The organism is Parabacteroides bouchesdurhonensis (assembly GCF_900186615.1).
GTDB classification, from domain to species: domain Bacteria; phylum Bacteroidota; class Bacteroidia; order Bacteroidales; family Tannerellaceae; genus Parabacteroides; species Parabacteroides bouchesdurhonensis.
Window position 1 is genome coordinate 521,036 of record NZ_LT896588.1, and the last position, 57,671, is coordinate 578,706.

43 protein-coding genes, 1 tRNA gene and 1 pseudogene (1 of these 45 cut by a window edge) are annotated in these 57,671 nt (G+C 41.6%); 17 read left to right on the plus strand and 28 right to left on the minus strand.

Annotation, left to right across the window (positions count from 1 at the left end):
* Positions 1 to 602, minus strand: a pseudogene (locus C1721_RS02295) (hypothetical protein); the annotation flags it as partial.
* 783 nt (positions 603 to 1,385) lie between these two features.
* Here C1721_RS02295 and C1721_RS02300 point away from each other — a divergent pair.
* From C1721_RS02300 to mazG, 3 genes are all read left to right on the plus strand, one after another.
* Positions 1,386 to 2,297 carry an RluA family pseudouridine synthase gene (locus C1721_RS02300; RefSeq protein WP_102406806.1) on the plus strand — a complete coding sequence of 304 codons (912 nt, stop codon included), beginning with the start codon at positions 1,386 to 1,388 and terminating at the stop codon, positions 2,295 to 2,297.
* Between the two features lie 22 nt (positions 2,298 to 2,319).
* Positions 2,320 to 4,389 (plus strand): protein-disulfide reductase DsbD family protein, encoded by a 2,070-nt coding sequence (locus C1721_RS02305; protein ID WP_102406808.1) that lies wholly within the window; start codon positions 2,320 to 2,322, stop codon positions 4,387 to 4,389.
* Between the two features lie 103 nt (positions 4,390 to 4,492).
* Entirely contained in the window at positions 4,493 to 5,278 is a 786-nt protein-coding gene (gene mazG, locus C1721_RS02310; RefSeq protein ID WP_102406810.1) for a nucleoside triphosphate pyrophosphohydrolase, read from the plus strand.
* A gap of 96 nt (positions 5,279 to 5,374) precedes the next feature.
* Here mazG and C1721_RS02315 read toward each other — a convergent pair whose 3' ends face one another.
* The 13 genes from C1721_RS02315 to C1721_RS02375 form a co-directional block, all read right to left on the minus strand.
* Positions 5,375 to 5,845 (minus strand): hypothetical protein, encoded by a 471-nt coding sequence (locus C1721_RS02315; RefSeq protein WP_102406812.1) that lies wholly within the window; start codon positions 5,843 to 5,845, stop codon positions 5,375 to 5,377.
* A 48-nt stretch (positions 5,846 to 5,893) separates the two neighbouring features.
* Positions 5,894 to 6,283, minus strand: a complete 390-nt coding sequence (locus C1721_RS02320) for a hypothetical protein (protein ID WP_102406814.1) — start codon at positions 6,281 to 6,283, stop codon at positions 5,894 to 5,896.
* Between the two features lie 48 nt (positions 6,284 to 6,331).
* Positions 6,332 to 6,886, minus strand: coding sequence for an RNA polymerase sigma factor (locus C1721_RS02325; protein WP_102406816.1), 555 nt, complete (start codon positions 6,884 to 6,886; stop codon positions 6,332 to 6,334).
* Positions 6,887 to 7,087: 201 nt separating this feature from the next.
* Positions 7,088 to 7,171: transfer RNA gene (locus C1721_RS02330), tRNA-Leu, on the minus strand.
* Positions 7,172 to 7,332: 161 nt separating this feature from the next.
* Positions 7,333 to 8,973: a chaperonin GroEL gene (gene groL, locus C1721_RS02335; protein ID WP_102406819.1), complete on the minus strand. Its 1,641-nt coding sequence runs from the start codon at positions 8,971 to 8,973 to the stop codon at positions 7,333 to 7,335.
* 43 nt (positions 8,974 to 9,016) lie between these two features.
* Positions 9,017 to 9,286 carry a co-chaperone GroES gene (locus tag C1721_RS02340; RefSeq protein WP_102406821.1) on the minus strand — a complete coding sequence of 90 codons (270 nt, stop codon included), beginning with the start codon at positions 9,284 to 9,286 and terminating at the stop codon, positions 9,017 to 9,019.
* Between the two features lie 238 nt (positions 9,287 to 9,524).
* Entirely contained in the window at positions 9,525 to 10,964 is a 1,440-nt protein-coding gene (locus C1721_RS02345) for a glycoside hydrolase family 30 protein (protein WP_102406823.1), read from the minus strand.
* A 92-nt stretch (positions 10,965 to 11,056) separates the two neighbouring features.
* Positions 11,057 to 12,415, minus strand: coding sequence for a histidine--tRNA ligase (gene hisS / locus C1721_RS02350; protein ID WP_102406825.1), 1,359 nt, complete (start codon positions 12,413 to 12,415; stop codon positions 11,057 to 11,059).
* 61 nt (positions 12,416 to 12,476) lie between these two features.
* Positions 12,477 to 13,163 (minus strand): zinc metallopeptidase, encoded by a 687-nt coding sequence (locus C1721_RS02355; RefSeq protein ID WP_102406827.1) that lies wholly within the window; start codon positions 13,161 to 13,163, stop codon positions 12,477 to 12,479.
* Between the two features lie 121 nt (positions 13,164 to 13,284).
* The gene (locus tag C1721_RS02360; protein WP_102406829.1) at positions 13,285 to 14,556 is read right to left on the minus strand and encodes an adenylosuccinate synthase; all 1,272 of its coding nucleotides are present in this window, start codon (positions 14,554 to 14,556) and stop codon (positions 13,285 to 13,287) included.
* Between the two features lie 34 nt (positions 14,557 to 14,590).
* A complete protein-coding gene (locus C1721_RS02365) occupies positions 14,591 to 15,052 on the minus strand; it encodes a Fur family transcriptional regulator (protein ID WP_102406831.1) in 462 nt (153 codons plus the stop codon).
* 56 nt (positions 15,053 to 15,108) lie between these two features.
* On the minus strand, positions 15,109 to 15,786 hold the full coding sequence (locus C1721_RS02370) for a DNA alkylation repair protein (RefSeq protein WP_234347261.1): 678 nt from the start codon (positions 15,784 to 15,786) through the stop codon (positions 15,109 to 15,111).
* A 26-nt stretch (positions 15,787 to 15,812) separates the two neighbouring features.
* Positions 15,813 to 17,870 (minus strand): dipeptidyl-peptidase 3 family protein, encoded by a 2,058-nt coding sequence (locus tag C1721_RS02375; RefSeq protein ID WP_102406836.1) that lies wholly within the window; start codon positions 17,868 to 17,870, stop codon positions 15,813 to 15,815.
* A 185-nt stretch (positions 17,871 to 18,055) separates the two neighbouring features.
* On the opposite strand from C1721_RS02375, the gene mnmA reads away from it, so the two are divergent.
* A complete protein-coding gene (mnmA, locus tag C1721_RS02380) occupies positions 18,056 to 19,132 on the plus strand; it encodes a tRNA 2-thiouridine(34) synthase MnmA (protein WP_102406838.1) in 1,077 nt (358 codons plus the stop codon).
* A gap of 86 nt (positions 19,133 to 19,218) precedes the next feature.
* Here mnmA and C1721_RS02385 read toward each other — a convergent pair whose 3' ends face one another.
* From C1721_RS02385 to C1721_RS02395, 3 genes are all read right to left on the minus strand, one after another.
* Positions 19,219 to 20,160: a ribose-phosphate pyrophosphokinase gene (locus tag C1721_RS02385; protein ID WP_102406840.1), complete on the minus strand. Its 942-nt coding sequence runs from the start codon at positions 20,158 to 20,160 to the stop codon at positions 19,219 to 19,221.
* A gap of 143 nt (positions 20,161 to 20,303) precedes the next feature.
* Entirely contained in the window at positions 20,304 to 22,010 is a 1,707-nt protein-coding gene (locus tag C1721_RS02390; RefSeq protein ID WP_102406842.1) for an alpha-amylase family glycosyl hydrolase, read from the minus strand.
* A gap of 47 nt (positions 22,011 to 22,057) precedes the next feature.
* Positions 22,058 to 22,897 carry a patatin-like phospholipase family protein gene (locus C1721_RS02395; protein WP_102406844.1) on the minus strand — a complete coding sequence of 280 codons (840 nt, stop codon included), beginning with the start codon at positions 22,895 to 22,897 and terminating at the stop codon, positions 22,058 to 22,060.
* A gap of 169 nt (positions 22,898 to 23,066) precedes the next feature.
* Between C1721_RS02395 and C1721_RS02400 the strand changes: the two genes are divergently transcribed.
* The 3 genes from C1721_RS02400 to C1721_RS02410 all read left to right on the plus strand — a co-directional run bounded on the left by C1721_RS02400 (position 23,067) and on the right by C1721_RS02410 (position 29,299).
* Positions 23,067 to 25,271 carry a sodium-translocating pyrophosphatase gene (locus C1721_RS02400; RefSeq protein ID WP_102406846.1) on the plus strand — a complete coding sequence of 735 codons (2,205 nt, stop codon included), beginning with the start codon at positions 23,067 to 23,069 and terminating at the stop codon, positions 25,269 to 25,271.
* Positions 25,272 to 25,695: 424 nt separating this feature from the next.
* On the plus strand, positions 25,696 to 27,885 hold the full coding sequence (locus C1721_RS02405) for a glutamine synthetase III family protein (RefSeq protein WP_102406848.1): 2,190 nt from the start codon (positions 25,696 to 25,698) through the stop codon (positions 27,883 to 27,885).
* A gap of 337 nt (positions 27,886 to 28,222) precedes the next feature.
* Positions 28,223 to 29,299 (plus strand): leucine-rich repeat protein, encoded by a 1,077-nt coding sequence (locus C1721_RS02410; protein WP_102406851.1) that lies wholly within the window; start codon positions 28,223 to 28,225, stop codon positions 29,297 to 29,299.
* A 320-nt stretch (positions 29,300 to 29,619) separates the two neighbouring features.
* On the opposite strand, the gene C1721_RS02415 is transcribed toward C1721_RS02410, so the two are convergent.
* Positions 29,620 to 30,504, minus strand: a complete 885-nt coding sequence (locus C1721_RS02415; protein ID WP_102406853.1) for a TIM barrel protein — start codon at positions 30,502 to 30,504, stop codon at positions 29,620 to 29,622.
* Positions 30,505 to 30,587: 83 nt separating this feature from the next.
* On the opposite strand from C1721_RS02415, the gene C1721_RS02420 reads away from it, so the two are divergent.
* Together C1721_RS02420 and C1721_RS02425 are read left to right on the plus strand one after the other, a co-directional pair.
* The gene (locus C1721_RS02420) at positions 30,588 to 31,916 is read left to right on the plus strand and encodes an MATE family efflux transporter (RefSeq protein WP_102406855.1); all 1,329 of its coding nucleotides are present in this window, start codon (positions 30,588 to 30,590) and stop codon (positions 31,914 to 31,916) included.
* A gap of 70 nt (positions 31,917 to 31,986) precedes the next feature.
* Positions 31,987 to 33,267, plus strand: coding sequence for an O-acetylhomoserine aminocarboxypropyltransferase/cysteine synthase family protein (locus tag C1721_RS02425; protein ID WP_102406857.1), 1,281 nt, complete (start codon positions 31,987 to 31,989; stop codon positions 33,265 to 33,267).
* Between the two features lie 68 nt (positions 33,268 to 33,335).
* Here C1721_RS02425 and C1721_RS02430 read toward each other — a convergent pair whose 3' ends face one another.
* From C1721_RS02430 to C1721_RS02440, 3 genes are all read right to left on the minus strand, one after another.
* A complete protein-coding gene (locus C1721_RS02430) occupies positions 33,336 to 34,493 on the minus strand; it encodes a glycosyltransferase family protein (RefSeq protein WP_102406859.1) in 1,158 nt (385 codons plus the stop codon).
* Complete coding sequence (locus C1721_RS02435) at positions 34,490 to 35,290, minus strand: UDP-2,3-diacylglucosamine diphosphatase (protein ID WP_102406861.1); 801 nt, start codon at positions 35,288 to 35,290, stop codon at positions 34,490 to 34,492. Before C1721_RS02435 ends, C1721_RS02430 begins: the two co-directional genes overlap by 4 nt.
* Before the next feature lie 140 nt (positions 35,291 to 35,430).
* Positions 35,431 to 37,587, minus strand: a complete 2,157-nt coding sequence (locus tag C1721_RS02440) for an elongation factor G (protein WP_102406863.1) — start codon at positions 37,585 to 37,587, stop codon at positions 35,431 to 35,433.
* A 273-nt stretch (positions 37,588 to 37,860) separates the two neighbouring features.
* Here C1721_RS02440 and hemW point away from each other — a divergent pair, with 273 nt between their 5' ends.
* The 3 genes from hemW (at position 37,861) to C1721_RS16155 (ending at position 39,867) form a co-directional block, all read left to right on the plus strand.
* Positions 37,861 to 38,988 (plus strand): radical SAM family heme chaperone HemW, encoded by a 1,128-nt coding sequence (gene hemW / locus C1721_RS02445; RefSeq protein ID WP_102406866.1) that lies wholly within the window; start codon positions 37,861 to 37,863, stop codon positions 38,986 to 38,988.
* Positions 38,989 to 39,128: 140 nt separating this feature from the next.
* The gene (locus tag C1721_RS02450) at positions 39,129 to 39,704 is read left to right on the plus strand and encodes an ATPase (protein ID WP_102406867.1); all 576 of its coding nucleotides are present in this window, start codon (positions 39,129 to 39,131) and stop codon (positions 39,702 to 39,704) included.
* Complete coding sequence (locus C1721_RS16155) at positions 39,697 to 39,867, plus strand: hypothetical protein (RefSeq protein ID WP_005637232.1); 171 nt, start codon at positions 39,697 to 39,699, stop codon at positions 39,865 to 39,867. The genes C1721_RS02450 and C1721_RS16155 overlap by 8 nt, the downstream gene beginning before the upstream one ends.
* 184 nt (positions 39,868 to 40,051) lie before the next feature.
* On the opposite strand, the gene C1721_RS02455 is transcribed toward C1721_RS16155, so the two are convergent.
* The 5 genes from C1721_RS02455 to C1721_RS02475 form a co-directional block, all read right to left on the minus strand.
* Positions 40,052 to 41,233, minus strand: coding sequence for a 6-bladed beta-propeller (locus C1721_RS02455; protein WP_102406869.1), 1,182 nt, complete (start codon positions 41,231 to 41,233; stop codon positions 40,052 to 40,054).
* 170 nt (positions 41,234 to 41,403) lie between these two features.
* Complete coding sequence (locus C1721_RS02460) at positions 41,404 to 43,092, minus strand: helix-turn-helix transcriptional regulator (RefSeq protein WP_102406871.1); 1,689 nt, start codon at positions 43,090 to 43,092, stop codon at positions 41,404 to 41,406.
* 17 nt (positions 43,093 to 43,109) lie between these two features.
* Entirely contained in the window at positions 43,110 to 45,269 is a 2,160-nt protein-coding gene (locus C1721_RS02465) for a S46 family peptidase (protein WP_102409200.1), read from the minus strand.
* Between the two features lie 18 nt (positions 45,270 to 45,287).
* Positions 45,288 to 45,764: a CYTH domain-containing protein gene (locus tag C1721_RS02470; RefSeq protein ID WP_102406873.1), complete on the minus strand. Its 477-nt coding sequence runs from the start codon at positions 45,762 to 45,764 to the stop codon at positions 45,288 to 45,290.
* Entirely contained in the window at positions 45,764 to 46,816 is a 1,053-nt protein-coding gene (locus C1721_RS02475; RefSeq protein WP_102406875.1) for a DUF2027 domain-containing protein, read from the minus strand. Before C1721_RS02475 ends, C1721_RS02470 begins: the two co-directional genes overlap by 1 nt.
* Before the next feature lie 62 nt (positions 46,817 to 46,878).
* Between C1721_RS02475 and C1721_RS02480 the strand changes: the two genes are divergently transcribed.
* Together C1721_RS02480 and porE are read left to right on the plus strand one after the other, a co-directional pair.
* Positions 46,879 to 48,102: an S-adenosylmethionine:tRNA ribosyltransferase-isomerase gene (locus C1721_RS02480; protein ID WP_102406877.1), complete on the plus strand. Its 1,224-nt coding sequence runs from the start codon at positions 46,879 to 46,881 to the stop codon at positions 48,100 to 48,102.
* A gap of 99 nt (positions 48,103 to 48,201) precedes the next feature.
* On the plus strand, positions 48,202 to 50,181 hold the full coding sequence (gene porE, locus C1721_RS02485; RefSeq protein WP_102406879.1) for a PorE family type IX secretion system protein: 1,980 nt from the start codon (positions 48,202 to 48,204) through the stop codon (positions 50,179 to 50,181).
* A 10-nt stretch (positions 50,182 to 50,191) separates the two neighbouring features.
* On the opposite strand, the gene C1721_RS02490 is transcribed toward porE, so the two are convergent.
* Together C1721_RS02490 and C1721_RS02495 are read right to left on the minus strand one after the other, a co-directional pair.
* The gene (locus C1721_RS02490; protein WP_102406881.1) at positions 50,192 to 50,542 is read right to left on the minus strand and encodes a hypothetical protein; all 351 of its coding nucleotides are present in this window, start codon (positions 50,540 to 50,542) and stop codon (positions 50,192 to 50,194) included.
* Positions 50,543 to 51,031: 489 nt separating this feature from the next.
* On the minus strand, positions 51,032 to 52,162 hold the full coding sequence (locus C1721_RS02495; protein ID WP_102406883.1) for an aldose epimerase family protein: 1,131 nt from the start codon (positions 52,160 to 52,162) through the stop codon (positions 51,032 to 51,034).
* 113 nt (positions 52,163 to 52,275) lie between these two features.
* On the opposite strand from C1721_RS02495, the gene C1721_RS02500 reads away from it, so the two are divergent.
* The 3 genes from C1721_RS02500 to C1721_RS02510 all read left to right on the plus strand — a co-directional run.
* The gene (locus C1721_RS02500; protein WP_102406885.1) at positions 52,276 to 53,070 is read left to right on the plus strand and encodes a thymidylate synthase; all 795 of its coding nucleotides are present in this window, start codon (positions 52,276 to 52,278) and stop codon (positions 53,068 to 53,070) included.
* Between the two features lie 55 nt (positions 53,071 to 53,125).
* The gene (locus tag C1721_RS02505) at positions 53,126 to 53,620 is read left to right on the plus strand and encodes a dihydrofolate reductase (RefSeq protein ID WP_102406887.1); all 495 of its coding nucleotides are present in this window, start codon (positions 53,126 to 53,128) and stop codon (positions 53,618 to 53,620) included.
* 128 nt (positions 53,621 to 53,748) lie between these two features.
* Positions 53,749 to 57,671 carry the 5' portion of an alpha-2-macroglobulin family protein gene (locus C1721_RS02510; protein WP_102406889.1) on the plus strand. 1,756 nt of this gene lie beyond the right edge of the window, so the window shows 3,923 of its 5,679 coding nt (coding positions 1–3,923); it begins with the start codon at positions 53,749 to 53,751; the stop codon falls past the right edge of the window.

The following is a 57,671-nucleotide window of genomic DNA, read 5'->3' on the forward strand; positions in this document are numbered from 1 at the left end:
CCGCCATTATTTGAATTCAAATCTTTAGCAGTTAATATAACCTCTGTAGCAGCATCTACAATCATCCATTTTGTAGCTGCAACATTGTCAGTTTTATCATTAAACTTTCCGTCCTTTGATAAAATTACAGTACCTGCAGGAATACCTTTCACGTCTGCACTCAAAGTATCCAGTCTCATTGAGCTACCATTAGTGATATAACCACCATCTGTACCTTTCCAAGCCCATTTAGAGATACCATCGGCAATCATGCCTGTACCCTCTTTTGCAAAACTCAACTTAGCATTTGTAGCCTTGTTTACAAATGAAAATACAGAATCTGTTTCTACAGACAGGTCAACCTGCCACATAGCAGAATCCAATGCTGATGCATTTTGGAAATCACCCTTTACAGGAGACATCAAATAAAGACTATCCTTACCGTCGCGAGTTGTAGCTCCCAAATAAGAATTCACGTTAGCGTCTTTAATCTGAATGTGATAATAATTCACAGTGGGCTTAATAGCAGTTGCATGTCCGCCCGTAGGAGCATACTGCGCATTTGCTGATAATCCACCGGCTACCAGAGCGATAGCCAAAAGAGTAGAGAATCTCTTGTTCATAATTCTAAAATTAATATTAATACTAGTGTTTAATTAAAAGCTCTATAAATCAATAATTTATTCCTCAATCAGGACCTTTAAAATGACTAACGAAAACGTTCGTCTAGATTCGTCAATGCAAAGGTACATCTTTCTTTTATTCCTGCAACCCTTTTTGAATAATTTTTCACTGCTCTATATGCTTTCTTATCAACAATATAGCTTATTGGTTACAAAATGAAGGCTTCGTATTACGAACACCCTAAAAACGGGCTAAAAAACGACGATTCTAGACCAACGTTTTCATTAGCCACTTAAATGCCTCTAAAACATAATGTTTTGGAAGGTGAACCGACTATTCTGTTTTCTCTAATAATAAATGTACGCGCGTACATTAATATATACAAAGAAAATCTTCTCCCTAAAATTTCTTTATTTTATCATTTTACCTTATTCGCGTTACCGGAAAGCTATTTATAAATCATCGGGATCTTTTTCCAAAATCATCCCGATGATTTCAAAAAAGGCCTCGATGATCCCGTATATGTTAACAGTCCAGACAAAGGCTTTCAAAAGAGCAGTCTTTTGAATCTAAAAGTCCCGTCTTAACACTTCAAAGGTCTGCTCTTTTGAAATGTTAAGACGGGACTTTTAAGTGCAAAAGATATATCCTTTAGACAGCCAAAGAGCAAACCTCTGCCACATTCACATAAATTAACTGGTAGCATTGCCAGGGAATTAGCCTCATAGCTATTGCAGTATTCCCTAAATGCCAGTATCTTTGCAAGCTATATAAAAATAAATATGAGAAGAAACTCGGCATACAAGGGTGAAAATCAACCGAAAGCCCCCAGAGGACGCAAAGTAACCGTAAAAGAACAAGGTACTTTACTTCCTTTTCTGTTCCAACTGCTAAATGAGCAAAGCAAAAGCTCGGTAAAAATGATGCTAAGCAAAGGCCAGATTTCGGTAAACGGCAAAGTAACCTCCCAGTTCAATACACCGCTTGAACCAAACGACATTGTAAATATCAGCTACGAACGTGGCAAAGTGGCATTCAATAATCCGCTTCTAAAAATCGTTTGGGAAGACGACTCACTGATCGTTGTAAATAAAAAAGAGGGTTTGCTCTCCGTATCTACAACACGCGTTAAAGAACGCACCGCATTCCATATACTAAGCGATTACGTAAAGAAGTCGGACCCAAGAAACAAAATATTCATACTGCACCGGCTGGACAGGGAAACCTCCGGACTGATGATGTTCGCAAAAAATCGCAAAGTGCAGGAAACGTTACAGTCTAACTGGAACAATATGATTACCCAACGCAGCTATGTGGCTGTAGTTGAAGGTCGCCCGGAAAGAGACACAGACTTAATCACCTCTTTCCTGACCGAGAATGCCCAAATGCAGGTATATGTAACTGCCGAAGGAAATGGAAAAGAAGCGATTACCAGATATAGAGTATTGCAGAGCAACGAGGCGTATTCACTCGTTGACCTTGAATTGGAGACAGGGCGCAAGAACCAGATACGTGCGCAAATGCAATCTATAGGCCATCCCATAGCGGGAGACTACAAATATGGAGCTGACACGGACCCCGCCGGACGATTAATGCTACACGCCCGGAAACTTTATTTTATTCATCCCGAGACAGGGGAAGAAATGTGTTTTGAAACGCGTACACCAGACGCTTTCATATCTTTAGCAAAATAAAACTTAGAATAAACATAGCAGCATGAAGAAGCTCGTTAGTATTTTGACATTAGCGCTGATAGCGCTGACAGTACAGGCCCAAATTCTTGATCCTGTAAAGTGGAAAATCAAACTGGAAGATCCCGGCACTCCCGAAAAGGAGATTATATTCACTGCTACCAGCGATAAAGGATGGCATTTATACGACATGGACCTGCCGGAAGGCGGTCCGGTTTCGACCTCTTTCACTTTTGAAACCCTGAACGGAGCGGAATTGATTGGCAAACCGACTTCTTCCGTTAAACCTACAACCGTATACGACGAACAGTTCCAGATGAATCTGCGCTGGTATCCGGGAACTGTTTCATTCACACAGAAAATAAAGGTAACAGACCCGGCTAAATTCAAAGCAGAAGGACAAGTGGAATTTATGGCTTGTAACGATGAGACTTGCCTGCCTCCGGATCACGTAGATTTTTCTTTTGACAAGAAAAATATCCACATGAATGCCGTAAGCGAAGCTGAAACAGTTGCTCCGGACAGGCAGGATGCAACTATAGTACAACCCGACACAGAAGCAGTAGCACTGGAAGCGGCAGAATTAACCACTTCCGAACCTGTAGCACAAAAGTCGGCGGCATCTACCAATGTGGCAAATGAGTTAACAGACAATGCTTCTTTATGGACACCGGTTATCAGTGAGTTAAAAGCATTTGGCGACACAACGGTTTCGGCTACCGACACCTCTTGGTTATTCATCTTTTTCGCAGGTTTCTTAGGAGGTTTAATTGCCTTGCTTACCCCTTGCGTATGGCCTATGATTCCGATGACCGTAAGCTTCTTCCTGAAACGTACCAAAGACCGCAAGAAAGCAATTCGCGACGCACTAACCTATGGTATATCCATTATTGTTATTTATCTGGTAATGGGATTATTGATAACCGGTATTTTCGGAGCAAGCGCTTTGAACGATTTATCCACGAATGCTATCTTTAACATTATATTCTTCCTGCTATTGGTGGTATTTGCCATTTCATTCTTCGGAGCATTTGAACTGGTGCTGCCGGCGTCATGGACAAACAAACTGGATAGCAAGGCAGACTCTACCACCGGAATTCTGAGTATCTTCTTCATGTCATTCACGTTGGTATTGGTATCGTTCTCTTGTACCGGCCCTATCATTGGAACATTATTGGTTCAAGCCGCATCTATGGGCACTGCCGTTGGCCCGGCTATCGGCATGTTTGGCTTTGCATTGGCTCTATCCATACCGTTCAGTTTCTTTGCTATCTTCCCGAATATGCTGCAAAGTATGCCTAAGTCCGGCGGATGGCTAAACTCCGTAAAGGTGGTTTTAGGTTTCCTTGAATTGGCATTAGCCTTAAAATTCCTTTCCGTAGCAGACCTTGCTTACGGATGGCGCTTACTGGATCGTGAAGTATTTATAGTGCTTTGGATCGTAATCTTTGTCTTATTGGGATGTTACTTGCTGGGAAAAATTAAATTCAGCCACGACAGCGATTTAAAATATGTATCTGTACCCCGCCTGTTTATGGCAATCATATCTTTTGCATTTGCCGTCTACATGATTCCGGGGCTTTGGGGTGCACCTCTAAAAGCAATCAGCGCCTTTGCCCCTCCTTTGTACACACAGGATTTCAATCTATATGAGAATGAAGTTCACGCCGCTTTCGACGATTACGAAACAGGTATGGCGTATGCCAAGAAGGTTAACAAACCGGTTATGATAGACTTCTCCGGTTATGGATGTGTAAACTGCCGTAAGATGGAGGCTTCCGTATGGACTGATCCGAAAGTAAAACAATTACTTGAGAAAGATTACGTATTGATCACTTTAATGGTGGACGACAAGACGAAACTGCCGCAACCGATAGAGATTGAAGAGCATGGCAAAGTTCGTAAGCTGAAAACGATAGGCGACAAATGGAGTTACCTGCAACGCAGCAAGTTTGGCGCTAACGCCCAGCCGTTCTATATCTTATTGAACGACGAGGGACAACCGCTCGGACCGTCATACGCTTTCAACGAAGATGTTTCCAAGTATGTCCAATTCCTTCAAAACGGATTGAGAGTATTCAAAGAAAAGAAATAATTAATCAATAATTCAATATGCCAATGTGCCAATAAATACCAATGCTCAAGTAAAGGTATTTTATTGGCACATTGGCATATTAACTAATTATCACATTATTAAAATGGCAACAAAGGAAGAGAAAATGGAAGCCTTCGGGCAATTGCTCGACATTCTGGATGAATTGAGGGTAAAATGCCCGTGGGATCGCAAACAGACAAATGAGAGCCTCCGCACTAACACTATTGAAGAGACATATGAGCTTTGCGATGCTATAATGAAGAACGACAATGAGAACATCAAGAAAGAGCTGGGAGACCTTTTACTACACATCGTTTTCTATGCCAAGATAGGTGAGGAAAAAGAGGCCTTCGACATCAAAGATGTTTGCGATAGTCTTTGCCGGAAACTGATTTACCGCCATCCGCATGTATTCGGAGACAGCTCCGCTGATACGGCTCAGAAGGTAGAGCAAAGCTGGGAGCAACTTAAACTGAAAGAAAAAGGCGGCAACAAAACGGTATTGGAGGGTGTCCCTTCGTCTCTTCCCTCTGTAGTAAAAGCGCACCGCATCCAAGACAAGGCGCGTAATGTAGGCTTCGACTGGGAGCAACGTGACCAGGTATGGGAAAAGGTGCAGGAAGAGTTCAATGAGCTAAAGGTTGAAATAGATCACATGGATGCGGATAAAATGGAAGCCGAATTCGGCGATCTGTTTTTCAGTCTTATTAATGCAGCCCGCTTATATAAAATCAATCCGGACAATGCGTTGGAACGTACAAACCAGAAGTTTATCCGCCGGTTCAATTATCTGGAAGAACATACAATTAAACTAGGACAATCTTTAAAGGAACTGACATTGGAAGAAATGGACAGAATTTGGAACGAAGCGAAAGCGAAAGGGTTATAAAAAACAAAAGGGGAACCGACATCACGTCGCCACCCCTCCCTTAACTTAAACGCCAAAACTAAATCTAAACAAAAAACACAAATAATGATAATATTTTTATTTCTTCTGTTTCTCTTCTTTCTTTTTACCCGATTCCTTCATAAAGCTCCGCATAAACTTGGTTTCTGCTTCCTTGTATTTATAAAGTTTCTCAGGCGTGAGTATTTGTTTGAATTTCTCATAATACTCTTTTTCCAGTTCTGCTTCTTTGAGATGTGCTTGTAAACAAGCATCAACCGCCGCTGTATATTCTGCATCCGTAGGATTCGCATTCAAACGTAACTGCTTATTTAATTTCCGGCAAGGCTTATTTGCTTCAAAAGTCTTCTGCCTAAACTCATCACAAAGCGGAATAAAAACCGCAGCTTCTTCAGGAGTAAGGCTAAGCTCTGCCATTATAAAGGCATTTCTCTTTGCTTGGAATGCTTCTCTATCAAAATGTCGATGTTCTCTTTTCTCCTGCCCTAAGGCATTTGATGATATTAGAACTGAAATCGCTACAAATGTAATAAAAAATATTTTATTCATACAAGTATTATTTCAAAAAAATTTTATTTAATCAAGAAAATATTCAAATTATTCAAAATCGACCATTTCTTCTGCCAATAAATAATTATCATATTGTTCTTCCAAATACTCGAAATATTCCATGTCGTCCTCTGCTTGTATGGCGGCCATAGAATCTTCGGGAACTTCTGTTTTTACAATTAACGAGGCCGATTTACCTTCATTCGTTTGTTGTTCGCCAACAATTACTTTGAAAAACAACCCAAGTCCGGCAAATACCGCTGCCATATACAACCACGGACGCACACGATCCAGCAAAGAAACCTGCTTCGTCTTTTCACGAGGTTTCTCCGGAAGCTGACTCATAATCTGAGAGGTAAGTCCTTCCATATATCCCTGAGGAACTGAAAACGGATTCTTCCCTTTCAAATCTTCCAGATTGTTTTGTTCTGTTTTCATAATTGCTATTCTTTTAATACACCTTTGACGATGCTTAGGCCAAAAGGTTTAAATATCTTTCGTTAAAAACTCCTCTACTTTTTTTACAGCATGATGATATGAAGCTTTCAAAGCTCCTACCGAAGTACCGAGCACGTCTGACATTTCTTCGTATTTCATATCATCAAAATACTTCATATTAAATACAATTCGCTGTTTCTCAGGCAGAGAAAGGATAGCTTCCTGTAATTTCATCTGAGCTGCGTCACCATCAAAATACTCATCACCTTTCAAACGTTCAAGCATAAAAACATCCGTATCGTCTATAGAAATATTATTCAGGCTCCGTTGTTTATTCAAAAAAGTTATACATTCATTGATGGCAATTTTATAAAGCCATGTCGACAATTTAGCTTCCCCTCTAAAATAATCCAGATTTGTCCACGCTTTCAAAAAAGTATTCTGCAACAAGTCGTTAGCATCATCATGACTAAGTACCATCTTACGAATTTGCCAATACAACTTCTCGCCATAGCTGTCCACAACCATCGCAAAAGCATCCCTTTGCCGGGAAGGGTCGCGTAATCGTTCCACTAATTCATCTTCTGTATATCGCTGTAGCATCACTTCTATTTTGGTTGTAAATATAAGAAATGTTTCTTAGAAAAAAAGTTATCTCTTTTACTCTTCAATGAGTTAAACTTTTCTATCCAAAGGAAAGGTTTTTAAAAACATTAAGTAAGCATCCGGAATATCAAAACAGTTATCTTTAACAATAAAAAAGGCTAAACCGGATAATACCGGAATAGCCTTCTCTTAAGGATGTGCCCAGAACAGGACTCGAACCTGCACGATCGCAAAACCACTCGCACCTGAAACGAGCGCGTCTACCAATTCCGCCACCTGGGCAATAGTAAATACTATCTTTCGATTGCGGTGCAAAGGTAGTTTTTTTTTCCATATATCAAAAGATGTTTCCGTTTTAATTTGGCAGATAACACAGAAACGGCCGCTTCCATAAAAAGAAGCAGCCGTTTTCTCTATACATTATATATAAAGGGAAGGATTGATTACATCATACCGCCCATTCCACCACCCATGCCCGGATTCATCGGAGGCATAGCAGGAGTTTCTTCTTTCTTATCGGCAATAACACATTCCGTAGTAAGGAACATACCTGCAATAGAAGCTGCATTTTCCAAAGCTACGCGAGTTACCTTAGCCGGATCTATTACACCAGAAGCACACAAGTTTTCATACTTGTCAAGACGGGCATTGTAACCAAAGTCACCCTTACCTTCTTTCACTTTCTGAACAACAACAGCACCTTCTTTACCTGCGTTAGCTACAATCTGGCGAAGAGGTTCTTCTATAGCGCGTTTAACGATTTCAATACCTGTAGTTTCATCTTCGTTTTCGCCCTTCATGCCTTCCAAAGCATCAATAGCACGAATGTAAGCAACGCCACCGCCCGGAACTGTACCTTCTTCGATAGCAGCACGAGTTGCATGTAACGCATCGTCTACACGGTCTTTCTTTTCTTTCATTTCAACTTCAGAAGGAGCACCTACATACAGAACAGCTACACCTCCGGCCATTTTAGCCAAACGTTCCTGAAGTTTCTCTTTATCATAATCGGATGTTGTATTCTCGATTTGTGTTTTGATCTGAGCGATACGAGCCTGAATAGCTGCTTTATCACCGGCACCGTTCACAATGATTGTTGTATCTTTGTCTACAGTGATCTTTTCAGCTGTACCCAGCATATCCATTGTAGCACCTTCTAACTTCAGACCTTTTTCTTCTGAGATAACAACACCGCCAGTCAATACTGCGATATCTTCCAACATGGCTTTACGGCGATCTCCAAAGCCCGGAGCCTTAACAGCACAGATCTTCAAAGAACCACGCAGACGGTTAACTACCAATGTAGCCAATGCTTCGCTGTCGATATCTTCTGCGATAATCAATAATGGACGACCGCTTTGTACAGCCGGTTCAAGGATAGGAAGAAGGTCTTTCAATACAGAAATCTTCTTATCATAGATCAGGACATACGGATTTTCCATCTCGCATTCCATCTTTTCCGTGTTGGTAACAAAATATGGAGAGATATAACCACGGTCGAACTGCATACCTTCTACTACATCAACTGTAGTTTCAGTTCCTTTAGCTTCTTCAACAGTGATAACACCTTCTTTTTTTACTTTCTGCATAGCTTCAGCGATTAATTTACCGATAGCTTCGTCACCGTTTGCAGATATTTTAGCAACATGTTCGATCTTTTCGAATTTGTCGCCTACTTCCTCAGCCTGAGCAGCAAGACTTTCTACAACTTTAGCAACAGCTTTATCGATACCACGCTTCAAATCCATCGGATTAGCACCGGCAGTAACGTTTTTCAAACCTACACCTATAATAGACTGAGCCAATACTGTAGCAGTAGTTGTACCGTCACCGGCATTGTCGTTAGTTTTAGAAGCTACTTCCTTAACCAATTGCGCACCCATGTTCTCGAACGGGCAAGCCAATTCGATTTCTTTAGCAACCGTTACACCATCCTTTGTAATGTGAGGAGCGCCAAACTTCTTTTCGATAATTACGTTACGTCCCTTCGGGCCTAATGTTACTTTTACCGCATTAGCCAATTCATCCACACCTTTTTTCAGAAGGTCGCGGGCATCCATATCGTATTTAATCTCTTTTGCCATGATATTTATTTCTTTAATGTTATGTTTTTAGAATAATGAAAACTTAAATAATAGCTAAAATGTCAGATTGACGCATGATAAGATATTTCTCACCATCCAGTTCAATTTCCGTACCGGCATATTTACCGTACAAGACAGTATCGCCATTCTTCACAACCATTTCTTCATCCTTTGTTCCGTTACCTACGGCAATAACTTCACCCTTTAAAGGTTTTTCTTTTGCAGAATCCGGAATAATAATACCTCCCAGTGTTTTCTCCTCTGCTGCAGCCGGCTGAATCAGCACTCTGTCTGCTAATGGTTTAATGTTCATCTTCTTTAATATTTTAATTGTTAATAATATTGCTTTTAGCGGTGTATTACATACACACGTCTACGTATATGCGAAATCTGTGCCAAAACAATTGTCAAATAAAAGACTGACAATTTTTCATAACTACCGGCTGTTTGTTGCAGATATAACTGACAGGATGGCTATCCGACATCATCTTATCTACCCGGAATGACGAACAGCCGGAAGAACTCTATTACCTTTGGCTATGGTAGTGAGGCTAGTCTATCAAAAGTGTAGATATGGAATGTGCAGGAAGTGACGGACGGTAAATACGCTCTTCTACACGTATGGAAACAGGTTTGTCAGCATCGGTTTCGTTGGCAATTACCACAACGAGGCTTTTATCCGGGTTACGGAATGCCATCAAATTGGTATATGTACCTTCCGTTGTCAACATCCGAGCACCGGGTTGGACATAATGGCTGACATGTTTCATTACATAATATTCGGGGGTGTAACGAAAAGTTTTTGTTTCGGGATTGACAACAACCAAAGAGTTTTGCGCCCATCCCCAACGGCTGATGCCCCCTTCGTCCAGAGAGATATTCCAATACATATAGGCAGAAGCTCCATTGTTCAAATAATGTTGCATCAAACTCCAGGAATACATCGCTCCTTTCCAGTCATTCTTTCCATTACCGCATTCTTGTTCCGTTTGGTATAGCTTCATATCCGGATAACGTTTATGAATACCGGGAATAGCCCCTTTTCCCGCCCATTGGAAACCTACTCCTTTTACATATTTACTACACAAGGGATCCGTAAGAATAGAATCGACCAACAATTCGTTAGCCCGCTCCATAGTACCGAACATTACTTCCACATTCTTCTTTTCCATCTCAGGTCCGAGATATTCGCCGATAAAGCGAGCCAATCCTTTTGCGGTCCAACAGCAACTGGGAAAAGTTTGAGCGGAATTGAATTCATTCTGAGGCATTACGGCAAAGATTGGGATTCCTTGTTCCTTATAAGCATCTATAAACTTCGAGAAATAAAGAGCATAGGCCTGTAAATACAGTGAGTCCTGAATAAACATATCCATTCCTTCACTCCCTGCTTTATCGGCAGGCAAGCCATTCCGATATTTCTCTTCACTAGTATCTCCATTATAAGCGGAAGCATAGTGTTTATTATATTTCATCCACGAAGGCGGACACCAGGGAGAAGCCCATAACTGTAAATCGGGTTGGTACTTCCGCGCATTGCGGATAAAAGGAATTAACGTTTGCTGGTCATTGGCTATGGTAAAATGTTCCATAGCGAAATCGCCTTCCGTCTCGTTGTACGAATACCAATCGCGCGAGAAGTCATTCGCACCCAAAGGCATCCGGCATATGGAGAAGTTAGCACCTTCACCCGGAAAGAAAAGTTCTTGCATGATATCTTCCCGGATATTCGGTTCCAGTCTGCTCAATGACAGCCAGCCCAATTCATTAAAACAAGCGCCAAAACCATCTATCTGTTGCCGGGGTTCATCAGTACATATTGTTACATCAATGGTGGAGATTGTATCCAGTAAAGCCGAAAGAATATCCGGTTGCTCTTCCCACGAAGCGGACTCAGTTGTAGTAACCCATTCCGCACGAGGCTGAAAAGAACAGGACACCATCAATAATATGACAATAGAAATCAAAGGGAAAGAATAGAATGGTTTCATAACTGCATAAAGATTATAATAAAAAAAGGACGTGTCTAAAGTCCTATTTATAGCGTCGGTATCTTGGCGGGGCGAACCCGCCAAGATACGTATTATTTGAATTGGGAGATCAGTTCTTCTTCCGTTACCAGCTTTTGCTCACCGGTAATCATGTTCTTCAGGTTTATTTTGCCTTCTGCCATTTCCGTTTCACCGACAATAGCCACAAATGGAATCTTCTTAGTGTCTGCATATCCCATCTGTTTCTTCATCTTGGCAGCTTCGGGATAAAGTTCCGTACGGATACCTGCCGCACGAACTTTAGAAATAAGAGGCAGCAAATAAGTTTCTTCTTTCTCTCCAAAGTTAACGAACAGAAGTTGGGTGGTTTGCAGGGAGTCAGCTGGATACAGGTCTAATTGGTTCAATACATCAAATATGCGATCGGCTCCAAATGATATACCTACACCGGATACACCATCCATACCAAACACACCGGTCAGATTGTCATATCGTCCTCCACCGGTAATACTGCCTATCTGTACATCCAATGCTTTTACTTCAAAAATAGCGCCTGTATAATAGTTCAAACCACGTGCCAAGGTCAAATCCAGTTCTAATCCGGCACACAAAGGAGTATGCTTTAAGCGGTCCAGTATAAAGGCAAGTTCGTCCACCCCTTTTAATCCGATTTCCGAGCCGGCAAGAATCTCACGGAGCTTACTGATTTTCTCATCATTCGTTCCGTTCAACATAATAATCGGTTGCAAACGCTGAATCGCGTCTTCGGATAAGCCTTTACTGCAAAGTTCTTCATTTACATTATCCAAGCCGATCTTATCCAGCTTATCAATAGCAACCGTAATATCTACTATCTTATCGGCTTCGCCAATAATCTCGGCAATACCCGAAAGAATCTTTCTATTATTTATTTTGATGCATACGCGGATTCCGAAGCGGAGGAAAACTTCATCTATAATCTGCACCAATTCCACCTCATTAATTAAGGAATCAGAACCTACAACATCGCCGTCGCACTGGTAGAACTCACGATAACGTCCCTTCTGTGGGCGATCGGCACGCCATACGGGTTGTATCTGATACCGCTTGAACGGGAAACTTATCTCATTACGGTGCTGAACAACAAAACGGGCAAAAGGCACGGTCAAATCGTAACGCAAGCCTTTCTCACAAGCTTTTACAGCAAACTTAACCGGATTCTTTTCCATCAGTTCAGCCTCTGAAATCCCGGCAAAACAATCTCCTGAATTTAATATCTTAAAGAGAAGTTTATCACCTTCTTCACCATATTTCCCCATCAGCGTGGACAGATTCTCCATCGCCGGAGTTTCTATCTGCTGAAATCCATACAAATGATATACTTCACGAATCGTGTTGAATATATAATTACGTTTCGCCATTTCCTCGGGCGAAAAGTCTCTGGTTCCTTTAGGAATGGAAGGTTTTTGCATGATTTTATATTATTATATTATTATTCCGGCTGCAAAGGTAATGCTTTTACAGGAATAATTCCTAATCCCGGCTTCTTCCTCCCAGGAAGATCATTATATAATATAATAATGTAGCCAACGAACCTAAAGCCGCAACAACATATGTATAGGCAGCCGAACGTAAAGCGTCTTCCGCTTTATCATGCGTATAGGCATTCGTAATGCCCGCATTGCTTAACCACGCCAATGCGCGCCGGCTTGCATTAATTTCAACCGGCAAAGTAATAAAACTGAATAACGTAGTAGAAGCAAACAGTATAATGCCAAACAACAATAACTGCGGGAATTGATGAATCAACAGCATTCCACCCAGCAACACCCACGTCATTATGTTTGAAGCAAAACTAACAACCGGAACTAATGCCGAACGCATCTTTAACGGAGCATAGGCCGTTGCATGTTGCACAGCGTGCCCGCATTCATGGGCTGCAACAGCTGCCGCCGCTATACTATTACTGTAATATACCGATTCGCTCAAATTCACCGTCTGGTTTGCAGGGTTGTAATGGTCTGTCAAATGGCCCGGAGTAGAAATCACCTTCACATCATAAATACCGTTATCATGCAACATTTTCTCCGCAACGTCTTTTCCGGTCATACCGTTAGGCATAGGAATCTTCGAATACTTCTCAAACTTATTTTGAAGTCGGGAAGACACCAGCCAACTCAACAAGGCGAAACCTATAAATATAATCCAATACATGCTCATAATTTTCTAATCAATTAAGTGTTATATAACAAATACGTTACAAAAAGTCTGCCAAAACAAAAATGGCAGAAGACCACGATCCTGTAAGGATGTCTTCTGCCATTTTATATTGTATGAAAGATTATTCTTCGTTATATCTGATAATAGTCTGCTCACGGTCCGGACCTACAGATACGATCTTAACAGGAACGCCCAATTCTTCTTCCAGGAATGACAGATAAGCATTAAACTCTTCCGGAAATTCATCTTCATTCTGCATTTTTGTCATATCCGTTTTCCATCCCGGCAATTCAACATATACCGGTTCAATCGTATCATCTATTTCAAAAGGAAATTCTACAATCTCTTTTCCATTCATTTTATAAGCAACGCATGCTTTAATTGTATCAAAGCTATCCAGCACATCACTCTTCATCATAATAAGCTGGCTTACGCCGTTAATCATTACCGCATATTTCAGAGCAACAAGATCAATCCAGCCACAACGGCGTTTACGGCCTGTTACAGAACCAAACTCATGTCCTAACTGACAAATTTTATCGCCTGTTTCATCAAACAATTCGGTTGGGAAAGGACCGCTGCCCACACGTGTACAATAAGCTTTAAAGATACCGTAAACTTCTCCTATATTACGCGGAGAAACACCTAAGCCCGTACAGCATCCGGCACAAATCGTATTTGAAGAAGTAACAAACGGATAAGAGCCAAAATCAATATCCAGCATAGTACCTTGCGCACCTTCTGCCAAAACAGATTTTCCCTCTTTCAATAAGTTATTTATTACATGCTCACTATCTATCAACTTAAACTTTTTCAAGTATTCAAGGGCTTCAAACCATTGAGTTTCCAGTTCTTTTATATCATAATCATAGTTCAATGAACGCAGAATTGCTTCATGACGTCCTTTAGCGGCTGCGTATTTTTCGTCGAAGTTATGCAGCAAATCGCCTACACGAACACCATTACGGCTTACCTTATCAGTATAAGTAGGGCCAATACCTTTACCGGTTGTTCCAATCTTTCCGGAACCTTTTGCCGCTTCGTAAGCCGCATCAAGAATACGGTGGGTTGGAAGGATCAAATGTGCTTTCTTGGAAATATAAAGTTGCTTTGTCAAATCATGTCCACTGGCAGCTAAAGCCTCTGCTTCCTGTTTAAACAACAACGGGTCAAGTACTACACCGTTACCGATAACGTTCACCTTTCCTCCTTGAAAAATACCGGAAGGAATAGAACGCAGCACATATTTTTCGCCGTTAAACTCTAATGTATGGCCTGCATTGGGACCACCCTGAAAACGAGTTACCACATCGTAATTCGGAGTCAGAACATCGACAACTTTTCCTTTGCCTTCGTCACCCCACTGCAATCCTAATAAAACATCTACTTTCATTTTTTCTATTTATATAATAGGCTGTTAATATTCTTTACCTGCCGGATCTCTGCATCCTATATTTGCATTTACTGCACAAGCCGTAAATGTACAAACTACAATATTCCGGAGTAAACCGGGCTATTTTCAGATTATCCACATCTGTTTTCAATGTACTGTCACGCAGTTCGCGTACAGCTCCACATTTCGTACAAATCAAATGTAAGTGTGTATCTGCCAGCTTTCTTAATTCATACTGTACGATCTTAGTATTTATCTGATGACGGACTATTAATCCGGCATCAACCAATATTTCGAGTGTATTATAAAGCGTTGCCTTACTAACGTGATAATTATTATCCTCCAGTTGTTGATGAAGCATACACACATCAAAATGCCCGGGAAAAGAACAGATATTCTGAAATATCATATACCTTTCCTCTGTCCTCCTCAGTTTCTTCTCTGCAAGATACCCGGTCAACAAATTCCGCATTTCTGTGTATTCTTTCGCTTCCATCTTTAACCATACAACGCGAACTACAAAGTTAGCGCATTTATTTTAAACGCAAAGCCTTAGAAGTAATATTCAAACTCAAATTTTAAATCATTATAGATTTCCTGCAGCTCCGGAACATCGGATTCTTTTAAATAAGCAAGCTCCAACAACACCTTGCGAGCTTGCTCCTCCGACTGTCTTCCATAACATTTCAAAGCTTTCAGCGCTGCCTGTTTTTCAAACCAGCCGGCAGCAAACGAAGTACTTGTCAACGAACGGATAGATTCCACCCAGAAAGCATCTATATGAGAATTTTCTATTTCCGAACCCGCCGCAAACAAATACATAAACACAAGAAAAGCAATCGCACGGGCATAAATATCCTTCCGGTTATACAGAAAATGAGTGGCTATCTCATCGGCCTCCGGCAATTTAGCATATAAATTGCGAGCCGCCTGTTCCGCAATTTCAGGATAGAGGATTTCACTCATCCATTTTTCCGCCTGCTCATGTGTAAAAGAATTAACAGGTTGAAGCATTGTAGCCATAATCTTCAATTCTCTGACATCTTCTTTCCACATAGCAGATGCCAACGTGGCATCTGCCTCATATCCGGCGGCTATCTTATATATTTCAGGAATAGAAACACCAAAATTCAACTTATAAACAATACCTTTTTCCCGCATACTGGCAGAAATAACCCCATTCATTCCCAAACGAAGCTTATTCCGTATTTCTCTCAATTTATCTTCCATTATGTTTCCGAAGGATCGTTTATTCCTTATTCATTATAATCAGGTAAAAAAGAATACTTTTCACTATATCGAAGCATCTGGTCGGCATAACCTTCCGTATAATCCAATACAATATCCACAACTTCACCTTTATCATTCTTTACTTCCTTCATCACCGGATTAACAAAACCCTTGTATGGGGCTAGGTTCAACTTCGCATAACGGGCAAGCACCTCATCGTGCAATGTCTGATCCACTTTCACGCCATAATCTTCCACCAGTTTCTTTCCGGCGGCAAAATCGCCTTCGCTCTTGATACGTTGCACTTCGGCCAGTAAAGTTCCGAACAAGTTACGCAATTTCTCATAGTCATTTACCACAACAAAGGTTTTTCCATCGCGTTTCTTGTACTCTATTACATTATCGGCTTTCCCGTTTTCGTATGCCCACTTGGCTATCAACTGGCGGTTACGCATATGGGCTTCTTCCACATTCTTACCGGCTTCGATACGGACAAGCTGCGTTAACAGTCCATTCATAATATATTTATAGTATTCCGCTTTGTAAGCTTCGGCATCAGGCACTAAACCTAATTCCACCAACTTCGGATCGGCCAGATAATAAAGGCCGAACAGGTCGGCACGGGCCTCTTCCAATGTAGAGCTATATGCTTTCAGAGCATCCGGATCGGTATTCGGCAGCAGTTTGCCCGAACCATGTCCCAAGCATTCATGCAAATCCGTATGCAGGTTATCCGTGATAAAACCATATTTTTCCAACGCATCGCGTTCTACATCACTCCAAACAAATTCTTCGTTGAAACCGTTACCTTGTGAAGCTTTGTCGTACGCCTCCGTAATATTTTCGATAGTAACAGATTTAGAACCATGGTCACGGCGTATCCAGTCTGCATTCGGCAGGTTGATTCCAATCGGAGTAGACGGATAGCAATCGCCTCCCAACATGGTAACAGTAATAACTTTGGCACTCACGCCTTTCACCTTTTCTTTCTTAAAACGTTTATCCACCGGAGAATGGTCTTCAAACCACTGTGCGTTGCTACTGATTACTTTCGTCCGTTTGGTCGCTTCCTTATTTATAAAGTTGACGGTAGACTCCCAGCTGGCTTTCATACCCAGCGGATCACCGTACGTTTCGATAAAGCCGTCCACAAAATCCACATCCGACACGGTATCTTCTACCCAAAGAATGGAATAAGCGTCGAATGTCTTCAAGTCGCCGGTCTGGTAATACGCTATCAGTTTCTCTATAATTGCCTTCTGCGCATCATTCTCTGCATAAGGAACAGCTTTCTGCAATTCGCCGACTATTTTCTCGATGGCTGCCGAGTAAAGACCGCCAACCTTCCATACCTTTTCAAATATCTTTCCGTTTTCTTTCACCAGGCGGCTGTTCAGTCCGTAAGAGATCGGGGTGACCGTATCTTTGCCAGCTTTCATGGCAGCATAAAAATCTTCTACTTCCTTTTGCGTGATACCGCCACTGTAATAGTTATTGGCAGATGCCAGGATCAGATCCTGATCTCCACTCTGCACCACACGTTTAGCCAACACCGCCGGGTCAAAGATTACCGGAGATATTTCAGCAATAAACTGCTCCAGCGTCTGTCCTTCGCGCAAAGGAAGTTGTGATACACTGACCTGTTCCAGACAGCTCTTGAAAAATTCCGGAGTAAAACCGGGAACAAACTTATCCACCGCATAATGATGATGGATACCGTTTGAAAACCATACCCGCTTTAAGTAAGTCTCCAAAGCCTTGAACTGTTCGTCCTCACGGTTTCCCTTATATTCTTTATAAATGGCTTCAAGTGTGCGGCGGATCGGCAGGTTATACCGGCAATTCTGATCGAAAAAAATATCGCGTCCCATCAAGGCCGCTTCCGACAGATGATATAATAACTGTTTTTGTTTCAACGAAAGAGACTCAAATCCCGGAACTTGATAACGAAGTATTTGCAGGTCCGCAAACTGGTCTACCACATAATTAAAATCGCCTTGAGAGGCCTGGCCGTCATCAGCCTTTTGGCCTGCACAAGCTGTTAATGCCATCGCAGTCATAAATGATATTATTATTTTCTTCATACAATATTATATTTTGAAGTTCTTTTTCTAATATATCAGAAACAGGTTATCATGCAAAGATAACACCTTTGTTACATTCCGAAAGCATATAGCCCGACTTTTCGTTTTATTTTAGAGCAATCTCTCTGCCTGTCTGTTATCTAAAAAAATTGCAGTACCTTTGCAGTCTATATATTTATTCAAGAATGGAAATAGCAGCATTAGTATCAGGAGGCGTGGACAGCTCGGTAGTTGTCCACCAGTTGAAAGAGGCAGGATACGACCCTACCATCTTCTATATCCGTATCGGTATGGAAGATAAAGACGGATATATAGACTGCCCCGCCGAAGAAGATATAGAAATAACCTCATACATAGCCCGTAAATACGGATGCCGTTTTGAAGTGGTATCCTTGCATGATGAATATTGGGATAAGGTAGTGAGTTATACGATAGACTCTGTCAAACGCGGCCTCACTCCCAACCCGGATATGATGTGCAATAAATTCATCAAATTCGGCTGTTTTGAAGAGAAATGGGGTAAAGATTTTGATAAGATCGCAACCGGCCATTACGCTACCACAACGGAAATAAATGGCAAAGTGTGGCTTTCCACAGCAAAAGACCCTGTAAAAGATCAAACGGACTTTCTCGGACAGATTACGCGCCTGCAAATCCAGAAACTGATGTTTCCTATCGGTCATTTGATGAAAAGCGAAGTACGTGCTATCGCCGAAGCACAAAAACTTCCCAGCGCCAAACGAAAAGACAGTCAGGGAATCTGCTTTCTCGGAAAAATCAATTACAATGATTTCATTGAACGTTACCTGGGTAAACGTCCCGGAAAGATCATAGAATTGGAAACCGGTAAAATACTGGGTAAGCACAACGGCTACTGGTTTCACACCATCGGCCAGCGGAAAGGGCTGGGATTAAGCGGTGGCCCCTGGTTTGTCATTAAGAAAGACATCAAGCGCAATATCATATTCGTTTCCAACGGTTACGATCCCGAAACTCAATACGGCAAGACGATCAACATGCACGGTTTCGACTTTATCACCGAAAACCCGTGGGGCGAATTTACCGACGAGAAGGAGATCACGTTCAAAATACGTCACACGCCGGAGTTTACACCGGGACGTATCAAACGTATCGGCGACCTCTACCGTATCGAGTCGGACAATAAAATACAAGGTATTGCTCCCGGCCAATATGGGGTAGTTTACGACAAAGACCACCATCTTTGCCTGGGAAGCGGCATGATTATCGACGAGGAAAAATAAAAGTTTCGCTAAAGAGCACAGAAGGCGCGGAACATATCAATCCGCGCCTTCTGTTTTTATTCATAAAATATCATTAATACTGCTAATTAAATAGCATATAAAGAACTTATAGATTCATCATTGCAAACACGGCGAATGGCTTCTGCGAACATATCCGCAATAGAAAGCACTTTCACCTTTTCGCATTTATTGGCATAAGGTATAGAATCCGTAAAAATCATTTCAGTTAAAGCGGACTGATCTACACGGGTAGATGCAGGATCAGACATAACGGCATGACTGGCAATAGCCCGGACAGAACGAGCCCCGTTCTCCATCATCAAGTTCGCTGCCTTTGTTATTGTTCCGGCTGTATCCACCATATCATCCACCAGCAAAACATCCAGTCCTGTCACATCACCAATGATACGCATTTCCGCAACTTCGTTAGCACGCAAACGAGACTTATGGCAAATTACCATCGGCAATCCCAGATATTTGGAATAACTGCTTGCACGCTTCGTACCACCTACGTCGGGAGTAGCTATACATAAATTATCCAGAGGCAAAGAAGATTTTATATAATCCAGAAATACGGAAGAGGCATACAGGTGATCCACCGGTACGTTAAAGAAACCCTGTATCTGGTCGGCATGCAAGTCCATTGTTATTAACCGGTTAATACCGGCAGTACCCAACATATCGGCAATCAGTTTTGCACCTATTGATACGCGTGGTTTATCCTTTCTATCCTGGCGAGCCCAACCAAAATAAGGGATTACAGCAATGATAGAATGTGCGGAAGCACGTTTAGCGGCATCTATCATCAACAGCAATTCCATCAGGTTATCCGAATTGGGGAATGTAGACTGTACCAAAAACACATCTCTACCGCGAATAGATTCTTCGTAAGATACCGAGAACTCTCCATCGGCAAAGTGCTGAATATTCATCTGTCCCAGAGGACAACCTAGACTGTTGCAAATTTTCTCTGCAAGATACCGGGAATTAGTTCCCGAAAACACCAAGAAAGGAGTTTGTGCACTCATTATTCCGAATATTTATCTTAAAGTGAATAATTTTAATTGTGCCGCAAAGGTATAAAACAATTGACAATTGGCAATAAAGAATCGACAATTACTTTTAGCATACTTCATAGCCAGCGTCGCGGCAACAACATCAAAGTTTCTATTCAATAAGTAAACTTCAACATTCTACCGGAACAGGCAGGTATTGTTACCTGATAGGGGAATGCGTCAGTAAGCGTACTGACAGAACGTTCTCCCGTTAATAAATCCGTTAATTGCGCTGCTTTATTATCCCTTATATGCAATGCCTTGAAAACCTCCGGAGGTAATTCTATCCGTACAGTTTGCTCTATCTTATCAAAGTTTACAACCACAAGCAAAACCTCATTTTCATATTTACGCATAAACGCATACTGGCGATGAGAATTAAAATAAGGATTCGATTTGTTTACATACATCAGGTCATAAAACTCGCCATTCACGATAACAGGTTCTGTACGTACAATATTTAATAGCCGGGCATACATTTCGCGCAGGCGTTTCTGGTCTTCAGTCAGTTTTGTGCCATCAAACGTCCAGTCATTAATCCAATTACGCAAAGACGATACGCTCCAATAATCAAAGATGGTAGTCCTTCCGTCACGGCCGCTGAAACCTTCTTCATCCATACCTCTCTCACCCAGTTCCTGTCCGCTGTATATCATAACCGGATTGGTATTCATCGCCGCGGAAACGATCATTCCGGGAATACCGGGACGAGGATCGCCTGCAAAGAAATCGGAAGCGATACGTTGTTCGTCATGGTTCTCCAAAAAGTTCAGCATATTCTTCTGGATGCCTTCCAACGATTGCCAGCAATAAGAAATATCGCTTGCCGGAGACTGTCCGCACATTACCGCGCGAACCGTATCGTATAAGCCTACTTTATCATATAAATAATCGAAGTGGCCGGTATAAATATAATTACGGTATTCATCCGGATTGTACACTTCCGCAATAAATAAAATATCTTTATGAACTTTCTTCACCTCCGGTATAACCCAATTCCAGAACTCCACAGGGACCATTTCCGCCATATCGCACCGAAAGCCATCAATGCCTTTTCCCGCCCAGAACAATAAAATATCCAACATCTTGTTCCATGTATCCGGACGTGGATCAAAATGATAAGAACCACCGTTCATATAATCAATTCCGTAGTTCAGCTTTACAGTCTCATACCAGTCATTCTTTCCGGGAGAAGTACAGAAACAATTATTGCCTGTTACTTTCGCGGGGAACTCACTATACTCAAAGTCTTCCTCCTTCGCGCCAAAGTGCAGGATAAGCGCCTGTCCGGGCATATAATAAAAGTTATTATTCGGATCGAAGGCTTTCGACGTATTATCCTGCTGCCCTAAATCCTGTACATAAGACAAACGCGCGTCCGAATAATATTGGCGGGCTACGTGATTCGGAACAAAATCCATAATAACCTTCATACCCGCGTCATGCGTACGCCGTACCAGGTCTTCAAATTCGGCCATACGTTCCCCCACACGATCCGCAAGGTCGGGGTCTACATCATAATAATCTTTGATTGCATAAGGAGAGCCTGCTTTCCCTTTTACTACCGCACTATGGTCTTTACGGATTCCATAAGCGGTATAGTCTGTTTTGGTAGCATGTTCAATAACTCCGGTGTACCATACATGGGTTATGCCTAATTCTTTAATTTTAGCTAATACACCCGGTGTGAAATCAGAAAATTTACCTGTTCCGTTTTCAGTCTTGTCTCCATTCTTTACCAGAGTAGTTTTCAAATTTCCGAACCAGCGGGGAAACACCTGGTAAATGGTCATCTTTTCTTTTTCTCTTATTGCGTTATTCATCGATTTGTTTATTTTTCTCAGGCAATCAAAGTTATAAACACCTTTACTCAAGGCAATAAAGCTCTGTTGTTTTTGGCTGAAATAGCTTTCACTAATGTTTCAAATTTATTTTCACGTACTACTTTCTCAAAGACACGCCCGGCTGCTACATAACCAATACGCGCAATCGTTTCTACATTTTCCAGGTCAAACGTTTTATACAACCCAAATTCTTCCGCCTCAATCAATACATCGCACATATCACGATCTTCCAGCGTATTGGCGCGGAACATATAATGATACGAACGTTCGGCTATATGAAAGATAGTCTGCTTATACTTTTGAGGGACTAACGGACTTACGTTTACCCCGATTATTTTATCACATTCTCCACGTATTATTGAAACAGGGAAATTATGGAACAGTCCGCCATCCACATAATGCACCCCGTTTATTACAACAGGGCTGAATATGATAGGAATACTACAGGAAGCCGTAACAGCCTCTACAACCGGACCGCTTCTAAACTCATGGCTCTCACCATTGTCCAGGTCCGTTGCCATAATCACCATCGGGATTTGCAAATCCTCTATGTTCTTCGTACGCAAATGTCTCTTCAGAAAGTAACGGAAACGCTTACTGTCAAACAGGCCGGCTTTTGGTATTTGCAACTGGGCGAACTCGGAGAATTCACGTCCTGTAAAAAGCTCTTTGATCTCATCAGCCGTATAACCATCCGCAAACAACGTCCCCATCAAAGCCCCCACACTGGTACCGGCAATTATATCCGGCTTCAATGTACATTCTTCAAGCATTTTGAAAACGCCTATATGTGCAAATCCCTTGGCGCCTCCTCCACTAAGGGCCAAACCCAATTTATAAGGCTTACGTTCCGTTTCTTCTGTCATTTGTGTCTTATCGCTTCATATCGGAAACAAATATCCTATTTTTTTTAGTATGAAACATTATTATTCTCAAAAAAGTTTCTCTCAAAATTTATTTTAGTTACATTTACGGGAGATGATAAAGCGTCAACAATTCTACCGAACGATAATATAAACTTTAAATCTATTCGCTATGATTACGACTATCTTCTGGATTATACCGCTTGCGTCCGTAACGGCACTGGGGTTTGCCTGGTTCTTCTTCAACCGGATGATGAAAGAAAGTGAAGGAACGGAGTTAATGGCTAAAATAGCCTCATACGTACGCGAAGGGGCTATGTCTTATTTAAAACAGCAATACAAAGTAGTTGCCCTGGTTTTCCTTGCTTTGGTTATTCTATTCTCTATTATGGCTTACGGCTTTAATGTACAAAACGCCTGGGTGCCTGTAGCATTCCTTACCGGAGGATTCTTTTCTGGCTTAGCCGGATTCTTAGGCATGAAAACAGCAACCTATGCCTCCGCACGTACGGCAAACGCCGCCCGCACGTCCCTCAACAAAGGATTGCAGGTAGCCTTCCGTAGCGGAGCGGTAATGGGATTAGTAGTTGTAGGGCTCGGGTTATTGGATATTTCTTTCTGGTACATCCTGCTTAACACATGTATTGCAGACAACGTATTAGAGCCAACACATAAGCTCACTATCATAACAACCACGATGCTGACATTCGGCATGGGAGCTTCCACCCAGGCATTATTTGCCCGTGTAGGCGGAGGCATTTATACCAAAGCCGCCGATGTGGGAGCCGATTTGGTAGGCAAAGTAGAAGCAGGTATTCCGGAAGATGATCCGCGCAACCCGGCCACCATTGCCGACAACGTAGGCGACAATGTAGGCGACGTAGCCGGCATGGGCGCCGATTTATACGAATCATATTGCGGCTCAATACTGGCAACCGCCGCACTGGGAGCTGCCGCGTTCGTTTCATCCGGCAATGTGGAAATGCAATATAAAGCCGTTATCGCTCCTATGCTGATAGCCGCCGTCGGGATTATCTTATCAATCATCGGCATATTCGCCGTACGGACCAAAGAAGATGCTACCATCAAGAACCTGCTGAATGCGTTGGCTGTAGGGACAAACCTCAGCTCCGTACTTATCGCCGTCTCCACCTTCGGTATCCTGTATCTGCTCGGGATGCAGAACTGGTTCTGGATTGGCTGTTCGGTTGTTATCGGTTTACTGGTAGGCATTGTAATAGGGCAGGCAACGGAATATTACACCTCGCAATCTTATAAACCAACCCAACAGGTATCCCGATCCGGGCTGACAGGTCCGGCTACCGTTATCATTTCCGGGCTCGGGCTGGGCATGCTGTCCACAGCCATTCCCGTTTTGGCCGTTGTTACAGGCATTATATGTTCCTTCCTGTTTGCTTCGGGATTCGACTTTTCCAACGTAGGAATGGGGCTGTACGGCATCGGCATTGCCGCCGTAGGCATGCTGTCTACACTGGGTATCACCCTGGCAACGGACGCTTACGGCCCGATAGCCGACAATGCGGGAGGAAATGCGGAGATGTCCGGTCTTGGCAAAGAAGTACGCAAACGTACCGACGCGTTAGATTCATTGGGCAACACCACGGCAGCCACAGGCAAAGGGTTTGCCATCGGCTCTGCCGCCCTTACAGGCCTGGCATTGCTGGCCTCATATATAGAAGAAATAAAGATCGGGTTATTACGGATTGGCGAAACAGTCCTTTCCTTTGCAGACGGACGTACAATAGACATTTCCAAAGCCTCTTTCACCGACTTCATGGTATATTATGATGTTACATTGATGAATCCGAAAGTATTGTCGGGCATGTTTCTCGGCTCGATGATAGCCTTTATGTTCTGCGGACTGACCATGAATGCCGTAGGCCGCGCGGCAGGACGTATGGTAGAAGAAGTGCGCCGGCAGTTCCATACCATTCAAGGAATCCTGACAGGAGAAGCCGAGCCGGACTATGCCCGATGCGTAGAAATATCAACCAAAGGAGCGCAACACGAGATGGTTGTGCCCTCTCTGCTTGCCATTATAGCACCGATATTGACCGGTATTATATTCGGAGTTACAGGAGTGATCGGATTACTGATTGGCGGACTAAGCACCGGATTCGTACTTGCCATATTCATGGCCAACGCCGGCGGAGCATGGGACAATGCAAAGAAACACATTGAAGAAGGCAACCACGGAGGAAAAGGAAGTGAAGCCCATAAAGCAACAGTAGTAGGCGATACGGTAGGCGATCCGTTTAAAGACACTTCCGGCCCAAGTCTCAACATCCTTATCAAGCTGATGAGCATGGTAGCCATCGTAATGGCCGGACTTACCGTTGCATGGAGCTTATTCTAAGTAACAAACCTGTTTTCGGGAAAGGCATTCCGGTTTATCGTTATGACCTTTTAGCCCTTTACATCCTGGTTTTTGCAATCAAGTTCACAACCCTTTAGCCATTTCATCCTCAACTATTAGTTGTTTGACAGGCTTGCTACGCTTGTCTCCCATCTGTAGAATAAGCGTTCGACAAATGTAATACATGCGTCCTACAACTGTCAAACAACTACTTCTGCCGTATCTTTTCAATAAAAAGACGGTATCTTTCCGTTAGATTCTCCTATGGAGGGAATTAACGGCAGCCGTCTTTTCCTACAGTTTGCTTTCCTGAGAATAAAAAAATCCTTCTTTCCCGGAAACATATATTTTTAACTACTATCTGTAAGACAGAATAAAGATTTGCTTGTATCTTTGCAGCTGGTATAACATAAAAACAATCCGTATGTCAATCTCACGCTTCAATGCAGTAGAGAAGGCTTCCAACCGTAAAGCCGTCGAAGTAAGTACTCCCAACCGTAAAGTATCCGAATATTTCGGTGAGAATGTGTTCAACCGCAAGGCCATGCAGAAGTATCTTTCGCAAGAAACCTACAAGGCCTTGACCCATGCCATTGACAATGGCGCCCCTATCGACCGGCAAATAGCCAACCATGTAGCAGCCGGCATGCGCATGTGGGCTTTGGAAAAGGGCGTAACCCATTACACGCACTGGTTTCAACCCTTAACGGACGGAACGGCCGAGAAGCACGATGCTTTTGTAGAGCACGACGGCAATGGCGGCATGATTGAAGAATTCAGCGGCAAACTGCTTGTACAGCAAGAACCGGACGCATCGAGTTTCCCGAACGGAGGACTGAGAAACACGTTCGAAGCTCGCGGGTATTCGGCCTGGGACCCTTCATCGCCGGCATTCATCGTAGACGATACGTTATGTATTCCTACCGTTTTCATTGCTTATACAGGTGAAGCATTAGACTATAAAACGCCTCTGATCCGGTCTGTCGAAGCATTGGGCAAAGCGGCAAAAGAGGTATGCAACTATTTTGACGAAGACGTAAACAAGGTTATCACCTTCCTGGGCTGGGAACAGGAATATTTCCTGGTAGACGAAGATTTATATTCGGCCCGCCCGGACTTATCGCTTACCGAACGTACGTTGCTGGGGCACGAAAGCGCCAAGAACCAGCAGCTGGACGACCATTATTTCGGCGCTATTCCTTCACGCGTACAGGAGTTCATGAAAGAATTGGAAATAGAATGCTACAAACTGGGCATACCGGTGAAGACGCGCCATAACGAGGTTGCCCCAAACCAGTTCGAGCTGGCTCCTATTTATGAAGAATGCAATCTGGCAAACGATCATAACCAGCTACTCATGTCGGTAATGAAACGTGTAGCGCGCCACCATAGTTTCCGCGTGCTGTTACACGAGAAGCCGTTCAGCGGCGTAAACGGTTCGGGCAAGCACTGTAACTGGTCTATGGGGACAGACACCGGTATCAACCTGTTCTCTCCGGGTAAAGACCGCGAAGACAACTTGCGTTTTATCACCTTCGTAGTAAATACGCTGATGGCAGTTTACAAATACAACGCCCTCTTGAAAGCAAGTATCGCTTCGGCCACCAATGCCCACCGTTTGGGAGCTAACGAAGCGCCTCCGGCAATCATATCGTCCTTCCTGGGGACACAGATCACCGAGATACTGGACAAGTTTGAGAACAGTTCCATTGATGATGCCATCAAGGTGGACGACAAGAAACGCCTGCATCTGGGGTTCGGACAGATTCCGGAGCTGCTACTGGATAATACCGACCGCAACCGCACGTCGCCATTTGCCTTCACCGGAAACCGTTTCGAGTTCCGCGCGCTGGGCTCATCTGCCAACTGCGGTTCGGCCATGCTGGCGCTGAACTCGGCCGTAGCCTATCAGTTACGCCAGTTCAAAAAAGACGTGGAAGCCCTACGTTCCAATGGAAAAAGCAAGGAAGCCGCCATTTTTGAAGTATTGAAAGAATATATAAAAGAGTCCAAACCAATCCGTTTCGACGGTAACGGCTACTGCGACGAGTGGAAAGAAGAGGCTGCCCGCCGCGGACTGGATTGCGAAAACAGCGTACCGTTGCAATACGACGCTTACTTGAAACCGGAAGTAATTGAAATGTTCCATGCCACAGGCGTACTGAGCGAGAAGGAGCTGGAAGCCCGCAACGAAGTGAAATGGGAAGTGTATATCAAAAAGGTGCAGATAGAAGCGCGCGTATTGGGCGACTTGTCTATGAACCACATCATTCCGGTAGTACTGCATTACCAATCGTTGTTGCTAAGCAATATCACCAAGCTGAAAGAGACATTCGGCGCGGAAGAATACGAAGAACTGGCTGCCGAACCACGCCGCCTGGTACGTAAAATATCCCAACATGTAGGCTGCGTTACAAAGATGACGGACGAAATGATAGAAGCCCGCAAAACAGCCAACCGCATTGCCGACCTTCGTACACGCGCCATAGCTTACCACGACACGGTAGCTCCTTACCTGGATGCCATCCGCGACCATATAGATGAGCTGGAACTGATGGTAGACAACCAGATGTGGCCATTGCCGAAATACCGCGAATTGTTATTTATCCGGTAAAACGACAAGCAAAATAGTCGCAAAAAAAATAGATAAAATTCAATAAATCTGTTATATTTGAGATATGGCAACACAGAAGAATCATACAATAATGAGAGTATCGCTGAACAAAGCTGTTCAGCGATACTTGTTGTACAACAAGTAGATTTTCGATTGCCGTCTTCTCTTAATCCACTTTCCAAAACACGTACATCTAATAACATAACTGATCATCCTCCGTCGTAACCCGGCGGAGCGGCTTTTCGTGTCTTCGTAAGCGGGTTCACCGTATCCGAAGAATATTTTTACCTTTTCTCAACTCTCTATTGACCTTTGATTGCATATAAAATAAATTGGCATGGAACAAATGAAACAAAACAACCCCGTAACCAACCGACCGACAGGCAACGTCATCCGCTGCCGCAGGTCTATTATCCCTTTCCTGTTCCTGATCATCGCAACATGTATGCCCAGTATTGCATGGGGGCAAACACCAGGAACACAGTTCACCGATGCCAATAGCGGACTTAAATTCGAAGTCCTTTCCGCTCCGGCAAACAGCGTAAAGGTGATAGGTAATTCTTATTCCAACATATCATACACCATCCCGGTAACAGTCTCGGATCAAGGCAATACCTACGATGTGGTGGAGATTGGAGAAGACGCGTTCTTCAAGTGCTCTGATCTGGAATCCGTAACATTCGCACAGGGCAGCAAAGTAGAGACGATTGGAAAGAATGCGTTCTTCCAATGCTCCAACCTGACATCCGTAACCTTTCAAGGCGATGCGCCTACGTTTGGGAATCAGGTATTCGATAATACTTCGAGTGGTCTGGTAATATATGTTCCAGATGGCAAGGTGGCAGACTATGAAACCGCGCTTAGCGGTAAACTACCTGCAGGCGCAAAGATTATGGTAGCGAAAGCCCCTACCCCCACACCTCCTGTTTACTACAGCTGGTACAGGGTTACCGTGCCGCAGGTGGAGGGCATTACCTTTATACGGAACAACAAGGAGCATGATTCGTTCAGTATAGATGTGCTTGAAGGCTCTACCTTCTCCTTCTATATCAAGCCCGCAGAAGGATTGAACCCGCAAGACATCATCGTAACCACCAGCCGGGGCGAGACGATTATGCCGGATAAGAAAACAGGCAGGTATACCATACAGAATATCAATGAAGACGTCACGGCATACGTACTTACCACCCCTACCGCCAACGAGCCGGTTATCCCCGACGGCATCCAGTTATACACCGCAGGTGGCTATCTGTACATAGACGCTCCACAGCAGCAAGCTGTCAAAATCTATACTGCAAGCGGCGCTCTAGTATATAGCGGTACTTTGCAAGCAGGCAGCAATGCCATACCATTGCCGGGCGGTGTGCATCTGGTAGTATTCGAAAACGGAGCGGTGAAGAAAGTGAGCCTGTAAGCTTCGTCTTGTCTTGTGCTTCCGTAAGCCACAGCCGTTAGGTAAGGGAACGCGAACGCTATGTAAGCCACAGCTGCTTTGTCCTGTCTTGGCGGACTTGATCCGCCATCTCATACTAATTGCAGGAATGTAGTTTAGGATGAGGTTGCGGGTCAAGCCCGCAATGACAGGAAGAGAGTGGCAACGACAGAAATGATACGCAAGGACAGGAAGAGAATTAGAAAATGAACAGAGGATCGCAGACTTTTATTGAATTAATAATTATCTGCGATCCTCTGCGTGTTCTGCGTAATCCGCGTTCCCTGTTATAGTCTTTTATTTTACCATTTCACATAAGGAGCTTTCATCAGGAAGTCGTAATCGTATTTGATAGCTTCCAGCGGAGTCATATTGTATTTTTCCTGTTCTATGAAATAATCTTCCAGTCCGGCTTTGTCGGCAACGGCAAAGAGCGCTTTGAAGTCAACAAGTCCTTTTCCCATCTCCGTACTTCCGGTACCATTCTTTTCCGCATCCTTCAAATGCCAGTTAGAGAAACGTCCCGGATAACGGTTTACATAATCATGGCATTGATAGCCTCCAAATACCACTTGTGCCGTGTCCATCTGGAAAGTTACCAAATCTTTGTCGGTATTCTCTATCATAACATCGAAAGGAATCTCGCCTTCCAACTTATGAAATTCGTCCACGTGGTTATGGAAAGCAAAGCGTAAACCATTCGCTTTCGCCATTTCGCCACATTTATTAAACTGGTCTGCCAAACGCCTTACATCCGAGATGCTCTTAATATCTCCGGCAGGATAACCGGCTTGCACAATCCACTTGCAGCCCAATTCGGAAGTAGCATCCATATTTTTCTTCCAGAAGTCCCAACCTTTGGTATCGTTTGCTGCCAATAATCCGCTTCCTGTATGAGAGCCTATCATCTTAGCCCCTAAATCAGCCAGGTACTTCTTCATTTCGGCAGGTGTCTTTCCATAAAATTTACCATCATTATAGCCGGCCGCTTCCAAACGTTTATAACCGATCTTAACAACAGCTTTCATGGTATTGTCGAAATCTTTGCCCAGATCATCACGTACGCTGTAGAGTTGCAAACCTATAGCCTTGTCCTTTTTAGCCAGTACGGAAGCAAATCCGTTCGGGACTACACTTAAAGCTGCAACAGCAGCTCCTGCTTTTAAAAAATTCCTTCTTGTAATCATGACATTTATTATTTTCTTTAAGATTAGCAGCGCCAAAGATAAAAAAATATTTTTACTTTCGCATAAAATTTAGACTGGCAGTCATGCAAGGAACAAAGAATCTGACAAAAGGCCCTATCACCCGCCAACTATTTGCCCTGGCCCTTCCTATAATGGGGACTTCTTTTATCCAAATGGCTTATAGTCTGACTGACATGGCTTGGGTAGGAAGGCTTGGAAGTGAAGCCGTTGCTTCTATTGGAGCTGTCGGGATTCTTACCTGGATGACAACATCCATATCTTTGCTGAATAAAGTAGGCTCGGAAGTAAGCGTAGGGCAAAGCATCGGTGCGCAAAATGCGGACGATGCCCGCAACTTCGCATCCCATAACCTGACAATCGCCCTGATTATATCGGTTTGCTGGGGATTGATTCTGTTTCTGTTTGCCAATCCGATAATCGGATTCTACAAACTGGATGCCCCCATTGCCGCCAGGTCGGTAGAATATTTACGGATTGTATCAACAGCTTTCCCTTTTATTTTTCTGGCATCGGCATTCACCGGCATTCATAATGCCGCAGGACGAAGTAAAGTTCCGTTTTATATAAGCGGCGCAGGACTTCTGCTAAATATGATACTGGACCCGCTGTTTATACTGGGTTTTGGCTGGGGAACTGCCGGAGCGGCTTGGGCTACATGGATTTCGGAAGCTACGGTTGTGGCAGTCTTCGTCTTCCAACTAAAGAAGAGGAGCAGGTTATTGGATGGATTCCCCTTCTTCGTTAAGCTAAAAGGTTTCTATACGAAACGTATTTTCCAATTGGGGCTGCCTGTCGCAATGCTGAATACATTCTTTGCCATCATTAACCTGTTTATGGCCCGTACAGCCTCTACTTACGGGGGATATATAGGACTTATGACACTGACCGCCGGCGGACAGATTGAAGCCATTGCCTGGAATACTTCACAGGGGTTCAGCACAGCATTGAGCGCTTTCGTTGCCCAGAACTACGCGGCAAAATGTAAGAAAAGAGTTATAAGCGCCTATCACACCACATTGAAGATGACAACGGTATTCGGAATATTTTGCACGTTGCTGTTCGTGTTTTACGGAAGTGAGGTATTCTCACTTATCGTACCGGAGCAGGCGGCCTATGAGGCCGGAAGTGTTTTTCTTCGCATAGACGGATATTCCATGCTGTTTATGATGCTGGAGATAACGATGCAGGGACTTTTCTACGGTACGGGGCGTACAGTTCCTCCTGCTATTATCAGCATCACTTTCAATACGCTCCGCGTACCAATGGCAATAGGACTCACAGCATTAGGACTGGGAATTGCCGGCGTATGGTGGGCTATCAGCATATCCAGTATGCTAAAAGGAGTAATTGCGTTTATTTGGTTCCGTATTCTGCAGAAAAGAATATTGTAAGTACTTTTGGCTTGACCTGAAAGCAAGAATCCTTACATTTGCATTCAAATAAGGAATCAAAATTAGTAATATGACAAACAAACTGAAGCCAGAAAGTCTGTGTGTACAGGCCGGCTGGCAGCCTAAAAAAGGAGAGCCACGCGTACTTCCTATCTATCAAAGCACGACGTTTAAGTATGAAACCAGTGAGCAGATGGCCAAGTTGTTTGATTTGGAAGAGAGCGGATATTTCTACACCCGCCTCCAAAATCCGACGAATGATGCAGTAGCTGCTAAGATCGCAGCCCTTGAGGGAGGGGTAGCCGCCATGTTAACTTCTTCCGGACAGGCTGCCAACTTCTTTGCGTTCTTCAATATATGCGAAGCCGGCGACCATATTGTGAGCGCGTCCAGCATCTACGGAGGGACTTACAATTTACTGGCCGTTACATTAAAGAAGCTGGGCATTGAATGTACATTTATTGATCAGGATGCCAGTGAAGAGGAAATAGGCAAGGCATTTCGTCCAAATACCAAATTACTGTTCGGCGAAACCATCGCCAACCCGGGAATAATGGTGTTAGACATCGAAAAGTTTGCCCGCATCGCCCACAAACATGGAGTGCCTCTGGTAGTAGACAATACTTTCGCAACGCCTATCAATTGCCGTCCGTTTGAATGGGGCGCCGACATTGTAACTCATTCCACGACAAAATATATGGACGGACATGCCACGACAGTAGGCGGTTGTATTGTAGACAGCGGGAACTTCGATTGGGAGGCACATGCAGATAAATACCCCGGCTTATGCCAACCAGACCCGTCTTATCACGGACTGACATATAGCAAGGCATTTGGAAAGATGGCCTTTATTACCAAAGCCACCAGTCAGCTAATGCGTGACTTGGGTTCCACCCAGTCTCCCCAGAATGCTTTCCTTTTAAATCTGGGACTGGAAACATTGCATCTCCGTATGCCTCAGCATTGTAAAAATGCACTGGCTGTTGCCACCTGGTTAAAGAATTGCGATAAGGTAGCATGGGTTCATTATCCGGAATTACCGGGAGACAAATATTATGATCTGGCTAAAAAATATCTTCCTAACGGTTCATGCGGCGTATTGTCGTTTGGATTGAAAGGCGGACGTGACATAGCAATCCGCTTCATGGATAATCTGCAGTTGGCAGCTATCGTAACTCACGTAGCCGACGCACGCACCTGCGTTTTGCATCCGGCAAGCCATACCCATCGCCAGCTTACCGACGAGCAACTGATTGAAGCAGGTGTTGCTCCTGATCTGATCCGTTTTTCAGTAGGTATTGAAAATGCCGACGATATTATCGCGGATATCGAACAAGCCCTGAATAAATAAAACAATGGCAACAAGTACGAAAGCATTCGTACTTGTTGTATATAATAATGTATTAGCCGGACATTCCTCTAAATAGGCAAATACCGCCCGAGCCGTCCGGTCCAGTTGGTTAACATCCGATGCAATAAAGCAGGCGCCGGCATTTCATCCATCAGCAAATCCGTACGGAACTCACGCATGATAAGCCAATCCGCCTGTTTCACCCAATGCGGGAAGGCCTTGTTTGGCGTATGCCTTTCCGATAAGTCAAGTAGAATGTCCAAATCAAATTGACCGGAAATAGCACCGGCCCCCGATTGGGAAGCATCGAAAGCGTTGCAAGCCTGCTCAACATGAGTAGGGACCATTAATACTGGTTTGTTTAAATACATAGCCTCACACACAGACTCAAAGCCGGCTGTGGTAGCATAGGCTTTCGCTCCTGCCATATACTGAATAAACAGGGAATCATCCAGTTGATGAAACGTCAGGTTTTCGTTCTCTTTCATTTCCACCGGAACATCTTTCTTATCCCAGAAGAAGTGCATATTAATCTGCGGGTATTCTTTATGCCAGGCCTTTATTTCCTCACTAAAACCGCTGTTAAGAAGATAACCATGTAAATAATTCCCTTTGTGCGGAGTAGCATCTAGTACCTCCTGTCTTAGAAGAGGAGGTACAACAATCAATTTTTCCGATGGGACTTCACGCATCTTCCTAAACGAAAGAGCCAGTTTTTTAGTTGAACCTATCGCGGTAACGCGGGTAAAGAATTTAAGGGAAGCCAAAGAGATTGGGCTCAGTTTGGGAAACACAAAGTCCGGATGCAAGAACAGGTATTGATGAGCTATGCAAACCATAGTAGCCTGGGGACGGAGGAAAAGATAGGTTAACCCCGTGAGTAACTCGTAGAAATTTACCACTACATCGGCTTTCGTTTCCTTAATTATATGGTTAATGTATAATACGCTGGCGATATACTTATGCAGACGCGTGAAATTATAAACGATACTTTTCAGTAAATTCGCTTGCTTATTCTTTGCCGTTGGCAAGAAATTAGGACTCTCGAAAGAAAAAACCGGTGACGCGATCTTCTCCGTAAAGAAAGAAGGTAAACGGCGCGCAGGACTTTTGCCGACAAGTACACCTGCCACTTCATGTCCTTCGGAAGTTAGTTTCTGTTTAAGAGAGATGGCTTGTGTAAGATGTCCTCTCCCTTCGCCTTGTACTATAAAAAGTATTCTCATATAACTGCTGCATAAAGATGTTCTTCCTTGCCTGTTTCAACCAACGGATATTTGAGGCTATCGTATGTAATCACGTTCCATTCTCCGTCTTCATTCTCCACGAGGGCTGTCAGGCTTTCCACCCAGTCTCCGGAGTTCAGGTAGTGAATATTGCCATAATAGGAATTTGCCGCCTGATGGATATGTCCGCAGATAATGCCGTCCAGTTTTTTAGCATTCGCCAGCTTCACCAGTTCGTTCTCAAACTCCGATATATATGAAACAGCGCTTTTCACTTTATGTTTTACCTTTTGGGATAAAGAAAAATAAGGTTTGCCTTTTTTAGCACGGTAATGATTATAAACTTTATTCAGCCACAGGAGAAAAGTATATCCTATATCTCCCAACATAGCCAACCAGCGCATATTAGTAGTAACGGCATCAAATATATCTCCATGAGTCACGAAATAACGTTTTCCATGACTTTCCAGCAAATAGTCTTTTACAATGGATATATTAGACATCTGGAATGGGACGAGATTATCCAGAAAGTCGTCGTGGTTTCCGCGTACATAAATGATTTGCGTACCCTTCTTTTCCATCATTTTCATCAGGACCTTGAAGAAATCGGTGTGTTTTTGTTTCCAGCGCTTACCAGCTTTTCGCAGTTGCCAACCGTCAATAATGTCTCCATTCAAGATCAAACGCTTACAATCTACATGTTTCAGAAAGGTTGTTACCTCTTCCGTTCGTGAATGTTCAGATCCCAGATGAATATCCGAAAGAACAACTGTGGGATAATATGTTCTCAATTCCATTTTGCTCATGTATTAACACAAGACAAAAGAACTGCTACGTTATTACAGGCTGATAACAAGAAAATGAAGATAAAATGACAAAGGCTGCTCTTTAAAAAAGAACAGCCTTCATCCTACTATATATCAATACTATTTACATATCAATCTTCCGACTGAGTAGCTTCATAAGCCTTCAACAGTTTCTCCTGTACATCGGACGGAACAAGTTCGTAGTTGGCAAACTTCATTGTAAACGACGCGCGTCCTCCGGTGATAGAACTTAAAGAAGTTGAATAGGTAGACATTTCCTTCAAAGGAACTTTTGCCGACAATTTTTCAAACCCTTTCTCACTGTTCATTCCCATAATAATTGCACGGCGACCTTGCAAATCACTCATTACGTCTCCCAGATAGTCGGCAGGAACAGATACTTCCACATCATAAACAGGTTCCAGGATTTTAGGCCCGGCTTCCTTAAATGCAGTACTGAAAGCATTACGTCCGGCAAGCATAAAGGAGATTTCATTACTATCTACCGGGTGCATTTTACCGTCATATACACAAACACGTACGTCGCGGGCATAAGAACCGGTCAACGGCCCTTGTTCCATACGTCCCATAAGGCCTTTCAATATAGCCGGAAGGAAACGAGCGTCAATAGCGCCTCCCACAATACAGTTTACAAATACCAGCTTACCACCCCAGTCCAAATCAATAACCTGCGTATCACGGACATTCATTTTGTATTCCTGCCCGCCGAAACGGTAAGTATCAGGAGCCGGCATACCTTCGTAATAAGGCTCTACGATCAAGTGAACTTCACCGAATTGACCGGCGCCGCCTGATTGTTTCTTATGACGATAATCAGCCCGTGCAGCTTTAGTAATAGTTTCACGATACGGTATTTTCGGTTCGATGTATTCTATTGGTAATTTATCGTTATTTTCAATTCTCCATTTCAATGTACGAAGATGGAATTCTCCCTGACCTGAAATAATTGTTTGTTTCAGTTCTTTAGACTGTTCAACAACCCAAGTAGGGTCTTCCTCGCGCATACGGGTAAGAATCTCACTCAATTTTTCCGCATCTGCTTCGTTAGCCGGTTTGATTGCGCGGCGGAACTTAGGATCCGGATATTTAATAAAATCGAAACGATAATCGCAACCTTTACCATTTAATGTATTTCCACGACGAACGTCTTTCAGTTTAACAGTAGCACCAATATCTCCGGCAACCATTTCGGTTACTTCATTACGGGTTTGTCCCGCAACGGAAAACAACTGAGCAATACGTTCCTTTGAACCGCGATCGGCATTTTGCAAATCGTCACCTTCTTTTACTTTACCTGATAATACTTTAAAATAAGAAACTTGGCCGATGTGAGATTCAACTGTTGTCTTAAAGAAAAACAAGCTGGTAGGACCATTTGAATCAGGAGTGACCTCCACACCTTCAGTGGTTACCAAACGAGGCATTTTATCCGTACAGGGAACAACATTGCCAAGAAATTCCAACGTACGGCGCACACACATATCACGACCTGCACATACACAGAATACAGGAAACATATTACGCGTTACCAATCCAGCCCGGATACCCGCACGCATGTCGTCTTCACTCAATGTTCCTTCTTCAAAGAATTTTTCCATCAACATGTCGTCGTGCTCGGCAGCAGCTTCCACAAGCGCTTTATGCAAATCCATTGCTTTATCCATTTCTTCCGCCGGAATATCTAAAACGTCGGGCACGCCACCTTCGGGCTTCCAGCGATACATTTTCATCTTCAACACATCCACAACAGCATTGAACGCAGCACCGGTATTTACAGGATATTGAATAGGTACAATTTTACTTCCCCAATGATCTTTTAATTGGGCTATTGTACCATCATAATCCGCTTTATCATTATCTAATTGGTTAACTACAAAGATTACGGGTTTATGAAATTGTTCAGTATACCGGAACTGGTTGATCGTACCCACTTCCACCCCATATTGAGCATTCAGCACCATCAATGCCGTATCAGTAACATTTAACGCAGAAACCGCGCCACCGATAAAATCGTCCGAACCGGGACAGTCGATAAAATTCAACTTACGATCCTGCCATTCGACACTGAAAACGGTTGAGAACACTGAGTAACCATACTCCTTCTCAACCGGGAAATAGTCACACACAGTATTGCCTGCTTCTACCGTGCCGCGACGTTTTATAACTCCACCCTCGTAAAGCATAGCTTCAGCGAGAGTGGTTTTCCCAGAGCCCGAACTTCCCAAGATTGAGATGTTCTTAATTTCATTTGTTTGGTATACTTTCATGATATCAGGTAAATTTATGAGTTTGACAATAAAGTTACATTCGCGTGAATAATTCTATCACGACGCCGCAAATTATAGATTGTTAAGGAGAAAAGCAACGCATGCTCCGGTGTTTGAGAACAATGTTATTTAACAGACTCCGTTTTATATCCTTGATTTATCAATCGTATCCCTGTTAGCCATACTTTGTCCGGGCTATTATCCATATTTTTACGACATCCTTCTTACCGGATAATTATTTTTATTTAAGTTTGCTACATAAAACAACAAAGCATGGCAGGTCTTTATATACACGTTCCATTTTGCGCCAAACGATGTTTGTACTGTGATTTTTTTTCCAATACGGAAATGAAGTACAAAGCACCATATATAGCCGCTATCATCCAAGAGATAGAACTCCGGAAGGAATATACCGGCCAAGAGTTACTCGATACAATCTACTTCGGGGGCGGCACTCCATCCCAATTAGATGCCAGCGATTTCGAACAAATCTTTAGCAGTATCTATCGTTTGTTCAGTATCTCCCACGCTGCAGAAATTACATTAGAAGCAAATCCGGACGATATGACACCGAAGTACCTTACTATGCTCCGCCGTTTTCCTTTCAACAGGATAAGTATGGGAGTTCAAAGTTTTAAAGAAGCGGACCTTCATTTCCTCAATCGCCGCCATAATCGGGAACAGGCGATAGAGGCTGTTAACCTGTGCAAAGAAAACGGCATTGGGAATATCAGCATAGACCTCATATATGGTCTTCCCGGTCAAACCCTGCCGGAATGGGAAAAGAATCTAGAGGAAGCAATCCGATTGGATATACCTCACATATCTGCTTATCATTTAATATATGAAGAAGGAACTGCCCTATATAAACTAATGGAGGCCGGAAAGGTAAAACCGATAGTGGAAGATTTAAGCGTCTCTCTTTTTTCCCTTTTGATAGACAAACTTACGTCAGCAGGCTACCAGCATTACGAAATATCCAACTTTGCCAAAACCGGATATATATCCAGGCATAACAGTTCATACTGGACGGGGAAAAAGTATTTAGGCATCGGTCCGTCGGCACATTCTTATAACGGAATAGAACGCGAATGGAACATTTCGTCTTTACCACAATATATAGAAGGAATCAACAACCGTACTCCAAATACTGAAAAAGAAGTATTAGATTTACATACACGTTACAACGATTACATTATTACCGGACTAAGAACGATGTGGGGTATTAACCTTCATGATATTCAGAAACAATTCGGGAATGAACTAAAAGTTTTTTGTGAACGGCAGGCAACACACTATCTACAACAAGGTTTATTAATTTCGGAAAAAGAAAAACTAACTTTATCACGGCAAGGTATTTTCATATCCGACGGCATCATGAGAGACCTTTTGTGGGTGTAACTTTATACGAAAGGCCGCGTTTAGACAACGAACTGGCATATTAAAAGTACATTTATTGCACATTTTTACTATTTTTGAGAAGAAAAACTACCATATTAAAAAACTATTACATATATTTGTCCCGATAAAAATAGCAAGTAGTGCCATATTTATACATTATATCAGGTTGCAACGGCGCAGGGAAGACAACAGCCTCCTTTACAATTTTACCAGAAATGCTTAAATGTAAGGAATTTGTCAACTCAGACGAAATAGCCAAGGGGCTTTCCCCTTTTAATGCAGATAGTATCGCCGTCGCCGTTGAAGCAAGCCGTATCATGTATAAAAGGATAAAGGAGCTCATCGGAGCCGGTGAAACTTTTGCTATGGAGACTACGCTGGCTACCCGATCGGTTGCAAACTTGATCAGGGAAGCGCAAAAGACTGGGTATTATGTTACGTTGCTTTATTTTTGGCTTAACACACCGGATTTGGCAGTGGAACGTGTAAAGATGAGAGTTGCGGCCGGAGGACATAACATTCCGGAAAGTACCATTCGACGTCGTTATGAGGCTGGTATCCACAATTTATTCGAACTTTATTTGCCCATAAGCGATTATTGGATGATAACAGACAACTCGATGTCACCGATGGAAGTTATCGCCAAGGGATTTAAGAATGATAAAAAGGAGATATACAAACCGAGTATTTACGAAAAACTTGAGCAACATGAGTGAACAAGAAGTAAGAGAATTCGAGGAAAATATAGTAAAAGGTGCCAATATAGCTTTTCAACGCTTAGTTAACCAGAAAAAGAAAGAAGACGGAGAATTAGTCTTCTCACGCAACGGATACATTTTCCGTGTAAAAGCTGCTGATCTGGAAAAAGGCATGTTTTAAATATTTCAAAATATAAAAAGAGCGAATGGTTGATAACAACCATTCGCTCTTTTTATTTACTGATATTCTTCCGAAATAAAACTGCAATTACTTCCTGCTATCCAGTATTCCGGATTCGTTATCAGCATTATTGACCTTTCTATTAAAAGTCCATACTCTTTTTTATCATAATACGTTCTTCTCTTTATCCTATTTTAAAGAAAAGAACCCAATCATTAGCTTCTTCTTCTATTTTGTATGGATCTATTCCATTCAAGAAAGGATATTTCTCTAAATAACGATCATCAGATTGTTTCAAATCTTCAATAATTTCTTTTAATGTAAAGACATTTACCAATTTATAAAATTCACCATTTTTTTGATCGTAACCATCAGGAGCATAGTAACTCCCCAGAATTGTAGCATATGGACCTTTAAAATCTTTATTAATCAGACATTTTCCATTATTCCGATTACAATACACCACGACTTTGGGGGTAAATAAAGGCGGATTGAATATAATCCAATTGTCTGTTACTATCAAATTATCAAAATTGAGAACAGCTTCGCTTTTCTCCCTTATTTTAGCATACCTTAAACATACTTCTTCTGTAGTTCCTTCGAAAAAATTCTTAGGCATATTCATATTACCAAAATCAAACGTTGCCAAAGTTGTGATACTATCTTTAAACAAATAAATATTTGTATCGAAATATTTAGAAACATATACGCCATCCTTGTAACTTCCAATCGTACGAAAATTGCTTTGTAATAAATAAAAATCAAGCAGAACTTTCGGAGTGGGGAAATACTCTGAGATAAGTTGCCCATTCATATCATAAATCATCAGTTGATGATCACTCAGATATGTACGAACTTGTACTATTTTATCGTCCGAACCTACATAAAATTGATCTCCTCCATTTTGGGGAGGCACAATGGTTTTTAAATAATTGCCATCAAAATCATAGACTTGAATCTTTGCCTCATTGCTGACGTAAATATAAGTTTCAGATATAAATACATCTCTTAAAAAAGCATATTCTTCCGGGCCTTGGCCAACTCTATCTATCTTATTAATAAATTTTCCTTGTCGATCGTATCGTAAAATTACTTTTTGCGATTTATCTACAACAAATATAAAATCATCCACTACATACAAATCTGAAGCACTACCTTTAAACAATATGCTATCCATTGTATCCAACGAAACTAATCGAGCTTCTATATTTGCCATAGTTTTCTTTAATAATTCAGGATCTGAATTACCCTTAATATCTACGACAAAATGTTGAGGCTTATCGTTACCGTTTTTATTTTGACTCGTTGTACATGACAACAATAAACTGAAACAAAATAAAATAATTAAGCAAAATAGATTTTTCATAACTATGTTTTTTTATAAAGTAAATCGTTTGAGTAAAAGTAACCTAAAACCTGCATTGGATCGATTTATATGAAGGAGTAATTAAAGTGCAGACAAATTCATAACATTCCAGTTTTCAACAACTTAAAACGTCATCTTTTCTCAAAAGTTTATATCAGGTATTTTTATATTTATATGTTGTCAGGAAAGGAGGATACAACCGAAGAGGCCTCCCCGGAATATTCAATAAAGGAAACTATATCATCTTTTTCATTCATGCCTAACGCATGCCGGATATTAGTCTTGCGCTGGTAGATTGTGCGGACACTCTGCTGTGTCACAACACTGATCTCTTTGGTTGAGAAACCGGCACGAAGCAGACAACAAAGCTGTAGTTCTTTTTCCGACAAACGCCCAGCGGCCAGCACTTTCAACCGGGTATAAAAATTATCGTATACAGTATCGACAATAGGATACAAATCTTTCCAGACAAGCAATGACTCCGTCGGAATTTCATCATTGGCAATACTTGCCATTTGCTGCAGAAGCTCCTTATTCTGCTCTGTCGGTGAAGTGGCGACCAAACGGATAATGCCCAATTGCTGGAGCAAAACTTTCTTGAAGAAACGACTGTCCGGTATGGAAGATTGATCATCTTTAATGTCTTTACGACCAATCGTTGTTTCCCATAGTAACTGGCGCAAAGCATCAAGTGCTTCCTCCGTCGCTAAAAGTTTTTCCCGACGGTTCCGAATATAAAAGATGGAAATACTAGCTGCTACTGTAAAAACAAATAATAAGGCAAGAAGAAGCATCAACATTTGTTGCCGCTTCGATTCCACCCGTTGATTGTTTTGCTCCAATTTATTTTGCATAAAGAGACGTTCTTTCTCATCGCGAATCAACTCTATAGCAGCAAGAGAAGTAGAGTCTACAAATTGTGCCAGGTCACGTATGTCAAAAGAATCTCCATTTTTAGCTTGCCAATAAGCACGACGCGCTTTCGTCATCACATTGCGGGTAATATACCAGGGATTTTTATCAATCATATCCCCGTTTTCCATCAAAGAGAGATAATACTCAACAGAATCCTTTTGTCCCAATCCCATCCATATCCCTAAAGCAGTATTGGTATATTTTCCCGGATACCTTTGTTGTAACAAATGATAGATTTCCAATGCTTTTTGGGGATTTGTTCTAGCAAGCTCATCTATATAGTTACGCAAATAATGCCCCGCACCAGGCCTTTCCATATGTCTGGCAATCTCAGCAGCCTGAGCCAGATAATATAAAGAAGAATCTTCGCATCCCATCCGACCATAATTCAATCCTAACATGTACCATGCATCCGCTTTTCTAACTGTATCGACTGCTTCCCACCTCCTACAAGCATCTATCACTTCAGGATATCTCCTTTCTCCATAATAATAATAGACCTGCATTTCATAAGCATTGGACATTTTCGTTTGATCCCCAAGCCGTTCAGCTTCGGCAACAGCATCTTGCAGAAAATTCTCTTTTGCCTTTTTATCCCTCGCTTGCCAATGGGCAAAACGGCAGGCATAATACAAAAGATCGTAACGGTTATGATCTTTATAGTATTGTACGGAATAGGAGATCAACGAATCGTTAATAGTACTTCGTCGTGTTTGAAGATGACTTAATGTCAGCAAATACCAGTAATCCGCCTTATCGCTATCGGTTAAAGAAGCTGGTATGATCTTGTTTTCCAGTAACCAAGCTGCACTGTCGGGTTGTACATATACCAGTTTGAAGACATCGTCAATCACCTGACGGCTGGATGGCTTATTGCAACTAAGAAGCAACCATGTAGCCGCCAGAAATATACATATAAACAATCGCGTAGTCTTCACAATCATACCAGCTTCTTCTATTTTTACTCTACCAAATCCATTTCGTTTAACAGATAGCTCGCATTAGCATATTTATCCATAATAAAAAGAACATACCGGATATCCACAATAATACTACGCTGATAATCCGGCAAGTATTGAATATCTCCGCCAACGCCTTCCCAATTTCGATCAAAATTGATACCGATCAGTTCTCCCTGTGCATTCAACACCGGACTGCCGGAATTACCGCCGGTTGTGTGTGTAGTCGCACTAAAAGCAACCGGCATTTTTCCATCCGCCATTCCGTAACGGCCAAAGTCTTTTATGTTATACAATTCTTTCAGACGGGCAGGGACAACAAACTCCCAGTTTGTCGAATCTTCTTTCTCCATCACACCATCCAAAGTCGTTTGGCAACCATAATAATCACAATCACGAGGACTATAGCCCTTCACCTGTCCATAAGTAAGACGCAACGTAAAATTGGCATCCGGGAAATTAGCTTTATCCTTATACATAGCAAGCAATCCCTTTACATATGTACGATGTGCCAGATTGTAACTATCATCAAAATCTTTCAATGCTTCAGTCAACACCGCCTTTTCTTTCTGAATCGATTTCGCAAAAAGAATCATAGGATCTTCTTCTAACGCTTTTACTGACGGATGTGCTTTGAAATTATTAAAATTAGATTCACTACCGAATATAGATTTTTCAAAAATAAAATCCACAAACCGGTCCACATTACCTTTGAATTTCTTATCAATAATGGAAAAATAATCAGGCTGGGCTTTGGGAGCAACCAGACGACGATATTCTTTCAGCATTACTTTGGCTATCTTTTTATCCACTTCCGGCGAATAATTCTTATCAGCAAAACGCAAATAGGCTCTTTCCAGGAGCAACAATTGCTTTTGTTGTTCTGCACGGTCTTTACCATTCAAAGCGTCACACATTTGTTTAACATCAGTTGGAACCCCTGAAAACTCTATTCCGCGCACCAACGCCTCATCAAGCATCCAACGACGAAAACGTAAATCTTTCCGATCGGAAACAATTTGTTCCAACGTTAACAAAGCTTCCGGATAAGCAGATTCATTATTAAGATTTGACCATTCTATCAAACGGTCTTGTTCTTCTCTTTTTACCTGTTCAAAATTACGTTTGTTTATCGCCCAATTGCTACCGATCGCATTCTTATACGCATTGGCTGAACTTGCATATTTACTGGAATATTGAATACGAATTTCCGGATTCTTTAGCATCTCATCCAACATCACCTGTTGACGAAGATTACGAATATTAATACGTACATCATTATCTATATCACGGCGTTCGGCCACTTCCCAAGAGGTATAATATTTGTTTGTACGTCCGGGAAATCCCATCATCATCGCAAAATCATTTTCTTGCACGCCTTTTAGCGAAATCTTAAACCATCGTTTCGGGCGAAGAGGTACATTCGTCTCCGAATAAGGAGCCGGATTTCCATTTGCATCGGCATAGACACGGAACACTGAAAAATCGCCCGTATGCCGCGGCCACATCCAATTATCAGTATCTGCACCAAATTTACCAATAGACGAAGGAGGTGTACCTACCAAACGAACATCCGAATAGATTTTCTTAGTGAACATATAATACTTGTTGCCACCATAAAAAGCTTTTATCTCTACTTCCATTCCCGGATTATCCTGCAAAAATTTCTCTCCTGCTTTTTCTTTGGCCAAGCCATTCAAATACTTAGGAGACAAGAAATTCATGCTAGTAGGGTCGGTATCCATTTCTAAATTTTTCAGCACATAATCAGTTACATCTTCAATTTTATCAATAAAAGTAACGGTAAGTCCCGGATTAGGTAACTCCTGATCACGGGTAGCCGCCCAAAAACCGTCTGTCAGATAATCATGTTCCAATGTGCTATGTTGTTGGATACTTCCATACCCACAATGATGGTTGGTAAGCAAAAGACCATCCGGCGAAACAATTTCTCCCGTACAACCACCTCCAAAAATAACAACCGCATCTTTTAATGAGGCTGAGTCCGGGCTATAAATATCATAATCCTGTAACTTCAATCCCAGTTCTTTCATTTCCGGGAATTTCTGTTGCTTTAATAGCGGAAGCAACCACATCCCTTCATCAGCTACCACAGGAAGTGAAAAAGCAACAGCTATTATCAAAAAGAATACTTTTTTCATCATAATATGTATCATTGTTTAGTTATTATCCCATTGTGTATATGGATGCTTGATAAGCATTGAATTATAATAACGGCGATCACCACTAACCTCCTGTCCCAGCCAATCCGGTTTTTCAAAGGGTTCATCTTCGGACGTCAATTCAATTTCAGCTATAACAAGCCCTTCATTAGCACCATGAAACACATCCACTTCCCATGTGTGTTCTCCTGCTTTAATTAAATGACGTATTTTATCAATAACACCCGGCTCACAAAGAGTCAATAATTGTTCGGCATCTTTCAACGGTATTTTCTGTTCAAACTCATAACGGCTCAGCCCTTTTTCATCAGAAGCTCCTTTAATTGTCAGGAAGCCCTCTTCCCCTCTGATGCGCACACGGACCGTACGTCCCGGCAGAGAACAGATATACCCCTGCACAATACGCTGAGAGCTGTAAATCTCCTTACTAAAATCGCCAGCTACAAGAAACTTCCGTTCAATCTCCGTTGCCATTATTTTATAGTTACCATTGTAGCTCCAAAACCGTATTCACGAAAAGAAGCATCCTGATAATAATATTGTTTATAACGGGTTTTCAACTCCTTTTCTATTGACTTACGAAGAACGCCGTCGCCTTTACCGTGTATAAAAACAATTTTTTGTCCTTTATGATTAGCATATTGAGCTAATACTTCATGGAATTTTTCAAGTTGATAGTTCAACATATCCGCATTACTCAATCCGTTCGTATTATCCAATAGTTCGTGAATGTGCAAATCTATTTCCAGCACGGAACTATTATTTTCTTTCTTTTTCAGGATCGTTTGCGGAGTACGACGATCGTCACGTACTTTCTGCTGCATAGCCTCCTGCAATTCGGTTGCTGATACAAGAAGTTCTTTTTCCGGCAAGTCAGCACGTATTATCGGGTACAAAAGAGCATCGTCTTCAAAATAGTCATTTTCCATAAAACAATGCAACTTATAGAATTTAACAATATCTAGCCGAAGCTCTACAGACGCAGCATTTTTTAAAGAATAAGGTTTATCTTTCTTGAAAGCGATGAGCTGTACACAAAGGCGTTCCAAATCATTCAGATCATGCTTTCCGAATTCTTCCATAAATATTTTGGTATTCGGTTCAATCAATCCATTATAACGGCTTATCCAGCTATTATTTAAACGGCTCATATAATTAACGAATAGAAAATAGTTACTATCATTCACAAAGTAGGCTTCATAGCCTGTTTGCTGGATAGATTTCGGATCTACCGGCAAATAAGCCAAATAAAGATTCAAGCGCTCGCCTTCCGGTGTTTCTTTTATTTTTTCTTCCGGTTCCGGTTTGGATACTGGTACATCTACCGGCACTTGAACCTTGGGCTTATTAGAACTATGCACCTGCATATTTCCTTCACCTACAACCACCACTTCCCGAATAAGAGCAGGAACTTCAAACCCGTCCTCGTCTTCCACCAATATCTGATCTTTACCTCTAAAGCAACGGACAATTCCTCCTCCTACACTATTCAGAAAACGTACTTTATCACCGATTTTAATACTCATATCTTTTACCTATTGTTTATTATGTGGACAAAGTTCATTAATTTTGCGCAGATATTAAAGCAATGACAACAAAAACTCAACATATACGCATCGAAGATTACAATTATTCGCTGCCAGACGAGCGAATCGCTAAATTCCCGTTAGCAAAGCGGGATGAGTCCAAACTCCTGCTATACCGCAACGGTGAAGTTAGCGAAAGCATCTTCAAACACATTACAGATTACTTGCCTCAAGGTTCTTTGATGGTATTTAACAATACCCGTGTAATACAAGCACGACTTCTATTCCAGAAAGAAACAGGAGCCAAAATAGAAATATTTTGTTTGGAACCGGTAGAACCGCATGATTATGCCTTAGTATTCCAACAAACAGAACGTTGTAGCTGGACTTGCCTGGTCGGTAATCTAAAGAAATGGAAAGAAGGGATTCTTAGCAAGACCGTTATTATCAACGAAACTTCAATAAGGTTGAATGCAGAGAAAAAACATACGTGTGGAGATAGCCATCTGATTGAATTTACATGGGATAACCCTTCTTACACTTTTGCAGAGTTGCTGGATGCCACCGGAGTATTACCAATCCCGCCTTATTTGCATAGAGAAACGGAAAAAAGCGATTTGCAGACATATCAAACGGTTTATTCCAAAATAAAAGGCTCCGTTGCTGCTCCGACTGCCGGATTACATTTCACGCCGGAAGTCCTGGCAGATATTGACGCACACGGTATCGGCCGTGAAGAAGTAACATTACACGTAGGCGCCGGGACTTTTAAACCGGTTAAAAGTGATACAATAGAAGGGCATGAAATGCACACGGAATTCATATCCGTACATCGTAATTCCATTGAAAAGATAAAGAATAATTCAGGTAAAATAATAGCAGTAGGAACAACCTCCGTCAGAACGATAGAAAGCCTGTATTATATGGGTGTTACCTTAGCTAACAATCCGGAAGCAACATCCGACGAACTTATCGTCAAACAATGGATGCCTTACGAAATGGACAACAACCGTTTATCACCGGAAGAGGCTTTGCAGAATATACTGGATTATCTTGACAAACACCAAGCGGATAAGCTGGTTACCGCAACCCAAATCATCATCGCTCCAGGTTATGAGTTCAAGCTTGTAAAAGGAATTGTCACTAATTTCCATCAACCGAAAAGCACATTGCTCCTGTTAATCTCCGCATTCGTGAAAGGAAACTGGAAATTGATCTATGATTACGCATTGAAACATGATTTCCGTTTTTTAAGTTACGGGGATAGTTCGCTACTATTTCCCTAAATCAAGGGAAACTATTGAGTTTCACACCAGAACTTTTCATTGGAATACAATAACATATCCCAGCATCCGTTATATTTGCACAGTTATTGACAAATTTAGATGAAACAGCATTTCACAACCTACATATTTTTGCTATTGGCAGCATCTTTTTTTTACTCTTGTAAATCGGCTAAACTAAGTGATGCGGAAGAAAAGCAACGTATCGGCGAATATTTCGAAGCTGCCGGTATCTATCGTAAGGTATATACCAAGACATCTCCCCAAAAGAGAGATCTGCGAGGCTACATTGCCTATCGTATGGCTGATTGCAACCGCCTCATAAATAACACCCCGCGGGCAACCAGCGCATACATGAACGCTTTACGTTATAATTACCCCGACAGCACGGTTAACTTGCGTTTAGGACAGATGTTACAAAAAAGCGGAAAGTACGCTGATGCAGTCAAATATTACAGCGACTATTTAACAACTAATCCGGACAATATTCTTGCCCAAAACGGCATAAAAGGTTGTGAACTTGCCCCGGTATGGAAAAATAATCCTACACGTTATACAGTGAAAAGAATGGACAAATTTAATTCCCGTCGTGGAGAGTTCAGTCCAATGCTGGCAGGAGATAAATACGATCAACTTTATTTCACGTCTTCACGTACTAAAGACAAAGACGCGAAAATAAGTGCTATTACGGGACAAAACAACAATAATCTGTTCCTTGTAAAACAAGATGAAAAAGGAGCATGGTTAGCCCCGGTAGAACTTGAAGACGAAGTAAATACAGAATTTGACGAAGGTACTACTTCTTTTTCTCCTGACGGAAATACAATGTATTATACTTACTGTTCACAAGATCCGGAAGGACCTCGCACATCGGAAATCTATATATCCAGCCGAAGCAGTGCTAAATGGGGAAAAGGCACGCGTGCCACTATCGTAAAAGATTCGGTTACGGCACTTGGACATCCGGCAGTATCACCAGACGGGAAATATCTGTATTTTGTATCCGACGCCGTAGGAGGATTTGGAGGAAAAGATTTATTCCGTGCCCGTATCGCCGGTAATGATTTTGGACCAATGGAAAATCTCGGACCGGAAATAAACACACCCGGAGATGAAATGTTCCCTTATGTAAGAGACTCTGTCACCCTTTTCTTTGCCTCCAACGGACATCCAGGTATGGGCGGTTTGGATATATTTAAGGCAACATTAGACAGTACCGGGAAATGGAATATTGAAAATGTGGGTGCTCCTATTAATTCAATGGCTGACGATTTCGGCATTACTTTCGCAGGGAAAGAAGAAAAAGGTTTTTTCAGCTCCAACCGTAATGATGCACGTGGTTTCGACCATATTTATTCTTTTGAATTACCAACCATCACTATTTTCATAGAAGGCATTGTAAATGACGTAGATGAATATCCCATAGAAGATGCCACTATTCGTATTGTAGGAAAAGACGGACTGAATGTAAAAGTACCCGCCAAAAAGGATGGTTCATATAAAGTGGAACTGGAACGAGATATTCGCTATGTTATGATGGCAAGTGCACGAGGTTATTTGAATCAAAACTATGAACTGAGAACCAGTCCTGAAGAAAAGAATGAAACGTATATCGTAGACTTCTTCCTCTCTCCCATCAGCAAACCGGTCGTTATAGAAAATATATTTTATGATTTCGATAAAGCAACTCTCCGGCCTGAATCGAAGAAGGCTTTGGATGAAATGATTAAGATGTTAAATGACAATCCGAATGTTACTATCGAACTGGGTGCGCATACAGATCGCAAAGGAACGGAACAATATAATGAACGCCTGGCTCAACGTCGCGCCCAGTCTGTTGTTGATTATCTGATTGCCGGAGGTATAGCCAAAGACCGTCTGGAAGCAAAAGGGTATGGTAAAAGTGTCCCCAAAATTATCAACAAAAAAATGGCAAAACAATTCGAATTCCTAAAAGAAGGAGATGTCTTAACAGAGGAGTTTATCTCTGCCCTTCCACCTGAACAACAAGAAATAGCGGATCAAATAAATCGCAGAACAGAATTTAAGGTATTAAGAACAAATTATAATTTGTTCTTATAAGAGGAGCCTCTTATGATAAAGAACTGATTTCTGAAAACGAAATCGGCCAATCAATTGCGTTCATTAAAATACTGAAAGCTATACGTTGCCTAACTGTAATTCTTTCATTTTGTGAATAAAGATCATGCACAACCATACCTATAAGCATTTTCAATTGGTAGTGTATATCCCTAACAATAGCCAGACTTGACAATACAGTCATTCTGGAAGCAGCAAAATAATCTTCTTGTTTCAATTGGATTTTCTCACATAATACAAGGTAATGACATGAATTATCGACCGAAACATTACTACCTTCTTCCCCTACAACATCCAATAAAATACGACATACTGCAATACGTTGTTCATCTGTTAACTTCATAGAGCTTAGTAAAAGCCACCCAGTCCCTCGTTTGGCGAATTAGTAAATAAAAAAGCGTGGGAACTATTAATCTACTATTCGAAACTGAGGCATCGCCAAACACCCATCGGACAAATAATAAACAAAAGCCCCACGCCCTATATTATCATACATCGTAATGTATATAACAAAGGGGTGAGCGCTTATTGCCTATTATCTCTGTCCGACTTGAAACTTGGCGATTTTCAGTTCCAAAGATAATATCTTAAACGCTTTATCGTATTCTACTCAATAGACGCGGAAAATCAAAGATCCACATCTTATCAGAGAGGGCAAAGATAACGAAAAATAATGAAATCTATTTATTCATAAGAAATATCAAATACGTGAACAAAGAAATATTTACGACCTGTTCTACTTTATCTATATAAGTACAGCATTGTTTCTAACAAAAGATCCCGATGATTTCAAAAAATCATCGGGATCTTTTTAGTAAATCATCGGGATCATTTATTTATTCACTATAAATTTATAAATACAATGACTCATGTATTTTTCGCCCGGACGAAGTACAACACTTGGGAAAGAAGGCTGATTAGGGGAGTCAGGATAATGTTGTGTTTCCAAACAAAATGCTCCTCTGTGAAGATACAAAACGCCATGTTTTCCTTTGTCTTGTCCACTCATAAAATTACCTGTATAAAACTGTATGCCCGGTTCATTTGTATAAACTTCCAAACCGATACCACTTATCGGGCTGTAAGCCTTAGCAGCCAAAGTATTTATATCGCCATTCGTATTCAGTACCCAATTCATATCATATCCGCCACCTTTTACCAACTGGTCGAACGATTCGTTGATGTGGGCACCAATTGCCACTGGTTGTCGAAGATCTAACAGCGTATTTTCAACCGGGTCGATAACGGAAGTAGGAATCAACAGATCATCCACAGGTGTATATTTATCAGCATTAATCATTATTTCCTGATCCAGTATTTGTGAACCCGGAACACCCGATAAATTAAAATAACTATGATTTGTCAGATTTACGACAGTCGGTTTATCCGTTGTTGCTTCATATTTAATATCTACAGCATTATCATCGGTCAATGTATATGTTACTTTTATATCCAAATTACCCGGGAATCCGGCTTCTCCATCTTTAGAAACACGAGTAAGCTCCACAGACTGGCCATTGATTTGTTTAGCATCCCACATTACAGCATGATAACCTTCAGGACCTCCGTGCAAACAATGTCCGTTATCATTATGAGGTAATTCATATTCTACTCCATCCAATGTAAATTTACCTTGGGCAATGCGATTTCCGTAACGTCCTATCAAAGCACCGAAGTTGCCGTCTGAAGCAATATAGTCAGCAATGTTGTCATATCCTAAAACAACATCTGTCATTTTACCGTTCTTATCAGGGACCATCACAGAAACCAGACGACCTCCATAATTTGTCACACATGCTTCAGCGCCATTTTTGTTTTTCAGAACATATAAAGCAGTAGGTTTTCCATCTACTTCTGATATAAAATCAGATTGTTTTAATCCTGAAAGAGTAGTATCCTCTTTCTTCTCACTACATGACAATAACACACAAATTGCCATGACAGCCATACATAGTCTTTTCATTTTACTTAAGAATTAAAGTGATTTTCTTACATTTTATTATCTTACAAAGATATACTTTATTTGATAAATACAATACACTTTTGTACCTTTGCCAGCCAAAGATAACAGTAAGGATGAAACAATATTTGGCATTACTCGAGCGTGTGCTCGCCGAAGGAGCTAAGAAAGAAGACCGCACAGGAACTGGTACAATCAGCGTATTCGGTCATCAGATGCGCTTTAATATGGAAGAAGGTTTCCCGCTGCTTACAACAAAAAAATTACACTTGAAATCCATTATATATGAACTATTATGGTTCTTAAATGGAGATACCAATGTAAAATACCTGCAAGAACATGGTGTACGTATCTGGAACGAATGGGCTGATGCAAATGGAGACTTAGGACACATTTACGGATACCAATGGCGTTCATGGCCAGATTATAACGGAGGTTCTATAGATCAAATCAGTGAAGCTATTGAAACAATCAAACATAATCCGGATTCCCGTCGTATTATTGTAAGCGCATGGAATGTAGCAGATTTAAATAACATGAACCTTCCTCCATGCCATACATTCTTTCAATTTTATGTAGCAAACGGAAGGTTAAGTCTGCAACTATATCAACGCAGTGCCGATATTTTTTTAGGAGTTCCTTTCAACATAGCGTCATATGCATTGTTATTACAAATGGTAGCACAGGTAACCGGATTGAAAGCCGGCGATTTTGTTCACACGCTTGGAGATGCACATATCTACAGCAATCACATAGAACAAGTAAAATTGCAGTTAACGCGCAAGCCGAAATCATTACCTGAAATGGTAATTAATCCGGATGTAAAAAGTATCTTCGATTTCAAATATGAGGATTTTACATTGACAGGATATGACCCGCACCCACATATTAAAGGAGAAGTAGCCGTTTGACTAACGGTTATAAACAAGGATTAATTAGTCAACATATTATAAAATCGATAAGCTTATGAGTACAATTTCTATCATCGCAGCTATCGCAGACAACGGTGCAATCGGAAAAGACCAGCAACTGTTGTGTCATATGCCAGAAGACCTGAAACGTTTTAAAGAACTTACAACCGGTCATGCCGTCATTATGGGACGTAAGACTTTTGAATCTCTACCTCATCCGCTTCCAAACAGAAAAAATGTCGTATTAACAACCCTGCCCGAAGCCGGATTTGTTGATTGTTTTGCTTGCGAATCAATGGGTACAGCTTTAGATATTTGTGAAAAGGAAGATGAAATATTCATTATCGGCGGCGCATTAGTTTACAGACAAGCCCTTCGTATTGCAGATAAAATGTATATCACTCGTATTCATCACGAGTTTAAAGAAGCTACAACTTTCTTTCCTGTAGTTAATTGGGATTTATGGGAAGAAACAGACCGGCAGGAATTTCCGGCAGATTCCAAAAATCCTTATCCGTATACTTTTTTAACTTATACTCGTAAAAAGTAAACATTAACGTTCGTTTTACAACTTTTTGCTCTTTCTTTGTATCTATATATAATAGTAGAGAGTTATTAGTTAGTAGTAGATAGAAAGTCTTACTAACTTTTAACTACAATCATCAAAAACTAAAAGATATGAAGATAAGAGCATTTGTTGTCTCAGCCTTGATCCTATGCGGAATATTGGCTGCCGTATTTTACGCCGATGCCAGGCTTTCTACTAACCAAAAGGCTATTAAAGAAGCCATTCAAACACAAAATACACCTTTATTGATTCAATCTTTAATAACAAAGATGAAGGATCAATTAGAGAAAAATGACGACACTTTCCCTGAACTGATTCAGGAAGTGGAAACATATATAAACTCGTGTTCGGATTCGGCATCTACAGCTTTGTTGCATTCTATGGTAGCAGAGATGTATAGCACCTACTATCAGCAAAATCAATGGAATATCAATCAAAGGACAAATCTGGAAGGTTATATCCCCGAAGATATTCGTGAATGGACTACTAACCTATTTACGAATAAAATAAAAGAAGAATTAACCGCTTCTTTGAAACCTGCCCCTTTATTGCAACAAATTCCCATTAGTCAGTATAAGTCTATTTTAATTGTAGGAAAAAGTTCTTCCGAATTGCGTCCTACACTATATGACTTCCTTATTTTCAGAGCCATAAACATACAGCCTTCGGATTCATTCTATCAGGAATTACTGGCTTTTCGTCGTACACAACCAAACAAAAAAGCTTTATTATTAGACGAACTGGCTTATTTATACTATAAATATAGTCAAAATAGAGAGCAAGGACGTTCTCAATATGAAGCAGGACTGGACAATTTGATGAAACAATATGCAGGACAGGATATATCAAATGAAATACGTATTGCCCAAATAGGTTTATTGCAACAAATACCCTATTTTGATATGGAAAGAAATAATATTCAGGATTCATTAAAAGCATTGCAATACAATATATGCCAAGAAGGTATAGCTGAGTTTCCTAATTATAATCGCACCAATGTTTTAAGGAACAAGATCGAACAACTAACCCAGCCCAGCCTGAATACACAAATCAATAAGACGGTTTATCCGGGGAAAGGGATGCAAATCAATATAAAATACACGAATATTTCAAAAATCACTCTATTTATTTATCAAAGCTTACGTTCTCCTGAAAACATATATTCATATTCTAAGACAAAAGATCAGAATAAAAAGACTTTGGGAAAACTCGTAAAAAAAATTGAGTATTCTTTACCTGTACAACTTCCATACATTGAAGCTGATACCAGTTTTATAATACCAATGGAACAGTTAGGATTATATGAATGCGTAGTAACAGCTCCAGGAGAAGCAACCAATATTCCAGGAGAATTTAAAGTACAAAACACTTTCAGTGTCACTCGTTTGGCAACCGTACACCGCAACCTGCCTTCCGGTGAACATGAAATATGGGTAACTGATTATGAAAGCGGAAAACCCATAAAAGACGCAACTATCACTTACTATACCCAAACAAATGGTAATATGAAAACTTTGGGATCCGTAAAAACCAACAAGGATGGTTTAGTGTCAATACCTGCAAACGAAAAAGTAGCAGCTTACCGGGCTACATTCGCAGAAGATACGCAAACTCTCCCAACCTATATATATTCCGGAGGAGTTTATCGCCCGGAAGATAAGAAAAAAACGAATCTATCAATATTTACCGACCGAGGCATATATCGACCTGGACAAACCGTATTTTTTAAAGGCATAGCCTATGTAGAAAGTGTGGACGATCCACATATTCTAGCAGGACAAACATTCACTGTCAGTTTCCGTGATGCTAACAATAAAGAGATAGCAAACAAGACATTAAAAACAAACGAATTCGGATCTTTTAATGGTGAATTTACGATCCCGAAGAACGTATTAAGCGGTAATTTTACGATTAGTTGCAACAATACGAGCGCATTTATACAGGTAGAAGAATACAAACGTCCAACTTTTGAAGTAAAAATAGAACCTTTAAAAGAGGAGATTGCATTTGGGCATCCTATTGTCATTCAAGGAAAAGCGCAAACATTCTCGGGCATCGCATTGCAAACCGGAGAAGTTAGCTGGCGTATCAATAGCAGACCATTCTGGTTTCGAGGAAATATGTTCGGTTACTTTAATTATTCGAGAGAACAAGTTGCCAACGGAACTGCACAATTAGACGATAAAGGTAATTTCACAATTGATTTTACTCCCCAAAAAGAAAAGGGAGAGAATGGACGTCCTTTCTTCCAAAGCTATGAAGTGATTGCTACCCTAACAGACAGCAAGGGAGAAACCCAGGAAGCGAATTATATTTTCTCTGTAGGCGATACCGGTATATTGTTATCGATAGACATGCCGTCTACGATGAATAAAGATTCAGCAAAAGTTTCTGTATTTGCACAGACCATTAACAGGCAAAAAACAGATGCAAACGGGACATTTACCCTCTATGCCTTAACAGATGAACTATCCGATAATTCACAAAGTCGGGGAAATGATCAAACAGGGGAAAAAGTTATTTCCGGTAATTTTTCCACAAATAAACCTCTGCCGGTATCTGTATTTAACAAACTTCCATCAGGACGTTACCGACTGGAGGTAAATACAACAGATAAACTCGGACAAGAAATAAAAGCAGATCAAGATGTTATTTTATACAGTAAGCAAGACAAACGCCCTCCTGTATTCAGCCATACATGGTTAATCAAAGAAAAAACGAGCTGTGTACCGGGGGAAGACGCTTCATTTATTTTTGGCACTTCTGATAAAAAAGCATATATTTTATACGAAATATTCTACAATGGCAGGTGTATTGAACGAAAGCATATTGACATGAATAATGAAAATCGGAATTTCCGTATCCCATTCAAAGAAGAATACGGAAACGGTATCGTTGTATCATTCTCTTTCGTCAAAGAAGGAAAGATGTATGTAACTCAAGTTCCGATAGAACGTAGCAGAGCCGATCAAAAACTTATTATTCACACGGAAACCTTCCGCGATCATTTATTGCCAGGCAATAAAGAATACTGGAAATTCCGCATATTGGACACCGATTCTGTTGCTGTACCCGCAGAGGTATTAGCCAGTATGTATGATCTGTCTCTGGATCAGATCATGCCCTTCAAATGGTCATTCATGCCTGTTTATTTTAACATATTGCAAGCTCCGCGTTTTATAGAAGGTACCGGTTTCAGCACTGATTGGGCATATGAAACAGCTAAAATTAAATGGCTGACAGTGCCCGACTTCCAATATGACCGTCTTGACTGGCAAGGAATATTGAATAGAAGATATCAATTCAATAATGTTTACGGAAACAGAGCTATGGCCGGCGGAATAATGATGAAATCAGCTCCGGCTCCGGCAGAAGAATTAATGGTAGCAGATGATGCCGCTTTGCAAGAATCGGTTGTTCAATCAACAGATACAAACGCAGACATTATGCAGGAAGAGGAAGTTCCCCAAGCTCAAAAGCAAGTTCAGTTACGTGAAAACTTTGCGGAAACAGCTTTCTTTTATCCCGCATTAGTTACCGACACATCGGGTGATGTCGCATTTAGTTTCACAATGCCGGAAAGTAATACAACCTGGAAATTACAGTTATTGGCTCAGACAAAAGGGCTTAAATATGGTTATCTATCCAAAGAGGTTATCACCAGTAAGCCGTTAATGGTATTGCCCAATCTGCCACGTTTTATGAGGCAAGGAGACCAAGTAACAATCAGCACACAGATAATTAACCAATCAGACAAAGAAATAACGGGCCGTGTCAGATTAGAACCTTTTGATCCGGAAAACGATCAGCCGGTTGTTTGTCTGACCAAATCACAAAAACCATTTACCTTGGCGGCTGACAGTATCACCACTGCTCAATGGACAATATCAGTTCCGGAACATATCAATCTGATCGGTTGCCGGATTATAGCAGATTCCAATAATGGTAGCGATGGAGAACAGCATCTCATTCCTATACTTTCCAATCAATTACTGATTACGGAAAGTACTCCGTTCTACTTGTCTGATTCGGG

Coding starts and splice junctions, on each gene's coding strand:
- C1721_RS02300 (WP_102406806.1), top strand. CDS start 1,386: ATGAGAAGAAACTCGGCATACAAGGGTGAAAATCAACCGAAAGCCCCC.
- C1721_RS02305 (WP_102406808.1), top strand. CDS start 2,320: ATGAAGAAGCTCGTTAGTATTTTGACATTAGCGCTGATAGCGCTGACA.
- mazG (WP_102406810.1), top strand. CDS start 4,493: ATGGCAACAAAGGAAGAGAAAATGGAAGCCTTCGGGCAATTGCTCGAC.
- C1721_RS02315 (WP_102406812.1), bottom strand. CDS start 5,845: ATGAATAAAATATTTTTTATTACATTTGTAGCGATTTCAGTTCTAATA.
- C1721_RS02320 (WP_102406814.1), bottom strand. CDS start 6,283: ATGAAAACAGAACAAAACAATCTGGAAGATTTGAAAGGGAAGAATCCG.
- C1721_RS02325 (WP_102406816.1), bottom strand. CDS start 6,886: ATGCTACAGCGATATACAGAAGATGAATTAGTGGAACGATTACGCGAC.
- groL (WP_102406819.1), bottom strand. CDS start 8,973: ATGGCAAAAGAGATTAAATACGATATGGATGCCCGCGACCTTCTGAAA.
- C1721_RS02340 (WP_102406821.1), bottom strand. CDS start 9,286: ATGAACATTAAACCATTAGCAGACAGAGTGCTGATTCAGCCGGCTGCA.
- C1721_RS02345 (WP_102406823.1), bottom strand. CDS start 10,964: ATGAAACCATTCTATTCTTTCCCTTTGATTTCTATTGTCATATTATTG.
- hisS (WP_102406825.1), bottom strand. CDS start 12,415: ATGCAAAAACCTTCCATTCCTAAAGGAACCAGAGACTTTTCGCCCGAG.
- C1721_RS02355 (WP_102406827.1), bottom strand. CDS start 13,163: ATGAGCATGTATTGGATTATATTTATAGGTTTCGCCTTGTTGAGTTGG.
- C1721_RS02360 (WP_102406829.1), bottom strand. CDS start 14,556: ATGAAAGTAGATGTTTTATTAGGATTGCAGTGGGGTGACGAAGGCAAA.
- C1721_RS02365 (WP_102406831.1), bottom strand. CDS start 15,052: ATGGAAGCGAAAGAATACACAGAAATGCGGAATTTGTTGACCGGGTAT.
- C1721_RS02370 (WP_234347261.1), bottom strand. CDS start 15,786: ATGGAAGATAAATTGAGAGAAATACGGAATAAGCTTCGTTTGGGAATG.
- C1721_RS02375 (WP_102406836.1), bottom strand. CDS start 17,870: ATGAAGAAAATAATAATATCATTTATGACTGCGATGGCATTAACAGCT.
- mnmA (WP_102406838.1), top strand. CDS start 18,056: ATGGAAATAGCAGCATTAGTATCAGGAGGCGTGGACAGCTCGGTAGTT.
- C1721_RS02385 (WP_102406840.1), bottom strand. CDS start 20,160: ATGAGTGCACAAACTCCTTTCTTGGTGTTTTCGGGAACTAATTCCCGG.
- C1721_RS02390 (WP_102406842.1), bottom strand. CDS start 22,010: ATGAATAACGCAATAAGAGAAAAAGAAAAGATGACCATTTACCAGGTG.
- C1721_RS02395 (WP_102406844.1), bottom strand. CDS start 22,897: ATGACAGAAGAAACGGAACGTAAGCCTTATAAATTGGGTTTGGCCCTT.
- C1721_RS02400 (WP_102406846.1), top strand. CDS start 23,067: ATGATTACGACTATCTTCTGGATTATACCGCTTGCGTCCGTAACGGCA.
- C1721_RS02405 (WP_102406848.1), top strand. CDS start 25,696: ATGTCAATCTCACGCTTCAATGCAGTAGAGAAGGCTTCCAACCGTAAA.
- C1721_RS02410 (WP_102406851.1), top strand. CDS start 28,223: ATGGAACAAATGAAACAAAACAACCCCGTAACCAACCGACCGACAGGC.
- C1721_RS02415 (WP_102406853.1), bottom strand. CDS start 30,504: ATGATTACAAGAAGGAATTTTTTAAAAGCAGGAGCTGCTGTTGCAGCT.
- C1721_RS02420 (WP_102406855.1), top strand. CDS start 30,588: ATGCAAGGAACAAAGAATCTGACAAAAGGCCCTATCACCCGCCAACTA.
- C1721_RS02425 (WP_102406857.1), top strand. CDS start 31,987: ATGACAAACAAACTGAAGCCAGAAAGTCTGTGTGTACAGGCCGGCTGG.
- C1721_RS02430 (WP_102406859.1), bottom strand. CDS start 34,493: ATGAGAATACTTTTTATAGTACAAGGCGAAGGGAGAGGACATCTTACA.
- C1721_RS02435 (WP_102406861.1), bottom strand. CDS start 35,290: ATGGAATTGAGAACATATTATCCCACAGTTGTTCTTTCGGATATTCAT.
- C1721_RS02440 (WP_102406863.1), bottom strand. CDS start 37,587: ATGAAAGTATACCAAACAAATGAAATTAAGAACATCTCAATCTTGGGA.
- hemW (WP_102406866.1), top strand. CDS start 37,861: ATGGCAGGTCTTTATATACACGTTCCATTTTGCGCCAAACGATGTTTG.
- C1721_RS16155 (WP_005637232.1), top strand. CDS start 39,697: ATGAGTGAACAAGAAGTAAGAGAATTCGAGGAAAATATAGTAAAAGGT.
- C1721_RS02455 (WP_102406869.1), bottom strand. CDS start 41,233: ATGAAAAATCTATTTTGCTTAATTATTTTATTTTGTTTCAGTTTATTG.
- C1721_RS02460 (WP_102406871.1), bottom strand. CDS start 43,092: ATGATTGTGAAGACTACGCGATTGTTTATATGTATATTTCTGGCGGCT.
- C1721_RS02465 (WP_102409200.1), bottom strand. CDS start 45,269: ATGAAAAAAGTATTCTTTTTGATAATAGCTGTTGCTTTTTCACTTCCT.
- C1721_RS02470 (WP_102406873.1), bottom strand. CDS start 45,764: ATGGCAACGGAGATTGAACGGAAGTTTCTTGTAGCTGGCGATTTTAGT.
- C1721_RS02475 (WP_102406875.1), bottom strand. CDS start 46,816: ATGAGTATTAAAATCGGTGATAAAGTACGTTTTCTGAATAGTGTAGGA.
- C1721_RS02480 (WP_102406877.1), top strand. CDS start 46,879: ATGACAACAAAAACTCAACATATACGCATCGAAGATTACAATTATTCG.
- porE (WP_102406879.1), top strand. CDS start 48,202: ATGAAACAGCATTTCACAACCTACATATTTTTGCTATTGGCAGCATCT.
- C1721_RS02490 (WP_102406881.1), bottom strand. CDS start 50,542: ATGAAGTTAACAGATGAACAACGTATTGCAGTATGTCGTATTTTATTG.
- C1721_RS02495 (WP_102406883.1), bottom strand. CDS start 52,162: ATGAAAAGACTATGTATGGCTGTCATGGCAATTTGTGTGTTATTGTCA.
- C1721_RS02500 (WP_102406885.1), top strand. CDS start 52,276: ATGAAACAATATTTGGCATTACTCGAGCGTGTGCTCGCCGAAGGAGCT.
- C1721_RS02505 (WP_102406887.1), top strand. CDS start 53,126: ATGAGTACAATTTCTATCATCGCAGCTATCGCAGACAACGGTGCAATC.